The 57,671-nt window shown below is 41.1% G+C and carries 49 protein-coding genes and 1 pseudogene (2 of these 50 only partly in view); all 50 read right to left on the bottom strand.

Annotated elements, in window-relative coordinates:
- A protein-coding gene (gene cotE, locus NST09_RS08445; RefSeq protein ID WP_007499466.1) for an outer spore coat protein CotE crosses the window boundary here: on the bottom strand, window positions 1-541 show its 5' portion. The gene continues 5 nt to the left of window position 1, outside the view; only the first 541 of its 546 coding nucleotides appear in the window; its start codon is at window positions 539-541; its stop codon lies beyond the left edge, outside the window.
- A 248-nt stretch (window positions 542-789) separates the two neighbouring features.
- Window positions 790-1,224 carry a RicAFT regulatory complex protein RicA family protein gene (locus tag NST09_RS08440; RefSeq protein ID WP_008344661.1) on the bottom strand — a complete coding sequence of 145 codons (435 nt, stop codon included), beginning with the start codon at window positions 1,222-1,224 and terminating at the stop codon, window positions 790-792.
- Between the two features lies 1 nt (window position 1,225).
- Complete coding sequence (gene miaB / locus NST09_RS08435; RefSeq protein WP_007499471.1) at window positions 1,226-2,752, bottom strand: tRNA (N6-isopentenyl adenosine(37)-C2)-methylthiotransferase MiaB; 1,527 nt, start codon at window positions 2,750-2,752, stop codon at window positions 1,226-1,228.
- Between the two features lie 90 nt (window positions 2,753-2,842).
- Complete coding sequence (locus NST09_RS08430) at window positions 2,843-3,949, bottom strand: DUF3578 domain-containing protein (RefSeq protein ID WP_025207361.1); 1,107 nt, start codon at window positions 3,947-3,949, stop codon at window positions 2,843-2,845.
- A gap of 112 nt (window positions 3,950-4,061) precedes the next feature.
- Window positions 4,062-5,243: a glycine C-acetyltransferase gene (locus tag NST09_RS08425; protein ID WP_116306873.1), complete on the bottom strand. Its 1,182-nt coding sequence runs from the start codon at window positions 5,241-5,243 to the stop codon at window positions 4,062-4,064.
- Complete coding sequence (gene tdh / locus NST09_RS08420) at window positions 5,240-6,304, bottom strand: L-threonine 3-dehydrogenase (protein ID WP_025207359.1); 1,065 nt, start codon at window positions 6,302-6,304, stop codon at window positions 5,240-5,242. The genes NST09_RS08425 and tdh overlap by 4 nt, the downstream gene beginning before the upstream one ends.
- 176 nt (window positions 6,305-6,480) lie before the next feature.
- The gene (locus NST09_RS08415; RefSeq protein WP_025207358.1) at window positions 6,481-9,525 is read right to left on the bottom strand and encodes an efflux RND transporter permease subunit; all 3,045 of its coding nucleotides are present in this window, start codon (window positions 9,523-9,525) and stop codon (window positions 6,481-6,483) included.
- Between the two features lie 203 nt (window positions 9,526-9,728).
- Entirely contained in the window at window positions 9,729-9,989 is a 261-nt protein-coding gene (gene spoVS, locus NST09_RS08410; RefSeq protein WP_003211281.1) for a stage V sporulation protein SpoVS, read from the bottom strand.
- A 202-nt stretch (window positions 9,990-10,191) separates the two neighbouring features.
- A complete protein-coding gene (locus NST09_RS08405; RefSeq protein ID WP_008344680.1) occupies window positions 10,192-10,986 on the bottom strand; it encodes a TIGR00282 family metallophosphoesterase in 795 nt (264 codons plus the stop codon).
- A gap of 89 nt (window positions 10,987-11,075) precedes the next feature.
- Entirely contained in the window at window positions 11,076-12,638 is a 1,563-nt protein-coding gene (gene rny / locus NST09_RS08400) for a ribonuclease Y (RefSeq protein WP_113747382.1), read from the bottom strand.
- A gap of 300 nt (window positions 12,639-12,938) precedes the next feature.
- Window positions 12,939-13,982, bottom strand: a complete 1,044-nt coding sequence (gene recA / locus NST09_RS08395; protein WP_007499478.1) for a recombinase RecA — start codon at window positions 13,980-13,982, stop codon at window positions 12,939-12,941.
- Window positions 13,983-14,159: 177 nt separating this feature from the next.
- Window positions 14,160-15,410: a competence/damage-inducible protein A gene (locus NST09_RS08390; protein ID WP_116306871.1), complete on the bottom strand. Its 1,251-nt coding sequence runs from the start codon at window positions 15,408-15,410 to the stop codon at window positions 14,160-14,162.
- A 16-nt stretch (window positions 15,411-15,426) separates the two neighbouring features.
- Window positions 15,427-16,008, bottom strand: a complete 582-nt coding sequence (gene pgsA, locus NST09_RS08385; protein WP_008344688.1) for a CDP-diacylglycerol--glycerol-3-phosphate 3-phosphatidyltransferase — start codon at window positions 16,006-16,008, stop codon at window positions 15,427-15,429.
- 73 nt (window positions 16,009-16,081) lie between these two features.
- The gene (locus NST09_RS08380) at window positions 16,082-16,993 is read right to left on the bottom strand and encodes a helix-turn-helix domain-containing protein (protein ID WP_019744182.1); all 912 of its coding nucleotides are present in this window, start codon (window positions 16,991-16,993) and stop codon (window positions 16,082-16,084) included.
- Window positions 16,994-17,016: 23 nt separating this feature from the next.
- Entirely contained in the window at window positions 17,017-17,808 is a 792-nt protein-coding gene (locus NST09_RS08375; RefSeq protein ID WP_003211480.1) for a DUF3388 domain-containing protein, read from the bottom strand.
- Between the two features lie 131 nt (window positions 17,809-17,939).
- The gene (locus tag NST09_RS08370) at window positions 17,940-18,197 is read right to left on the bottom strand and encodes a DUF3243 domain-containing protein (protein WP_008344693.1); all 258 of its coding nucleotides are present in this window, start codon (window positions 18,195-18,197) and stop codon (window positions 17,940-17,942) included.
- Window positions 18,198-18,270: 73 nt separating this feature from the next.
- Window positions 18,271-18,999, bottom strand: a complete 729-nt coding sequence (locus tag NST09_RS08365) for an SDR family oxidoreductase (RefSeq protein WP_116306869.1) — start codon at window positions 18,997-18,999, stop codon at window positions 18,271-18,273.
- A gap of 29 nt (window positions 19,000-19,028) precedes the next feature.
- The gene (locus NST09_RS08360) at window positions 19,029-22,148 is read right to left on the bottom strand and encodes an MMPL family transporter (protein WP_342493504.1); all 3,120 of its coding nucleotides are present in this window, start codon (window positions 22,146-22,148) and stop codon (window positions 19,029-19,031) included.
- Complete coding sequence (locus NST09_RS08355) at window positions 22,126-22,602, bottom strand: MarR family transcriptional regulator (RefSeq protein WP_017359054.1); 477 nt, start codon at window positions 22,600-22,602, stop codon at window positions 22,126-22,128. Before NST09_RS08355 ends, NST09_RS08360 begins: the two co-directional genes overlap by 23 nt.
- 151 nt (window positions 22,603-22,753) lie before the next feature.
- Window positions 22,754-24,046, bottom strand: a complete 1,293-nt coding sequence (locus tag NST09_RS08350; protein ID WP_017359055.1) for a pitrilysin family protein — start codon at window positions 24,044-24,046, stop codon at window positions 22,754-22,756.
- Window positions 24,043-25,323, bottom strand: a complete 1,281-nt coding sequence (locus NST09_RS08345; RefSeq protein WP_048002210.1) for a pitrilysin family protein — start codon at window positions 25,321-25,323, stop codon at window positions 24,043-24,045. The genes NST09_RS08350 and NST09_RS08345 overlap by 4 nt, the downstream gene beginning before the upstream one ends.
- 145 nt (window positions 25,324-25,468) lie before the next feature.
- The gene (locus tag NST09_RS08340; protein ID WP_342493503.1) at window positions 25,469-28,585 is read right to left on the bottom strand and encodes an MMPL family transporter; all 3,117 of its coding nucleotides are present in this window, start codon (window positions 28,583-28,585) and stop codon (window positions 25,469-25,471) included.
- Window positions 28,586-28,904: 319 nt separating this feature from the next.
- Window positions 28,905-30,137: an MFS transporter gene (locus NST09_RS08335; protein WP_342493502.1), complete on the bottom strand. Its 1,233-nt coding sequence runs from the start codon at window positions 30,135-30,137 to the stop codon at window positions 28,905-28,907.
- Window positions 30,138-30,237: 100 nt separating this feature from the next.
- Window positions 30,238-30,963 (bottom strand): GntR family transcriptional regulator, encoded by a 726-nt coding sequence (locus NST09_RS08330; protein WP_057079526.1) that lies wholly within the window; start codon window positions 30,961-30,963, stop codon window positions 30,238-30,240.
- Between the two features lie 164 nt (window positions 30,964-31,127).
- Window positions 31,128-33,503 (bottom strand): DNA translocase FtsK, encoded by a 2,376-nt coding sequence (locus NST09_RS08325; protein WP_076821700.1) that lies wholly within the window; start codon window positions 33,501-33,503, stop codon window positions 31,128-31,130.
- A 110-nt stretch (window positions 33,504-33,613) separates the two neighbouring features.
- Entirely contained in the window at window positions 33,614-33,850 is a 237-nt protein-coding gene (locus tag NST09_RS08320) for a YlzJ-like family protein (protein WP_041090415.1), read from the bottom strand.
- Entirely contained in the window at window positions 33,847-34,575 is a 729-nt protein-coding gene (locus tag NST09_RS08315) for a ClpP family protease (RefSeq protein ID WP_008344713.1), read from the bottom strand. The genes NST09_RS08320 and NST09_RS08315 overlap by 4 nt, the downstream gene beginning before the upstream one ends.
- A gap of 325 nt (window positions 34,576-34,900) precedes the next feature.
- Complete coding sequence (gene rnjB / locus NST09_RS08310) at window positions 34,901-36,568, bottom strand: ribonuclease J2 (RefSeq protein ID WP_008344715.1); 1,668 nt, start codon at window positions 36,566-36,568, stop codon at window positions 34,901-34,903.
- A 171-nt stretch (window positions 36,569-36,739) separates the two neighbouring features.
- The gene (gene dapA / locus NST09_RS08305) at window positions 36,740-37,606 is read right to left on the bottom strand and encodes a 4-hydroxy-tetrahydrodipicolinate synthase (protein WP_019744174.1); all 867 of its coding nucleotides are present in this window, start codon (window positions 37,604-37,606) and stop codon (window positions 36,740-36,742) included.
- Window positions 37,607-37,636: 30 nt separating this feature from the next.
- On the bottom strand, window positions 37,637-38,851 hold the full coding sequence (dapG, locus tag NST09_RS08300; RefSeq protein WP_019744173.1) for an aspartate kinase: 1,215 nt from the start codon (window positions 38,849-38,851) through the stop codon (window positions 37,637-37,639).
- A gap of 92 nt (window positions 38,852-38,943) precedes the next feature.
- Window positions 38,944-39,963 carry an aspartate-semialdehyde dehydrogenase gene (gene asd / locus NST09_RS08295; protein ID WP_019744172.1) on the bottom strand — a complete coding sequence of 340 codons (1,020 nt, stop codon included), beginning with the start codon at window positions 39,961-39,963 and terminating at the stop codon, window positions 38,944-38,946.
- Window positions 39,964-40,102: 139 nt separating this feature from the next.
- Complete coding sequence (gene dpaB / locus NST09_RS08290) at window positions 40,103-40,696, bottom strand: dipicolinate synthase subunit B (protein ID WP_017367267.1); 594 nt, start codon at window positions 40,694-40,696, stop codon at window positions 40,103-40,105.
- Window positions 40,693-41,595, bottom strand: a complete 903-nt coding sequence (gene dpaA / locus NST09_RS08285; protein WP_007499517.1) for a dipicolinic acid synthetase subunit A — start codon at window positions 41,593-41,595, stop codon at window positions 40,693-40,695. Before dpaA ends, dpaB begins: the two co-directional genes overlap by 4 nt.
- Window positions 41,596-41,718: 123 nt before the next feature.
- Window positions 41,719-41,991, bottom strand: coding sequence for a YlmC/YmxH family sporulation protein (locus NST09_RS08280; RefSeq protein ID WP_008344726.1), 273 nt, complete (start codon window positions 41,989-41,991; stop codon window positions 41,719-41,721).
- 62 nt (window positions 41,992-42,053) lie between these two features.
- Complete coding sequence (locus NST09_RS08275; RefSeq protein WP_025207347.1) at window positions 42,054-42,980, bottom strand: aminoglycoside phosphotransferase family protein; 927 nt, start codon at window positions 42,978-42,980, stop codon at window positions 42,054-42,056.
- A gap of 73 nt (window positions 42,981-43,053) precedes the next feature.
- Window positions 43,054-44,283 (bottom strand): pitrilysin family protein, encoded by a 1,230-nt coding sequence (locus tag NST09_RS08270; protein ID WP_017359067.1) that lies wholly within the window; start codon window positions 44,281-44,283, stop codon window positions 43,054-43,056.
- Between the two features lie 33 nt (window positions 44,284-44,316).
- Window positions 44,317-45,210, bottom strand: coding sequence for a polysaccharide deacetylase family protein (locus NST09_RS08265; protein WP_223255630.1), 894 nt, complete (start codon window positions 45,208-45,210; stop codon window positions 44,317-44,319).
- A gap of 185 nt (window positions 45,211-45,395) precedes the next feature.
- A complete protein-coding gene (gene pnp, locus NST09_RS08260) occupies window positions 45,396-47,513 on the bottom strand; it encodes a polyribonucleotide nucleotidyltransferase (protein WP_007499522.1) in 2,118 nt (705 codons plus the stop codon).
- 183 nt (window positions 47,514-47,696) lie between these two features.
- A complete protein-coding gene (gene rpsO, locus NST09_RS08255) occupies window positions 47,697-47,966 on the bottom strand; it encodes a 30S ribosomal protein S15 (RefSeq protein ID WP_008354438.1) in 270 nt (89 codons plus the stop codon).
- A gap of 155 nt (window positions 47,967-48,121) precedes the next feature.
- Window positions 48,122-49,072 (bottom strand): bifunctional riboflavin kinase/FAD synthetase, encoded by a 951-nt coding sequence (ribF, locus tag NST09_RS08250; protein ID WP_342493501.1) that lies wholly within the window; start codon window positions 49,070-49,072, stop codon window positions 48,122-48,124.
- 18 nt (window positions 49,073-49,090) lie between these two features.
- On the bottom strand, window positions 49,091-50,020 hold the full coding sequence (gene truB / locus NST09_RS08245) for a tRNA pseudouridine(55) synthase TruB (protein ID WP_008344736.1): 930 nt from the start codon (window positions 50,018-50,020) through the stop codon (window positions 49,091-49,093).
- Between the two features lie 68 nt (window positions 50,021-50,088).
- The gene (gene rbfA / locus NST09_RS08240) at window positions 50,089-50,439 is read right to left on the bottom strand and encodes a 30S ribosome-binding factor RbfA (protein WP_007499525.1); all 351 of its coding nucleotides are present in this window, start codon (window positions 50,437-50,439) and stop codon (window positions 50,089-50,091) included.
- A gap of 17 nt (window positions 50,440-50,456) precedes the next feature.
- Window positions 50,457-50,735, bottom strand: a complete 279-nt coding sequence (locus NST09_RS08235; protein WP_017359071.1) for a DUF503 domain-containing protein — start codon at window positions 50,733-50,735, stop codon at window positions 50,457-50,459.
- On the bottom strand, window positions 50,732-52,852 hold the full coding sequence (infB, locus tag NST09_RS08230; protein ID WP_007499526.1) for a translation initiation factor IF-2: 2,121 nt from the start codon (window positions 52,850-52,852) through the stop codon (window positions 50,732-50,734). Before infB ends, NST09_RS08235 begins: the two co-directional genes overlap by 4 nt.
- A gap of 19 nt (window positions 52,853-52,871) precedes the next feature.
- Entirely contained in the window at window positions 52,872-53,174 is a 303-nt protein-coding gene (locus NST09_RS08225; protein WP_007499528.1) for a YlxQ family RNA-binding protein, read from the bottom strand.
- Window positions 53,167-53,451, bottom strand: coding sequence for a YlxR family protein (locus NST09_RS08220; RefSeq protein ID WP_008344742.1), 285 nt, complete (start codon window positions 53,449-53,451; stop codon window positions 53,167-53,169). The genes NST09_RS08225 and NST09_RS08220 overlap by 8 nt, the downstream gene beginning before the upstream one ends.
- Before the next feature lie 15 nt (window positions 53,452-53,466).
- On the bottom strand, window positions 53,467-54,582 hold the full coding sequence (gene nusA, locus NST09_RS08215; protein ID WP_007499530.1) for a transcription termination factor NusA: 1,116 nt from the start codon (window positions 54,580-54,582) through the stop codon (window positions 53,467-53,469).
- Window positions 54,583-54,614: 32 nt separating this feature from the next.
- Entirely contained in the window at window positions 54,615-55,088 is a 474-nt protein-coding gene (gene rimP, locus NST09_RS08210) for a ribosome maturation factor RimP (RefSeq protein WP_008344744.1), read from the bottom strand.
- Window positions 55,089-55,329: 241 nt separating this feature from the next.
- Window positions 55,330-56,461: pseudogene (locus NST09_RS08205) on the bottom strand (cellulase family glycosylhydrolase).
- A 20-nt stretch (window positions 56,462-56,481) separates the two neighbouring features.
- Window positions 56,482-57,671 carry the 3' portion of an endo-1,4-beta-xylanase gene (locus tag NST09_RS08200; RefSeq protein WP_025207340.1) on the bottom strand. 37 nt of this gene lie beyond the right edge of the window, so 1,190 of the gene's 1,227 nt are visible here — the last part of the coding sequence; its start codon lies beyond the right edge, outside the window; the stop codon is at window positions 56,482-56,484.

Here is a 57,671-nt window from a genome sequence, read left to right as displayed (position 1 = left end):
CTTCTGGATCACCCGCGAGGAATTCTGGATGAATATCTTCTAATTCCTCATCCACTTCTTCTTCCCATTCGTGATCATCTTTTTCTTTCCAGCTTGAATTGACTTCTACAACAATTTTGGTTTCCCCTACTACTTCAGCAATGAATTCACGCTCTGCTTGAACGACAATTTTATTGCCATTTGGAGAAATGGTCACTTCTAAGCAATTGGGCTGCTGCAAGACTTTCGCAATCACTTCGTGCTCATCATCAAGGAAGTTTTTATCTTTATATCTCAGTTTGATGATATCTACATATTTTACACGTTCTGTGACCACTTCGGTTTTCGTGTTGTCTGCGTAAGAATACCATACGTTAATATCAAATGTACCTTCAATCTCAACTGTTTTACCGACCTTTTCAGCATCATACTTATGATTAATGATCCAACCGCCTAGGATGCTGGTTGGTTTTTGCGATGGAGAAATGGTGTGTGTGCTTTGGGTAAATTTCCTCCCTTTTGCAACCACCGCTTTTGTAATAATTTCTCTGTATTCAGACATTCCGGCATGCCTCCTTGTTCTTGATCGTTTTATCTTATGCTGGGCATTCGTCTAGTGTGTCACGATTTTGAGTCTCATGTTCAATTAAATTCATTTCTGTTTCAGTGTATGCATGGTCGCCCATAAACTTGCCTTGAAAATTGGAAAAGTTGGAGAGTGAGAGATTGGGGTTGATGGAAGCTGAAGGAGAAAGAAGGTATTCAATTCTTACATCAGAAAACAAAAAACCCCGCATCTGCGGGGTTTTCTCATTTAATGGAGCAACTTGGGGATGAGTTTTTCACTTTTGAACCGGTTTCTCCTAATAAGAGGTCACCGCCGGTTGAAAGAATGATTTCATCCGTTACTTGATTAGAAATCGTGTGGGCTACAAGCTGAAGCAGGGAATTAACCTCTGTTTGTGATTCTTTGAATTCTTGAATCACTGGGATCTCATCCAGTTCTTCTTGCAGGGCATCAATTTTTTCTTCCACTTGTTTTAAGGCTTCATGTTTGCCATAATGCTTTAAATTCACAGCTTGCTTTTGAAGCGCCTTAATTTGATTAATGATCGCTGCAATTTTTGTATTTTCATTGATTTGCGCTTCTGCTTTTTTGAAGAAATCAACTTCTTCTGTTTCAGAAATCATTTTCGCGAGCTCTCTTGCGCGCTCGACAATCTCTTTCTTTGAATAAAGCGTCATTTTAATTCACCTCGATAGCTTCTCCAACCATTTCTCCGTCAAGAGACCAAGTTTTGGCTTGTGTGATTTTCACTTTGACGATGTTGCCAATCGCTTCTTTTGGTGCTTTAAAATTCACAAGCTTGCTTTTACTTGTATATCCGGCTAGGATCTCAGGGTTGTTTTTACTTTCACCCTCTACTAATACTTCGACAGTCTGCCCTTCATATTCCTTCATTTTTTTCGCAGAAATTTCATTTACGAGTGCATTCAGGCGCTGCAGACGTTCTTTTTTGACACGCATTGGCACGTTGTCTTTCATATTGGCTGCTGGTGTTCCTTCTCTTGGAGAGTAAATGAACGTATAAGCCGCATCAAACTCAACCTCACGATAGAGGGAAAGCGTCTCTTCAAACTGCTCATCTGTTTCATTTGGGAACCCAACGATAATGTCCGTTGTTAATGAAGCATTTGGCATTGCCTCTTTGATTTTGCGCACTAGGTCAAGGTAACGTTCACGGTCGTATTTTCTTGCCATGAGTTTCAGCACAGAAGAACTTCCTGATTGAACCGGCAAATGAATATGATCGAGAAGGTTTCCGCCTTTGGCAAGCACTTCAATTAAGTGATCATCAAAGTCACGCGGGTGGCTTGTTGTAAAACGGATACGTGGAATATCGATTTTACGCAGCTCATCCATTAGGTGACCAAGACCATATTCCATGTCTTCAAAATCTTTTCCATACGCATTCACGTTTTGACCAAGAAGGGTAATTTCTTTATATCCTTCTGCTGCTAAGCGTCTGACCTCTTGAATAATTTCATCCGGACGGCGGCTTCTTTCCTTACCGCGCGTGTAAGGGACGATACAGTATGTACAGAATTTATCACAGCCGTACATAATATTCACCCAGCCCTTAATTTTTCCTTGGCGGGCTCTCGGAAGATTTTCAATCACATCGCCTTCTTTAGACCAAACCTCAATGACCATTTCTTTTGAAAGGTAGCATTCAGATAATAGCTCTGGCAGGCGGTGAATGTTGTGGGTACCGAAAATCAAGTCAACAAATGGGTGTTTCTTTAAAATACGGTTAACGACCGATTCTTCTTGTGACATGCATCCGCAGACGCCTAAGATTAAATCTGGCTTTTCACGCTTTAATGCTTTTAAATGACCAAGCTCTCCAAACACTTTGTTTTCTGCATTCTCACGAATGGCACAAGTGTTTAATAAGATGACATTCGCATCTTCAGTCGAATTTGTTGGTTCATAACCAAGCGCCATAAAAATACCAGCCATCACTTCTGTGTCATGCTCATTCATTTGACAGCCATATGTGCGAATATAAAACTTGCGGCCGTTTCCTAACCCTTGAAAACGCTCGTCAATTTGAAATTGATTGTATTCGACTTCTTCTTTACCCCGTTTTTTTGCATCTTTTAAGGAAGGCGGAATGTACACAGCTTCAAAATACTGGCTGTAGTCCTTCTCGGATTTTTTGTCCGATGAACTTACTTGTCCGCTCGCTTTTCTCTGCTCTTCATTCATGAATTTGTACTCCTTTCAAACCAAGCTCCACCCTACAGTATAGACTATTTTGTCGTGAATTGAAAATAAATTCATATGTGTCCACACTTTTCAATCCACACGAATTTTACATGAATATTGAGTAGGCTTCAGATGAAGATCGTCTTTTCCTAAAGGGTTTTGTATTTCTTTGACAATCTTCATCTGCTGTGTACCGACACTCTCAACTAAAGTAATTACATATGATTCTTTTTCTTCTTCTGCTACCATTCTTTCTTGTTCAGATAAGAAGAATGGAAAGTCATGGTGAGTCAGTTTAGATCCTTTTACTTCTATAAGCTTCTCTTTTCCATCGGGGTAATAAGATTTGATATCAAATCCGTGACCATCTTCTGTTTCAGCTACCCAAACGACAGCTTCCGCTAATTGTTCACTTCCCACTGCTTTTAATTGCTCTATTTCCTTATGATAAACAAATTGCTCTGCTATTCTACCCGTCTCTTCGTTTTGCTTTGATCTTTCTTCTCTTAATTGTTTATAAACATCTCTATGAATGATTCTTTTTCTTTTAAATTTGTTCTGATGTTCCACTTTTGGAATAAGGTCCTGATCCAAATATACTTCGTAAACAAAATCATAAAAAAACTCATTTAAAGAATTGATATCTTGTATTAATTGGTGATGGTCAAAATGATCAATATTATACTTTTTAAAGACCAATGAGCTTGCTACATATTTTTTAGGTCTTAATGATTTACCTAAATGAAAATCACCTATATGAAAGCCCTCTAGTCTTTTATGATGCTTTAATTCAGGCTGTAGCCTTTCCCTCCAAATGGCTGTCTCTTCCTTAATTTCAGATAGAGATAAATTTTCAGTTCCAGTTTCAATTGTTAAATAAAAATCTTCCCCGTTCTCAGCGAATAAAATAACAATAAATATTCCTTTTTGTGTCGTTGTTTTTTGGGAATTAGGATTTGTGGTTAATCTCTTGTCTAAAAGTGCAATCCAAAAACATTCTGCAACTTTCCCATTTCCTGTAGAAGATTTAATATCAATTCTATCCAAATTCCTCATATGGCGTTTTTCTAATTCATAACGAATGTTGTTTGGGATTTCTTTATTAAACATGTTGTGAAAAGGATGGTTTTTATCTGTTCTCCCTTTATTCTTATAATCTAAAAATTGTTCATGAAAATCTTCTTTATTAAATAACATTTGTCTCACCACTTACCTCAATAGATCTTTTTACATACATTATACATAACAAACGGTAGATTTGATGAAATATGGAAAGATTAGCGCAAAAGAAAAGAGAGCCTCAGCTCTCTCAATCAAGTATATTCAGTTTTTTTGCTTCTTCTTCGATGATTGTCAGTGCACGGTCAAGCTCTTCTTTTGTGTGCTCTGCTGTGATGATGGCTCTAATTCTCGCTTTTCCTTTCGCTACAGTTGGAAAAGCAATGCCTTGAGCGAAAACGCCGCGCTCGATTAATGCTTTTGAAAAACGGAAAGTGAGTGCCTCGTCTCCAATCATCATCGGAATAATAGGCGTTTCTGTTGGTGCCACCTCAAATCCAAGACCGATGACTTTTTCTTTAAAATAGGCCGCGTTCTCCCAAAGTGTTTCAATGCGCTCCGGTTCGTCTAACAACACTTCAATGGCTTCTTCACAGGCTCTTGTGACAGCCGGCGGATGTGAGGTGCTGAATAAAAACGGTCTTGCTTTATGCTTTAAATAGTCGATTAAAACGGCAGAACCAGCGACGTAACCGCCTAGCACACCAACTGCCTTACTAAGTGTGCCAACCTGAATATGCACTCTGCCGTCAAGTTGAAAATGATTCACTGTTCCGCGGCCATTTTCACCAAGTACTCCAGACGCATGGGCATCGTCTACCATCACAAAGGCATCATATGCTTCTGCAAGTCTTACAATCTCAGGAAGCGGTGCAATATCTCCATCCATTGAGAACACACCATCTGTCACGATAAGACGGACGCGGTAATTCATCGATTTCTTTAATATTTTCTCAAGCTCTTCCATATTAGAATGAGCATATACTTTTTTATCTGCCTTTGTTAAGCGAATCCCATCGATGATTGAGGCATGGTTCAGCTCATCTGAAATGACAATATCATCTTTTGTGAGAATACTGGATAAGACCCCTTGGTTGGTCGTAAAGCCTGATTGGAATACGAGGGCTGCCTCTGTCTTTTTAAAAGCTGCGAGCTTTTTTTCAAGCCGTTCATGCATTGTCATCGTTCCAGCAATGGTTCGTACAGATCCTGTTCCAGCACCGAATTCATCAATCGCCTCTTTTGCCGCTTTCATCAGCCTTGGATGTGAGGTGAGACCTAAGTAGTTATTTGAAGAGAGTTGTATGACGGATTGTTCATTTAATGTCACCGTGGATGATTGTTTGGAATCGATTTCTTTCAGTGTTTGATGGGTGCCTTGCTGCTTCATTGTGCCCAATTCATCTTGTAAATACGTAAATTCTTTCATCATTTCGTCCCCCTTTGATATGATGGCATGATCAGTACGACCTTCCCGCACGTACCATTTCTCATGAGTTCAAATCCCTTTTCAAAATCTTCAAATGGCAGCGTATGGGTGACAACCGGCTGTACATCAATGGTATTCGTTCTTAAAAGTTCAGATACTTGACGCCACGTCTCAAACATTTTTCTCCCCGTGATCCCTTGCACGGTTAATCCCCTAAAAACAATTTGATTCGTAATGTCAATGGTTACCGGCCGCTCTGGCAAACTTAGTATATTCACTTTCCCTCCATTTGCACAAGCTTCGAGTGCTTGATTAATCGCAACGGGATGTCCTGACATCTCACACATCACGTCTGCCCCTTCCATCCGCGTGAGCTGCTTGATCATGGCAACAGGATCATCTTTTCCGATATCCACGATATGATCTGCACCCATTTTACGGGCAAGATCCAGTCTGTATTCATTTTTATCAACAGCGAACACTTGGACAGCCCCGGAGGCTTTTGCAACCGCAATCGCCATTAAACCAATGGGCCCACAGCCAAAAACCGCCACTGACTTTCCTGAAACAGGTGTATGCAGAACTGTATGAACAGCATTTCCAAGCGGTTCTTGAATAGATGCAAGTTCCACTGGCATTTGAGCTGGATTATGCCACACATTTTGTTCTGGTACTTTGACATATTCAGCAAAACAGCCATCAATGTCGACCCCTAAAATTTTCGTTTCGCTGCATAAATGCTGCTGACCCGTTAAACACATATAACACTGATTACAGACAATATGCGTCTCAGCCGATACAAAGTCCCCTACTTTTGCTCGTGAGACTTGGTTCCCCCTTTTGACAACTTCCCCTGTGAATTCATGACCAAAAATGTACGGTGCTTTGACTCTCCCCTTCGCCCAATCATCCCAATTATAAATATGCACATCCGTTCCGCATATCGATGTAGCCTTTACCTGGATAAGCACTTCATGATCACTTATTTCTGGAAACGGCATTTCCATCATCGCCGCTCCGTAAGCGCTTTCTTTTTTAACAATCGCTTTCATCGTTCCACACATGACGTACAACCCCTTTGTTAAAAAACTTCTCCCAATCCGATCTTATCATGTCTTATTTTAGACGTAAATACCGATGTCTTTCAGGAGAAGACAAATGAACACTCCACATATTTTTTTAGATATTTTTCTAAAAAAAAAGCAAATCTCCGAATAAAAGGAGATTTGCTTTTAAGTTGTCAGCGTTTTTTTGAAACGGCTACATATAAAGCCGGCACAATCAGTAGTGTCAGAATCGTTGAGAAAAAGACACCTGATACGATGCAGATCGCTAGCGGCTTAAAGAGTGGGTCATTACTTAAAGCAACGGGCATAAGAGCGACAAGTGCTGTAAATGCTGTCAGCAAAATAGGTCTAATCCTTGCTCTCCCCGCTTCAATCACAGCTGCCTGTTGACCGAGACCTTGCTTGCGCCGCTGTTCAATAAATTCAAACAAAACGACCGCATTTCGGACAACAATACCTGCCAATGAGACAATCCCCATTGTGGCCATAAAGCTAAACGGCGTTTGAGTGACAAATAGTCCAATAATGGCTCCGGATATCGCTAAGTAAACCGTTCCAAGAACTAAAAGCGGCAGCATGAGTGAATTGAACTGGAAAGCGATGGTCACATAAATGAGCAGAAGGACTACCCCAAATAAGAGACTAATTTCAATAAAGAATTGAGTTTGATCTTCATTTTCTCCGCCCTGAGAAATGGTCAAATTGTTCGCCGCATCGCTTTTCCCAACTTCATTTACGACTTCCGTCATATCGTCTTTAAACGTATCTGATGTACCAGGATATGCCTTTAACGTGATCGTTGGCATCCCGTTTTCATGCGGAATGCTTTCAAATTGCTCTGTTTCTTTTTCTTTTACGTATCGGCTAAGCGGCTCAAGTTGAGGCATGCCACCCTCATTTGCACTCACAGGCACCTTGATGTCTTTTAGCTTCAGTCCGTTTTGATGTGTGCTCATGTCTTGTTTCACTACGAGGTCGATGTCATCTGTTCCTTGTTTAAATGTGCCTAATGGAATTCCTTCTGTAACAAGGCCAAGCTGTCTGCTGACAAACTGAGCAGTGAGCCCATCCTCTGCCATTCGGTCACGATTTAATTCAAATGAGATGGTTTTCACCGGCTGATTGACATCGTCTGTGATCAGGCTCGCTCCGCTTTCTTTCATTTCTTTTGTGAGCTTCTCTTTCACATCAACGAGTTTTGAAAATTGTTCTCCTGCAACAGTGACGGTCACAGGCGCTCCCGTTGGTGGTCCTTGAACAATGGTTTTCATAAAGATATCAGCATCTTTAAATTTCTTTCGCAATGGCTCTGTCATACGATCGATCAATGCCTTGCTTGTCATCTGCTCATTGTCTACTCTGACAACAACCTGACCCGTATGATCACTTGCGTTTGAGATACTTTCATTAAACAAGTTCGGCACACCGCCGCCTGCAAAAATGGCCGTCTCTTCAATGCCTTTTTGCTGTTTGATCTCTTGTTCTATTTTCTCTAATGTGTCATTCGTTTTATCTAAGGTTGTTTCACTTGGAAGTGTCACAGTGACAACCACTTCTTTCTTATTCGCCGCAGGGAAAAACTCAAATGGTGTGGCGAAAATAAGCAAAAAGGCAAGTGTGGCAACGAGCAAACCACTTAATCCAATGAGAAGTGGTCGCTTCACGATGTTTGTCAGTACTCGATCTGCATAAAAATCGGCTAATCTTTTTAATGGTTTGCCTAAAAAGCCCGGTTCTTTTTGAATCTTCTTGTTCTTTCTTTTTCGATTTGCTGTATATTGATACACTGGCACAAGTGTCAATGAAATGACCATTGACGCAAGTACAGTTGTGACTAGAACAGACGGTAACGCTCGAATAAATGAACCGTTCGCACCAGAAAGGAAAACAAGCGGCAAGAAGGCAAAGACAACAGCCAGTGTTGACGTTAAAATAGATCCAGCCACTTCTTTTACACCTGCAATTGTTCCTTTAAGCGGACTTTCGTATTTTTTCATCTGCCTTAAAATATTATCGTTGACGACAATGGCGTCATCTACAAGTATCCCTAGCGCAATGATAAAGCCAATAATTGAAATTTGATTAAGGTCCACTTGTAAAAACGGCAGCGGGATGGTTCCGATCGTTATGGATAGCGGAATCGCAAGTGAAACGATAAACGCACCACCAATGGTTAGACCAAGTGTGGTGACGACAATGACGGCGATGACGGCCACGATCGCTTCTTTGATTAAATCGTTAAAAATAGCATCTACTTCACTTTTTTGTGAATAGTAGTCTATCCAATCCACACCATTTGGCAGCTCTTTCTCTTTTTCAATGACCGCACTGACTTTGTCATACATATTAGGAATATCCAGTCCTGGCTTGATATTGACTGTAAATGAATAGGCTGGCTTTCCATTATATGAAACGATATCACTTTTCTCTTTTTCTACTTCTTTTAAACGACCAAACTGACCGATTGTAACAGGCTCTCGGCTCGTTTTTGAGAAGATCTCAATCTTTTTGATTTGATCTAAACGATCATAGGCATCAATGGACAGCTTGACCTTTTCTCCATCTGCCTGGACGTCACCTAGAGGGGATGTGTCAAATTCTTGATTGATGGCATTTGTGACATCGGTCACGTTTAACCCGTTATCCTCCAGTTTACTTGAATCCAAGTTCAATATGGCTTGTTTGTCATTGAACCCTTTGATGACGACTCCATCAACACCTTTGATGTCCTCCACTTTTTCTTTTAACGCACGCAGCGATTCCTGACTTTTTGCTAAATCAGATGAGTTACTTGCTACAATCATATAAGAACCAACTGGCACGTTGCCAAACTCATCCTTTACATCTGGCTCCATCACACCATCTGGAAAAGAAGAGGCGGCATTTGTGGTTTCACTCTTGATTTGACTTGCCACCTTTTGAAAATCGGCTTGATCATCAATTTCAAGCACAATATTTGAGAAACCAATAGCAGAAACAGAGCTTGTCTTCTCTACACCATTGATATCAGAAATGGCCGACTCAAGCTTATTGGTGACATCACTTTCTACCTGTTTTGCATCTGCACCAGGAAAAACAGTCGAAATGGTTACAATATTCGCTTGAAACTCTGGCAGTTCTCGTTTAGGAAGCTGTGTAAACAAATAACCTCCAGCAATGAGAACGATAAAAAATAAAATAAAAACAAGCTTTCCTCTTTTTAAAAAAGCTTCGATCATTATTTCACCTACTTAAATATTTATTTTTGATGAAGTATTTTCAACTTAATCTTAATTTATCATCATGGTGAAAAAATGCAAGCTCTAATATGTCATTTTCTATCTATTTTGTGAAAGAAATATGTTATATAAGAAATGTATAGCGGTAAACAAAAACAACCTGCTTACATGATGTAAGCAGGTTGAAAATAATAAAATTAGAATTATCGTGGTTCAACAATCAGTTTGATTGCTGTTCTTTCTTCTCCATCGATAAGAATGTCAGTAAAGGCTGGAATGCATATCAAATCCACTCCGCTAGGCGCAACAAATCCCCTTGCAATGGCGACAGCCTTGACCGCCTGATTCAGTGCTCCAGCGCCGATAGCCTGTATTTCCGCTGCACCGCGTTCACGTAAAACGCCGGCTAATGCTCCTGCTACTGAATTTGGATTTGACTTTGCTGAAACTTTTAAAATTTCCATTTTTGCTCCCCCTTAAATTTACAATGGATAAGTGAGTGTTCATTAGAACAATCTTTGTTAGATGTTGCTATTTTTTTGAAAATCCATCCCCAAAATGTTTTTCAAAAATAGCAGGCTACCTACCATTTTTACTATATTCACGATAGAGGGCGCATATTCCTTCTTTCTGATTAATATTTTTCTGAAATAAATATGTGAATATTTATTCAAAGAAAATATGGTCATCATTTATCAAAATTCGATCAATTTTGACAGCTTTTTTCGACGATTCGTCAATTTCTACGATCACTGCACTTAATGTCGTGCGGCCTTCTGCAATTTCAAAACGGACAGGGAGGCTCGTTTTAAATCGTTTAATAATCGTTTCCCGATCAACACCTAAAATACCGTCATAAGGACCAGTCATGCCAACATCCGAAATATAAGCAGTTCCTTTTGGCAAGACACGGTTATCTGCTGTTTGAACATGTGTATGTGTTCCAACGACACATGATGCACGGCCATCTGTATACCAACCCATTGCTTGCTTTTCACTTGTGGCTTCACCATGAAAATCAATAAAAATAAACGGTGTACGTTTTGAAGCTTCTGCTATAAGCTCATCTACTTTTTGAAATGGGCAGTCAATCGGAGGTAAAAATGTGCGGCCTTGCAAGTTGATGACAGCTAGTTCTTTACCTTGTTTTTTAATAAAAGTGAGCCCTTTCCCTGGTGTACCTTGCGGGAAGTTTGCCGGACGAACAATATGGGGTGCATCATCGATGAAATCGAAAATGTCTCTTTTATCCCATGTATGGTTCCCCATCGTGAGCACATCAGCCCCAGCTTGAAGCAGCTCGTGATAGATTTTTTCAGTAAGGCCTTTCCCATGAGCCGCATTTTCTCCATTGACAATCGTAAAGTGCGGCTGATATTTTTTCTTTAGCTTTGGCAAGTATTCTTTCAGTGTATCTCTGCCAGGTGAACCAACGATATCTCCAACAAATAATATTTTCATACGTTTTGAACCCTTTCTCTTATAAAATGATCTTCTTATCAGTGTTGCATATTTACACAAAAAAATAAAGCGGCGCTAAGCGCACCGCTCTATTTTGCATACTCTACTGCGCGAGTTTCTCGAATAACTGTCACTTTAATGTGACCAGGGTAATCGAGCTCGTCCTCAATCCGCTTACGAATATCCCTTGCTAGACGGTGAGCTTCAAGATCATTAATTGAATCTGGCTTCACCATAATACGCACTTCACGTCCAGCTTGTATCGCAAACGATTTTTCAACACCTTCATAAGATTCAGAGATGTCTTCTAATTTCTCAAGTCTCCGAATGTAATTTTCAAGCGTCTCACTTCTTGCACCAGGGCGTGCTGCAGATAATGCATCGGCTGCCGCAACAAGAACAGCGATAATAGATGTCGGTTCTTGGTCACCATGGTGAGATGCAATACTGTTGATGACAACAGGATGCTCTTTATATTTCGTCGCAAGCTCAACGCCAATTTCCACGTGGCTTCCTTCTACTTCATGATCAATGGCTTTTCCAATGTCATGCAGAAGACCTGCTCGTTTTGCAAGCTTTGCATCTTCTCCAAGCTCTGAAGCCATGAGACCTGCAAGATGTGCAACCTCAATTGAATGCTTCAGGACATTTTGTCCATAACTTGTACGGAATTTTAAGCGACCGAGAATTTTGATGAGATCCGGATGCAAACCGTGAACTCCGACTTCAAATGTCGTTTGCTCACCCATCTCGCGGATATAATCATCGACTTCACGGCGTGATTTTTCCACCATTTCTTCAATTCGTGCAGGATGAATACGTCCATCCTGGACTAGCTTGTCCAGAGCTATCCTCGCTGTTTCACGTCTTATCGGATCAAAGCCCGATAAGATGACAGCTTCAGGTGTATCATCAATGATCAGGTCAATACCTGTTAACGTTTCTAACGTACGGATATTTCGTCCTTCACGTCCGATAATACGACCTTTCATCTCATCATTTGGAAGATTGACTACAGATACCGTTGTTTCAGCTACATGATCAGCTGCACAACGCTGTAACGCAAGTGAAAGAATGTTTTTCGCTTTTTTATCAGCCTCTTCTTTCGCCCGGTTTTCAGATTCTTTCGTCATGACTGCAATGTCGTGGGAAAGCTCATTTTCAACTTGATCCAGAATGATTTGTTTCGCTTCATCTCGAGTTAGACTAGAAATACGCTCCAACTCAGCTTTCTGCAAACGAATCATATCATCCACTTTGCTTTCCATCTCTTCAATATGTTGTTGTCGTTCATTCAGAGAATGATCTCTCTTCTCCAACAGGGACTCCCGTTTATCTAAAGTCTCGTCCTTGCGATCAAGGTTTTCCTCTTTTTGAAGTAAACGGTTTTCTTGTCTTTGAAGCTCATTACGTCTTTCACGAACTTCTTGCTCCGCCTCTACACGAAACGAATGAATTTCATCTTTCGCTTCTAAGAGCGCTTCTTTCTTCAATGCTTCCGCATCACGCTTTGCATCCTCAACAATTTGTTCGGCCATGTTTCTTGCGCCGGATATTTTTGCTTCTGCAATGATTTTACGAACAAAGTAGCCAACAACTAAACAGATTAGGCTCAGCAAAATGGAGATGATCGTAAACATCGTAGGCGACATATTTTCACCTCCTCTTGCTATGAACTTGGTTTTACAAATAAAGTGTCGGCATGTACATTGTTTTGTGTCTCAACATACAGGGCCTTCACAGGGAATGAGATCCTCACTGCCCTTGTCAAGTTTAAATTAGTTATCAATCATGTTAAGAAAAACAAGTGATACATTCCCATTGTAATTGTGTCGGAAATACTTGTCAAGCTAGTCAGACTGAGGCGTAAGTCGTTATTTCAAGCAAAGACAGAACTTTTGACCCGCTAGCTGTTATGTAATTGTAAAAAAAAGACGCTTTTCAGCGTCTTTTTAGTCATTCAATTCCAATTCTTCTTGTCCTTCTTCGTCAGTTGATTTCACTCCGTTTGTATCCAAACCGTAGTGCTCCCTGATCTGCTCTTGAATCATAAGTAGAATGTCTTTATTCTCTTTTAGGAATTGCTTCGCATTTTCACGTCCTTGTCCAAGACGTTCCTCTTGATAAGAATACCAAGCCCCGCTCTTTTGTACGATATCTAGTTCGCTTCCAAGGTCGATGATTTCTCCCTCTTTCGAGATACCTTCACCGTACATAATGTCTACTTCGGCAATACGGAATGGCGGTGCCACTTTGTTTTTCACAACTTTAATTCTCGTTTTGTTCCCCATGATGTCGTTCCCTTGTTTCAACTGTTCAGCACGGCGTACTTCTAAACGAACAGATGAATAGAACTTAAGTGCACGTCCACCAGGCGTTGTTTCAGGATTACCAAACATAACCCCTACTTTTTCACGAATTTGGTTAATAAAGATCGCAATTGTTTTTGATTTGTTGATAGCACCAGATAGTTTACGAAGTGCTTGAGACATCAAACGTGCTTGAAGACCAACGTGTGAATCTCCCATGTCTCCTTCGATCTCTGCTTTTGGTACAAGAGCAGCTACTGAGTCAATGACAACAATATCAACTGCACCACTACGAACAAGTGCTTCTGCAATTTCAAGTGCTTGTTCTCCTGTATCCGGCTGAGAAAGTAACAACTCATCAATGTTGACACCTAATTTTTGAGCGTAAACTGGATCTAGCGCATGCTCCGCATCGATAAATGCAGCTTGTCCTCCCTGCTGCTGAACCTCAGCAATCGCATGAAGTGCTACTGTCGTTTTACCAGAACTCTCTGGACCATATACTTCAATAATACGGCCGCGAGGGTATCCACCTATTCCAAGCGCAGTATCAAGTGCTAACGAACCACTAGGTACTGTTGAAATACGTGTATCTGTTTGCTCTCCTAGTTTCATAATAGAGCCTTTACCAAACTGTTTTTCTATTTGTTTAAGAGCCATATCTAAGGCTGCTTGACGATCACTCATTCTATTGTTTCCTCCTTTATCAATTCCACTATCTATACTATACCTTGTTTTACGTCATTTGCCAAGAAAAAAACGAACACATATTCGATTTTTTCTTGGCAGATTATTTAAGAAAAGAGCTGTTTCTATTAGAAAAAACGCTCTTTTATAAAGGAGTAAACCTCATAAAAAACAAAATTAACTTTCTTTTAATAATTTGAGAAGGTGGTGCAAACCATATTTCACAGCACGCTTGCGAATGCCTGATCGACTGCCAGTAAACATCCATTCAAACACGTCTGTCTGATCTTTTGTCGATAGCCCGATAAATACTTTTCCAACCGGCTGTCCTTCGTGTGGTTCAGGACCTGCCACACCTGTAAAGCTAATACCGATATCGCTTCCCGTCAGTTTTCTAACGCCTTCTGCGAGCTCTAAAGCACACTCTTTGCTGACAGCACCATGAGAAGACAATGTTTCTTCACGGCAGCCCAGCACTTGCTGCTTGACTTGATTTGTGTAACAAACCACACTGCCGTTTAAAATGGATGATGCCCCTTCGAGATCTGTCAGCCACTCTGAAAACATACCACCAGTCAGGCTTTCAGCCGCTGCTACTGTTTTCCCGTGTTCATGCAAGGCCTTTGAAGCTTCAAAGGCAAGAGATGTATCACCATATCCGTAGAAGTACTCGCCGACCCGTTCTAAAATTTGTGCTTCTGTTTCTTTTAACAGACGCTCTGTTTCTTTTTCATCCTCATGCTTGGCTGTCAGCCTTAGCGTCACTTCCCCGTCAGCTGCAAGCGGTGCAATCGTTGGATTGGTCTGTGCATCAATTAAATCTTCAAGATCTGTTTCCAGTTGAGATTCACCGATGCCAAAGAAACGCAAGACAACAGACACGATTTTTTCCTTTAGGCCGAGTTTTTCAGAAATAAGCGGCTTCGCTTCGTTTTCAAACATCGGGTGCAATTCACTTGGCGGTCCAGGGAGCAGAATGTAAAACGTATCTCCCTCTTGTATAAACATACCAGGTGCCATTCCGAAACGGTTTACGAGCACATCAGATCCCTCTAGAACGAGCGCCTGTTTACGGTTGTTCGGCGACATATCACGTCCGGTTTTACGGAAGTACTCTTGAATAGACTCAAATGCTTCTTCATTTAGCACAAGCTCTTTACCGAGCGTATTTGCAATGGTTTCTTTTGTTAAATCATCTTTCGTTGGTCCAAGACCCCCTGAGAAGATAATAAAATTCGATCTTTCCTGTGCCACTTGAATGGCCCTTTTTAAACGCTCTGGATTGTCACCAACTGCTGTGTGGTAATAAACATTCACACCAATTTCAGCTAGTTGTTTGCTGATGAATTGTGCATTCGTATTCGTAATTTGCCCTAGCAAAAGTTCGGAACCGACTGCAATAATTTCTGCTTTTCTCTCTGACTTCAAAGCGTACACGTCCTTTTTAGTTAGAATTCTTTAAGGCTTCCCAGTTTTTCGCAAAGTAATCCCAGCCTGAGACAACAGTGAAGAACACCGCTACCCACATGGCAAGATCACCAAATGGGAATGATACAAGTTCAAACGGCAGGTTATGCAAAAGAAGTGCCGAAATCGCAATGATTTGCGCCCACGTCTTCACTTTTCCAAGCATATTGGCTGCGACCACTTCACCGCCTCCAGCTAAGACAAGCCTTAGGCCTGTTACAGCAAATTCTCGGCTAATGATCACAATTGCCATCCATGCCGGTGTGAGGTTGTATTGAACAAGTATAATTAAAGCCGCTGAAACAAGCAATTTATCTGCAAGCGGATCTAAAAATTTACCAAAGTTTGTGACTAAATTGAGCTTACGTGCATAGTAACCATCAATCCAGTCGGTTGTCGAAGCGACAATAAACAGGATCGCTCCAACAAGGTGAGTGACTTCGATACTGACGTCACCAAAGCGCGCAACACCCCAATCTAATGGAGCAAGCATAATCAACATAAACACAGGAATCAAGGCGATCCTAGAAAGAGTAATTTTATTCGGTAAGTTAAACATGAATTCCAATCCTCCAATAAAGCATTTTTTTATGTATATAATAGTAGGAACAAAAGAAAAGTCATCTACTTGCTTAAGATGACTTTTCCTTTCCTTTATTCACAATCACAATGTTTTGTGTCATGGTGTTTTTAGGGTCTAATTCGTACTTCAGCGTTTCGTCATTGACTTTAATATCGATTCCCGATGCATTTCCTAAGCGGATATCGACTTGGGAAAGATCAGTCAAGTCTGTTTTAAACGATTCGCCATCTTTCAATTCACCCATCTTCAGCACTTTTCCAGATTCGTCTCTCACACGAAGCCATGAAGCTTGTGAGGCAGAAATGGTTAGCTCCATCTCTTCTGCACCTGATACTTCATACGTTGTAGTAGAACCCTCTGTATTCGTCGCCTTCAAAGAAACATCTTCATCGTCTTTAGATGAATCCTTTGAGGAATCGTCTTTTTCAGATGATTTTTCTTGATCATCTGACGAAGCTTTTTCCTTTTTCTTTTGATCCTTTGCCAGCGATGAATCCTCAGACACTTCGTATTTTGATTCTGATTGCTGAGGAGCCGCCTGATTATTTTTCTGTCCGCTATCATGATTAACCGCTTGAACGATCACATAAATGATAGCGATCACCACAAGGATCCCTCCAATGATTAAAATCGTCGGAAGCAGCTCCAGTACCTTTGAGGCAGGCTTTGGCAGCTCTCTTTGCGGTTTAATATTTGATAATTTATCAGACACTTCATCGTTATACGTACTTGGTACATCTTTACGAAACTCTTCGAACAATTGTTCAGGATTCAGTCCAACGGCTTCGGCATATTGTTTAATAAACGCTCTGACGTAAAATTTACCTGGAATGATATCATAGTTTCCTTGTTCTATTGCTAGCAAATAGCGCTTTTGGATTTTGGTAGCCGCCATCAGATCCTCCAGCGACATCCCTTTTTCCTCTCTGGCCTCAACGAGCCGTTTTCCCAATTCAGTCAAAACAAACACCTACCATTACCATATTAAAAATCGAAGCCAGAAAAACCAGAATGATCAAACACTTGTGGTTCTTCAGCGTGCTCGTATGTAATTTCTTCGTCTGCACTATTACGCAATTCAATGATGTAGTCGAAATCATCCATTGTATATTCTGAATTTTGAATAAAGATATCTGGATGCTCTACCACCTTTGTAGCAGGCAGTCTCATAATTTCTCTTAAAAGCTGCAAGTGCTTTTCAGAACCTCTTCTTGTCGACACAATCCCATCAATAATAAAGACGTTATCTGGGCTGTATTCATCTGCAATCAGCTGACTGCGAATGGTCTGTTTCAAAAGAGTCGACGATACAAACAGCCATCTCTTACTGGCACATACACTTGAAGCAACAATTGATTCTGTTTTTCCAACCCGCGGCATTCCGCGAATTCCAATCAATTTATGTCCTTCTTTTTTAAATAATTCAGCCATAAAATCAACAAGAAGACCAAGCTCGTCCCTTTCAAAACGGAACGTCTTTTTGTCATCCGCATCACGCTGAATGTATCTTCCATGACGAACAGCTAAACGGTCACGAAGTTTTGGCTGTCTTAGTTTCGTTACTTTTATCGTTTCCATTGTATTTAAAATTGATTCAAGCCGCTTAATTTGATCTGTGTGGTCACATCGAAGAAGCATGCCGCGTCTTGATACATCAACACCATTAATTGTCACAATATTAATTGAAAGCATCCCCATTAAAGAAGAAATGTCTCCTAAAAGTCCGGGACGGTTCACCTGTATCTCATATTCAAAATACCATTCGAGCTTTGCCAAATGATATTACCCCCTTCATTGTGGCAAATTTTTACCTTCCTTTATCATAAAGCATTTTCACATTTTTAGAAAGCACAATGTTGTGAAACGTTTAAAATAAAAAGAGAGGCACAAACGACCTCTCTTTTTGTTTAGTGCGAGCTATTATTTTCAACTAGCTTGACCATCATGTTTGCAATGGCACGCTGCTCATCTTCTGATGCAACGCTCCAAAGATCAGAAAGTACTCTTTCTTGCTCATTCTTTGCTTCAACTTCATTAGCCAGGTATCCGCCAATTTCATACGCAAGGTTATTGATGGTATCATCTGATAAACCTTTATCCTGTGCATGATTTAAACGGTCACCTAAAAAGTTTTTCCAATGGTCCCAGCTCTCAAGTACAGACATGTCGATTCCTCCATTCGAAAAGATGAATTACAGCCATAGCTTTTGTCATGGAGAGACGAATTATACACGTTTTTTAACAGTACCAGCCGCCATTCACAGATAAAATTTGACCTGTGATATAACTTGACTGCTTGGAGGCAAGAAACCAAATGGCATCGGCTATCTCTTCAGGTGCGGCAAGACGGCCGAGCGGAATCTCCTCTTCCATCATCGCAAGGTCTTCTTGTGTGAAGCATTTCATCATATCAGTCTGAACCGCACCTGGTGAGACTGCATTTGCTCTAATTCCACTTGGGGCAAGCTCTTTGGCAAGCCCTTTAATGAAGGCATTTTGAGCACCCTTGACCATACTGTACAGTACTTCACACGAGGCACCCGTTTCTCCCCATATTGAGCTAACTGAAATAATATGACCTGACTTTTTTTGAATCATGGCAGGCAAAATAGATTGGGTAAGCTCATATGGACTTGTCACATGAAGCTGCACCATGCTGGCTAGAACTTCTTTTTCAGTATCTGTCACTAAACCAACATGACTCTTTCCGCTATTTAAAACAAGAATATCTGGATCAAGCGGCAGGCGGCTGACAAGCTCTGCTGCTCCGCCTGTTTTCGCTAAATCAGCTTGAACGACGTGCGTTTCTACTTGATATGTTTCTTTGAGATCAGCGGAAAGACGACTAGCCGCTTGTTCATTTTGATGATAATGGAGCATCAGATGGCAGCCTTCTTGGGCAAGCTTTTTGGCTGCCGCCTGCCCAATTCCGCCACTGGCACCAGTAATCAGCGCCCAACGACTCATACTTTGTTCCTACTTTCTTTATGGAATCCTTATTCTTTTCGTTTAAATGGGAACCAATTGGCTGAACCGAACAATTTGACCATCACAGGTACGAACAATGGTAGCACAACGAGTGCATACAATAAAAGTCCAGTTAGAACAAGTGTTGCAATTTGTAAGAGTGACAATACACCTGAAGGTAGCATCGCTGCAAATGTTCCTGCCAAAATGACGGCAGCAGACATAATAACAGATCCCATATTTTTCATTGATTCAGTCATGGCAAACTGGATGTCTTTTGTTTTGTATTCATTGAAACGTTCCATTAAGAAAATTGAATAATCGACTCCAAGCGCCATTAAGATGACAAAGCCAAAGAATGGAACAGCCCAGTTGATGCCTGGATATCCGAAGAAATGGGTGAAAATAAATTCGGTTATACCGATGGCGGTAAAGTACGTTAAAATCAGCGATCCAACTAAGTAAAGCGGCATCACGAGCGAACGGAAGAGAATCACTAGTATTAAGAAAATACCGATCATCATGTAAAGAACCGTCTTATTGAAGTCTTGGTCTGACAGCTGTTTTAAATCAGCGTTCATACTTGATACACCAGATACGCCAAATGAAACATCTTTTAGGTTTGTTTCAGGAAGTGCACGTTTGACCGAAGCTTCTACTTGTTTAATTGTTTTCATGGCGTCGTTTCCATATGGATTGTCTTCTAAAATGACGTCAATCTTTGTCATTTTGCGGTCATCCGACATGTAGGAATCGAACACTTGCTTGAATGCTTTATTTTTTAGGACATCTTTTGGAATAAACCAACCGGCCATGTCTTGATCTGGTGCGTTTTTCAGTTCATCTAAGTAGTCTCCTGCACCCATTAAGCCGTTTGAAATTTTCTCAAGGCCGTCTACACTTTTGTTTAGACCATCCGTCAGCTTGGTCAGATCGTCACCAAAGCCGCCAATTTTTTCTTTCATTTGTTTTTGACCATTAATGATGTCGCCGGCTCCATTTGCAAGTTTAGGCATACTATCAGCTAACTTTCCTTGGCCTTTAGACGTTTGATCTAGCCCGTTTTCAATGGCTTCTAAGCCAGCAATCAGCTCATCAATTTGATTTGTAAACACTTTTTGTTGTTCTGAGGCATTTGCGATAAAAGCATCTGCTGTTTCAAGCTGTTTTTTTGCTTCTTTTGCTTGTTTTGCATAACTGTCTGCCTGTTTAGCGCCTTCTTGCAAAGTAGCAGAAAGTTCGTTATATGAAGCTTTGATGGCTTGATATGATTGGTTTTCTTTCACCTGCGGAATTTGCTGCTCAAGTGTACTGAACTGTTTATTCGCTTGACTGATCAAAGCTTTCACATCCGCTGCGGCAGAGGATGACGTATCGACTTGTGCCAATGCTGATTTTAATTCTTTGGAAATGCTTTTATACAGTGCTACTTGCTGATTTACTTGTGCGACTTGATCTGTTAATTCCTTTTTCGCACCCTTTATTCTTTCTTTAATTTCAGAAACACCTTTTTTGTTTTGATCAATTCCGTTTTGCAGATCTCTCATCGATTTTTCGACGTTTTGAATACCTGATTTTACGGATTCGGTTCCAGTAATCAATTTGTTAATGCCTTTTCCTGACGCTTTAATTTGTGGTGTTTGATCCTCGATGGATTTACTCATGGTTGTAAGAGCATCTTGGATCTTTTTCAACCCTTCGTTACTTTTATCAAGCCCGCTATTTAGCTCTTTGGCTTGAGATTTCACGTACAGATCATTCAGTCCTTTACCAACAGGACGAGTGGCACTTCTCACTTTACTCACGCCATCTGTTTGTTCAATCGCACGACTAAGTTTTTCAATAGCAATCAGACCTTCGTTATTGTCTAAAAGATCGGATGATTTCACGACAACTGTTGCTGGAAGGGCTTCACCTGGTCCAAATTTGTCAGAGATCGTATTAAATGCATTGACGGATTCGTATTTATTGCCGATTTCGTCTAGGTTGTTATATGAAAGTGTCCCTTTATACATGAGAATCGCTGGAAGGGTAATAATTGCAACGATTAGCAAGCTGAGAAGTGGTTTCTTAAATGAAAAACGACCAGCTGTTTCCCACATTTTCGATTGCGGGTGGGCAATATCGCCTTTGATCGGCCAAAATAACACTTTTCCTAAAACCGCCATAAAGAATGGAACGACAGTGAGCAGTGCCACAATTAACACGGCGACACCAACCGCCACGGCTACAGCTGATTTATACAGTTGGAATTCGGCTAAACCGATACACGTAAAACCAATGAGGACAGCAATTCCGCTGAATAAAACGGTTTTACCTGCCGTCTTATATGTTGTAATAATCGCCTCAATCTTATCTTTTCCGTGAGATAGTTCTTCTTTAAACCGGCTTAGCAACAGGATGCAGTAGTCGGTTCCAATCCCAAACATGATGGCGACCATAAAAATTTGGGTAAAGGTCGAGAGCGGAAAATCAACATACTTTACTAGGTAAGCCACAATGGATTGGCTGACCAAATAGGAAAGCGCTACGGCCACTAAAGGAACGAATGGTGCCACTGCGGATCTAAAGACAAGCACAAGAACAATTAAAATAAACCCAATTGTAATGAATTCTGTTTTTTTCAGACCTTCTTGTGAGCTTGTGATGACATCATCGTCGATTAGCGGCTGCCCTGTCATTTCAAATTTCAGGTTCAGGCTCTTAAGCTTTTCATTGACTCTTTCTTTAAAATCGGATGCTTTGATTTTGTTCGAGTCGTATGTAACTGGAACAAGAAGTGTTGTTTGATCTTTAGAGAGCATCTGTTTTTTAATATCTTTGTTTGCATCAAAATAAGAAGTGATGTCTTCAACATGGAGATCTTGATCCTTTTCTAAAATCTCCATCGCTTTCTTTAAAGAGGCTTCTCTTTCTTTGACGATATCCTTTCCTTGAAAGACAATGACGATCGATTTTTCCGTATCCCCATTTTCAGACATGTTCTTTAATAATTGATCGGCGTAGGAAGAAGGATAACCATCTGGAACAGAAATCTGCCCTTTTTCTTTTGTTAATTGCGCCATATTAGGAGCGGTGATTAATAATACAGCCGCTAGTACGACCCAAAGGATCGTGATCAGCCATCTACCCTTTATGATTGCTCTCATTACTATGTTGTGCCTCCTCTTCGATGATAATCTGATAAATCTTTTCATATGTTTGAATAAATGATTCGATTTCTTTTTCATCAAATTTTTCTAAATATGACCGAACAAGATCCTGAAGCTGCTTTTCCATTCGGCTGACTACATCTTTTCCTTCGGGCGTTACATAGAGATGAACGTTTCTTCGGTCAGCTTGATCATGCTCACGATAAATATAATCTTTATTAAAAAGACGATTGGTCATGGATGTCACAGCACTTTTGTTGACATTACATTCGTTGGCAAGGTCTGTTGATGTACATCCTGGGTGTAAATTGATGTATCGAAGCGAGTAATATTGATCAAGTGTCAGTTCTTTATCGAGCTTTTCCGTGATCATACTCGATACTTTTTTCTCCATCATGAGATAGACGTCCGCATATCTCTGGATGAGCTGGGCAATTTTATTTTGTACCATATGCTGCTCCTTTAGTTTGATTGTTTAACTATTAAAGAGTTTAACTAATACCCAAAACAATTGTCAATCAATATCTTCGCATATAAAGCGCTTTCTTTAGCTGGACACAAAAAAGACAAACTCTTATACGTTGAGTTTGTCTTTTTTTCATTTATTTTGCTTTCGGCACGACTTTGAAAACTGACATTCTTTCTTCATCAATTTCTTCGTCTAAGATTTCCTGAATATCTGTTAATTGGATTTGCTCCAGTACTGGCACGACATCAAATAAGCTCATTTCTAAGAATGCGTATCGAGTGAATTGATTGGCGATGTACTCCGGGGAGTTCATCGCTTTTAAAAAGCTGCCAATTTTTTTCTTGCGAGCAAGTTCAATCTTTTCTTCTGTGATCAGGCTTTTTGCTTGAAGAAGCGTTTCTTTTAATTCATCTGCGAGTTGATCAGGGTCATTTGTATCTCCGCCAACTGAAGTGAAGCCAAAACCGCCTTCTTCCGTATAATCGTAACTGAATGTCTCATCAATCAAGCCTTTTTCATACATACGCTCATATTGCAGAGAACTTTTACCAAACAATGTCTCTAAAATAAGATTCATGCCAAGCTCATGTTTGAGGAGCTGTTTTCCTTTTTTATGCGGGTTTTTCGTTTTCAAACCAAACATACACTTAGAGCCTTGTACATTCATTTTCAGTTCGTATTCTTTTCGGTATACACGATCAGGTTCATTGATCTCTTTCCGCTGAATATCCGGCTGATCGGTAAATGGTTTTTTTGCCTGATTCGCTCTTACTTGGTCTAAAATTTGCGCCGGATCAACAGGACCTACTACAAAAAGAAGCATATTGCTTGGGTGATAGAACGTTTCGTAGCATTCATATAAATGGTCTTTCGTAATTGGCGCAATGCTTTCAACGGTTCCAGCAATATCAATTCTCACTGGGTGCTCTTGATAGAGGTTTTCGATCAGACCAAAGAATAAACGCCAATCTGGATTGTCATCATACATGTTGATTTCTTGACCAATGATGCCTTTTTCTTTTTCGACCGTTTTTTCAGTAAAATAAGGCTCTTGCACAAAATCAATGAGTGTTTCAAGATTCTGTTCGACATTGGCCGTGCTTGAAAATAAGTATGCCGTTCTCGTAAACGTCGTAAATGCGTTTGCGGCTGCTCCCTGTTTACTAAATGTATGAAACACATCACCATCTTCTTTTTCAAACAGCTTATGCTCTAAGAAATGGGCAATTCCATCAGGCACTCGGATCATGTCTTCTTTGCCAAGCGGCACAAATTCATTGTCGACAGAGCCATATTTTGTTGTGAAGGTTGCATATGTTTTGTTAAACCCTTGCTTTGGCAGCACATAGACGTCTAGTCCGCTGTCCATTTTTTCGTGATATACCGTCTCTTGCAGCTGATCGAATTGAATTGTTTTCACTGTCATGAAGCACCCTCCGTTCCTTTAAGAAAATAGGTCGTATCCCATTCGATTTTTTGACCCACTTTGATGATGTCCTCTTTTGTCACTCTGTCTAACGCATCTAAAAAGGAATCGAGGCTCTCCCCTGTTGGCACGACGGCATGCTGATATAAGTATTCCGCTGTTCCATAAGACGTATCAATTGTTTCGAGCAACTGGTTTTTGACGACAGCCTTTGTCTGTTCAATTGCTTCATCAGAAAAATCGCCTTTTTGCATGGCATCAAATTGTTCTTTGATGATGTCTACTGCCTGCTGATAGTTGCCGACTTCAATTCCTGACATGACCATCATCAAACCTTTAAAGCTCTCAAGTCTAGAAACAGCATAGTACGCAAGACTTGCTTTTTCGCGCACATTGATAAATAGCTTTGAATGCGAGAAGCCGCCGAATATGCCATTAAACAAATGCAGCGCCGGATAATCTTTATCCGCTATCGTTGTATGTGTGCGAAAACCAATGTTTAGCTTTCCTTGTTTTACGTCCTCTTCATCAATGACTTCTTTTGGCTCTATTTGTAATCTTGATGATTCGGTATTTTGTTTGACCGGCTCTCTTTCACTTGTTTTAAAGTATTGCGAGACCATTCGATTGATGTCTTGTTCATCAACGTCTCCCACAACATAGAGATCCAGCTGGTTTGACTGAAGTGCATGCTCGTATGCTTTAAAGAGCGCTTCTGACGTAATCGCTTCGACGTCTTCCATTTCACCATTGACGTGCAGTGCATATGGCTCACCTTTACACATTTCCTGCACAAGTCTTAAGTTTGAATAGCGCATTTTGTCATCATAAACGGCTTGAATGCGCTGTTTCAATGTTCGTTTTTCTTGCTCAACGTACAATTCATGAAATACCCCGTTTTCCACGTACGGGTGGAATAATAGTTCAGAAAGTAAGGCAATCCCTTTTTCTAGTAAAGGGGTTTGATCCTTTAAATATTTTTCATTCGCCATTTCTAGACGAAAGGTAATGATGTGATTTTCACCTTTTTTCGCCATGTCTGCGGAAACGGTCGCCCCATAGAGCTCGTCGAAATAAGCACGAAGCTCTCCCGTTTTCGGCATTTTTTCTGTTCCTCTTAAAAGCACATGCGGGAAAAGAGAACGCATGGTGACGTCATCTTTGGATAAAGGCGCAAGCATTTTAAAAAGGATCGTCACGGTTTTAAATTTTTCTGTTTTGACAATATGAGTATGAAGACCAGGTGTATCAAATGTCTTCTCTTGTAAGTACGTCATGAGAAACCTCCTTTGTTCATCCTATTTATTATGTATTAGAACATAGCTGATATATACGTGAAACAGCCATTTAATAGTCATTATATCAATCAGAGGAAAGGATAGGAAATAAAAACGCCTCTGCTAAAAGCAGAGACGCAGGTTGTTATTTCATTCTAAACGGCCACCAATTCCATTTTCCAAAGATGCGAACCATGACCGGGATAAAGAGTGGTAGAACAACAAAAGCATATAATAAAAGTCCAATGAGTACGACCGTTGCAATTTCAACTAATGATAATACACCCGAGGGCAGCATCGCAGCAAAAGTACCCGCTAAAATAGCAACTGCTGAAATAATGACCGACCCCATATTTCTCATCGCTGATATCATGGATGCTTGAACATGCTCTCCCTTCCATTCATTAAAACGATCCATGAGGAAGATCGAATAATCAATGCCGAGGGTCACAAGGATCACAAAGCTGAAAAATGGAACAGCCCAGCTGACACCATCGTAGCCAAAGAATGTTTTGAAAATCCATTCTGTTAAGCCAATGGATGTAAAATACGTTAATATGAGTGACAGTGTTAAGTATATCGGCATGACGATTGACCTTAATAATATAACTAAAATAATAAAGATACCAATTAACATGAAAATAACCGTTCTAATAAAGTCACCGTCTGACGTTTCTTTTAAGTCAACATTTAAACTGGAGATACCAGATACACCGTAGTTGGCGTTTTTCAAACCACTTACAGGTAAATATTGATCAAGGGTTTCTTCAATTTTTGCTACACCTTTCATTGCTTCATTGCTGTATGGATTTACATTTAAAATCACTTCAAAGGTTGTTAATTTACGATCTGGGGACATATACGTATTAAATATTTTCTTAAATTCATGGCGTTTCAGTACTTCTTCTGGTATAAACCAGCCCGTTACTTCTTCATCTGGTGCTTCCTGAAGCTGTTTTAAGTAGCTGTCCGCCTCGGTAAAGCCGCTTTTTACTTGCTCAAGTCCGGAAATACTTTCATCTAATCCATCTGTTAATAGTGAGAGTTTAGATGATAGCTGGTTAAACCCTTTTTTCACGGCTTTTTGGCCATCAGTCAGTTGATCTGCACCATCTTCAATTTTAGGCATTTCTTTGATGAGCTGTTTTTGTCCTTTATTCGTTTCATCAAGACCATCATAAATTTGATCTAGACCTGTCATCAGCGCCTTTACTTGTTGTTTGATTTCTTTTTGCTTGCTTGAGAACGTTTGAATGACTTGATCTGCTTTCTTGATCTTTTGTTTAAAGGCAGATGCTTCCTCTTCATAGACGCTCATTTGCTCTCCAGCTTGATCGAGCATTCCTTTTGTGTCTTTGAATACTTTTTTGATTTCTTTATATTCATTCATATCTTTGATTTCTGGAAGCCGGTTTTCAAGTCCTTCAAATGATACGTTTTCATAGGATTGTTTCACTTTCTTAATCGTTGTCATCAGTTGCTCATTTGATGTTGCGTGACGTTCGAGTGTGCTTACGACTCGTTCAAGGTCTTGAATCATGGTTTCACTTCTGCGGTATTCTTGCTCTAATTCTTTTTTCGCTTGTTTGATTTCAGTGCGAATGGTTCCTACGCCCTCTTTACTGCGCCTCACACCATCCTCTAAAGAAATGAGTGATTTCCTCACTTCTCCGATCCCGCCTTTGATGGCTTTTGTCCCATCAATCAATTGATCAATCCCTTTAGCGGATTCTTCAATTTTTGGTTTTTGTTTGAGAAGTGCTAAGTTTGTTTCGGTCAAGCCATCTGTAATTTTCCCGATGCCCTCATGACCTTTCCCAAGCTCTCCTCCCAGCTCTTTCGCTTGAGAGGTAACGTAGAGCTGACTTAACCCGTCTCCAACTGGGCGAGTGACACTGCGAACCGCTTTTACTTCCTCAATGTCACTTAACTTACGGGTCAGTTTTTCAATCATGACGATCTTTTCTTGATTATCGAGCTCATTGTCACTTTCGACAAGCACATTCAGCGGCAGCGCTTCACCAAAGCCAAATTGCTCAGATATCGTATTAAATGCAGACACTGACTCATACTTTGTCCCAATCTCATTTAAACTATTATAAGAAAGAGTGCCGTCATACATCAGAATTGGAGGAACAGTGATGAGTGCAACTACCCCTAAGCTGATGAGCGGTCTTTTAAATGAAAAGCGCCCAGCCCATTCCCATATCTTACTTTGTGGATGACGAATGTTTTCTCTTTTAGACGGCCAAAAAAGGGATTTTCCGAAAACCGACATAAAAAAGGGAACGATTGTGACAAGTGCAATGAGCAGAATGCCAACGCCTACGGCAACGCTGACGGCTGATTGGTACAATTGGAATTTTGCGAAACCAATACTTGAGAAGCCGACTAACACAGCTAAGCCGCTGAAAAAGACCGTTTTCCCTGCACATTGATACGTGATGATAATTGATTCTTTGACATCACGCCCCTGACCAATCTCCTCTTTAAAACGGCTTAAAAGTAATATACAATAATCCGTTCCTATACCGAACATAATAGCTACCATAAAAATCTGAGTGAAATTAGACAGAGGAAATGGTGTATATTCTACGAGAAAAGCCACAATACACCGGCTGACAGCATAAGAAATGCCAATCGTAATAAGCGGAACAACAGGTGCCAGTATCGATCTGAATACAATTATTAAAATAAAGAAAATAAAAATCATCGTAATAAGTTCAGTTTTCTTCAGACCTTGTTGAGAGCTTTTAATGACATCTGAGTCCACAAATTTTTGACCTGTCATTTCATATGAGACGTTGTAGGGCTTTAAAACTTCCTCAATTCGTTCTTTAACCTTCACAGCTTTTGTTTCGTAGTGGTCGAATTTGAATGGAACAAGAAGTGTACTTTTATCCTTTGATAAAAGTTGTTTTTGAATGTCACGTTCTACATGAAAATACGAAGTAATTCCGTCAATGTGGAGTTCTGGGGCATGTGTCATGAGTGCAGCTAAAGCCTTTTTTAATTCCTGCTCTTTGGCAGGGAACAAATGTTGTTCGGAGAATACAATCACACCAGTATCTTTTTTCCCATTATGATCTGAAAGCTTATCCAATAAATGAAGTGCCTCAGCTGTTGGTGTCCCCTCTGGAACCTTTAACTGCCCTTTTTCTCTTGTTAATTCCTCTAAATTGGGCGCAGTAATAAACAGAATCACAGCTGTTATCATCCACACCATTAATACAATCCATCTTGCTTTAATTATTTGCAACATAGCTGCTTCAAGCTCCTTCTAGTTCATCAATCAATTTGCTGTTTTTGAGCGTGTCTGAAGTGCTGACTTCGTCTCCTTCAACGTGCTAATGGCAGGATGACCTATTCAATTGTCCTTTCGTGTTGAAGAAACGCATATCCATCATCAGCCACGAGCTCAATTTCTGCCTTAAAATAAAGACAGAAAATGAATGTTTTTGAACACCTCCTATTTGGGATAATTTAAAAGATATTACTATACATTAGTTTAACTATCAAAATTTTACATGTCAATTTATAAAAAAGAAAAAAGATGGCAAAATACCGTCTTTTTTCTATGTTTAAACCGTTTTCAATTGTTCACTTTCATCCTTTTCATCTGGCTGGATGAAAAAGAGGACCAAAAATAATGAAATGAGACTACATATGGTCGATAGAATAAAAACGATGGAGTCTCCTTTATCCATCAGAAATGCGTAAATTGGAGGTCCTAAAGCAACACCGATAAACCGCATGCTGCTATAAAATGACGTAATGGTTCCGCACTGCTCTTTTTCAATACCTTCTGTTATCAACGCATCAAGTGCTGGAAGCACAATGCCAATCCCTACGCCTCCAATACTTAAGCAGACAAACAACACGTAAAAACTGTGATTCCACCATAAAAATATATACGAAAGTGATAAAAGAGCCATACCTACGATGAGAAATATCCTCATTTTCCCCTTTTCTTTTCCGATTGTTTTCCCCGCAATGTACGAGCTGATTGATAAGAAAAGGAGCGGGATGCTTAGCAGTAAGCCTTTTTTGACACCCGTTATTTGATACGCCGCTTCTAGGTTATCTGACAAATAAAAGAGCACGCCAAAAAGAAGAAACATAATAAAACCGCCAATAGTAAAAATGGCATAAAGCCAGCGTCCTTCATGCTTAAAAATCGTCTTTGTTGATTTTAAAAACTCTTTAAATGTAGGCGGATCTTCCTCTTTCTTTGCGGATTCAACCATAAACAGTACCATCACAAAGCTGATGATTGAAAAGAATGGAATGAACCAAAACGGTACAAACCAAAACCAAGAAGCGAGCAGTGCCCCAATAATAGGACTTAGTACCTTTCCGGCTGTATTAGAAGTTTCAATGGCTCCAAGTCCCGCACTTACCTCTTCATCATCATGAAACAAGTCGCCAATAAACGGCATAACGACAGGTGCTGCCCCAGCTGAACCAACACCTTGAAGGACCCTGCCAAATAAAATCCACATATAGGGTTCTTTCATGATGGTTGAGGCAACAGCTGCCACAGCTCCTCCAAGTCCTGCGATTAAAAGGCACGGCAAAAGCACCTTTTTTCGCCCAATTCGGTCAGATAAATAACCGGCAATCGGAATACACAAAATCGCCACAACGGAGTATACCGTAATAATGAGTGACACTTGAAAGGAAGTGATTGAGAGTTTCTTTTCGATCTCTGGTAATACGGGGATTAGCATCGAGTTCCCAAGTGTCATGATTAGAGGCACTGATGATAATGCAATAATATTCTTTTTACTGACTGTTTTCTCGCCCAACATCATTCACCCAATTCTATATACTGTTACATATTAGTGTGGCATGTTTCACGGGTTTTATGTATGGGCAAACAAAAAGCAACCGCCTATGGAAGCGACTGCTTTGTTAAAATCGTTTACGTATGACATGGAAGCTGAATTTATCCGCTCGAAAATAATTGAGCGAGTATAAGACCGGCTGATCATCTTGATCATAGTGCATTTGTTTCAGTAATAGTAAGGCTGTTTCTGGGTCACATTCTAGTATCGGTGAAACCTGATCGTGATAACCAATCGGTTCGATGTCTGCCACTGCATATTTAATTCCGCTGTGCGGTTCTCTGCCAAACAGCTCAAAAAGCGATTCTTCCTCATGAGTAAAAGAAGCGGGAAGATGTTTGACCGGAATTTTATCTAAACAATAGACGACTGGCTGTCCATCTGCTGTTCGAACGCGTTCCATTGAAAAAACCTTCTCGGATTCATCACACTGAAAACGAATGACATCATTCTCTGTCGGCTCCCCTTCTTGTGAGGACAAAAAGATGGTACCTGGCGTCATATTGACCTGTTCAATCATTTTTGTGACACTTGTCAGCTGTTCAATGCCAGTAGAAAAAAGCGGTCTTGAGTTGACGAAAGTTCCCACACCATGCCTTCTAATTAAATACTTCTCTTCTTCTAATATACGAAGGGCTTCACGAAGGGTCGCTCTGCTCACGCCTAAAATCTTTGAGAGCTCAAACTCAGAAGGGAGCTTTTCCTTTTCGGCATATACACCTGTTTGAATATCTTCTTTAATACGGTCAATCACTTTCAAATATAAATGGCGATTGTCTGTTTTGGTCGACATGTTTTCCCTCCGTCTAATCAATGCAAATGATAAGATGAGAAATCTCTATTCCGAGATAAGATGAACATAACTATATCATGTTTTTGCAAATAAATAAATAGTCTGACTTCCAGTTAACATAATCAATATATCGTTAACTTCATGTTAGGAAAGCTCTCTTCGAATTATGAAGAGAGCTCGTCATGTTGTTCTTTTGAGAGGAGGACTTCTCTCGGTTTACTGCCTTCATATGGTCCGACAACCCCGCGCTCTTCCATTGCGTCAATAAGACGTGCAGCACGGGTATAACCGATGCGGAACCTCCTTTGCAGCATAGAAACAGAGGCCGTCTGCATGCCAATGATCAGTTCAACTGCTTCATCATATAAGTCGTCGTCCACAGCCCCAAGCTGATCTTGCGTTTCTTCACTTGGGATCATTTCTTCTTGATATTGTGCTTTTTGCTGCGTGATGACATGATCAACGACATGTTCCACTTCTTCATCTGATAAAAAGGCGCCTTGTACACGAACTGGTTTGTTCGCACCGACCGGTAAAAACAACATATCCCCTCTGCCCAGCAATTTTTCTGCGCCTCCCATATCAAGAATGGTCCTTGAATCGGTTTGTGACGATACGCTAAATGCAATACGGGATGGAATATTGGCTTTAATGACACCAGTAATGACATCAACCGAAGGTCTCTGTGTGGCGATAATTAAATGAATCCCTGCAGCACGTGCCATTTGAGAAAGCCTTGTAATGGAATCTTCTACATCAGAAGAAGCAACCATCATTAAATCAGCAAGCTCGTCTACAATGACGACAATATAAGGGAGTTCTGGCTGCTTCGCTTCTTCTGATTGATTCATTCGTTTAATGTAATCATTGTACCCTTCAATATTTCTTGTGCCCGTATGCGAAAACAATTCATAACGGCGCTCCATTTCACTAACCACTTTTTTAAGTGCCTGTGAGGCTTTCTTAGGATCAGTCACAACTGGAGCCAACAGATGCGGGATGCCGTTATAAACATTTAATTCAACCATTTTCGGGTCAATCATCATCATCTTTACTTCATGAGGTTTTGCTCTCATGAGAATGCTTGTGATAATGCCATTGATACATACGCTCTTTCCGCTTCCTGTCGAGCCAGCCACAAGTAAATGCGGCATTTTGTTCATTTCAGCCAGCACAGCTTCACCAGAAATATTTCGGCCCAGTCCGATGAGTAGCTTGGCATTTGGGCGGTCATTTTGTTTCGATTCTAAAACCTCTTTTAAAGAAACCATCGCAATTTCTGCGTTGGGCACTTCAATTCCGATGGCGGATTTACCAGGAATCGGCGCTTCAATTCGAATGTCTTTTGCAGCTAATGCAAGGGCTAAATCATCACTCAAGTTGACGATCTTACTTACCTTCACGCCGACATCAGGGTATACTTCATATTTTGTGACGGCCGGCCCTAAATGAACTTGTGTCACTTTTGCTTTTACACCAAAGCTTTGGAAGGTCTTTTCAAGCTTTCTTGCATTTTCATAAATATTCTTCTTATCTGTTTGCTGACCTGAATGCTGCGGCTCAGCTAAAATATCAAGCGATGGCAGCTCATAATCCTTATTTTCAAGCTCCGTAAACGTCATAGGCGGAGCTTCTTTTGGTTCATCTCCTGTATCATGAGACGGAGCGCCTTGTACCGTTTCTTGAAGAGGATCTGGCTCATTGACCGGCTGATCTTTTTGAACTTGCGGTGTGAGCATGTCATCTCGATCAGCAAAACTTGAGATAATCGGCTGACGATTGTCAGAAGCCTGCTCTTCTTCCTCGATCAAGATATGATCATGATCTTCTTCGGCCTCTTCTTGCAAGCGTGAACGCTTTTTCTTTTCACTTGTTTTCTGCGCAGGTGCATTCTTTTTCGCCTGCCTTATGCCTTTCATATCTTCAATAAATGCTTTCCACTGCTTCACCAAAAATTGTGATACAGGCAGCGTTACTTTTTTGACCATTTCTTGCAGTGACCGGTTTGTGATCAGCACAATGCCGATCAGCATTAGCACAATGGCCATGATTTGCGACCCTGCTTGTGCAAACAAGAAATAGGAGGCCGCAAATAATACAGCACCGATCATACCGCCTCCTAAATCGGGCGAGCCTGTCTCACCTTTCATATCCATTAAGAATAACTCAAACGTATTTCTGATTACACTTTGAGAACCTATCACGCCTGCAGCTGAAAGATGCTGAAAAAGCTTCACATGGGACAAAAGCAAGATACTCGCAATGATGCAGTATAAACCTGCTTTTCTTCTTGTCAGTAAATCAGGAATTTGTTTTTTCCAAAAGATCGTCACACCAAAAAGAAATAATCCGATAAGGCAGAGAATAAACCATTCACCTGCAAAGAATCGGAATAGATGTACAAAGGTTTGTCCAACTACACCTAGCTGTAAAATGGCAATGATCGCTATGGCAATACAGACTAACCCATTTAGTTCGTATTTCAGTTTTAGCTGTTTATTTTGTTTTTTTCTTGTTTTACGTTTTCTCTTTTTCGCCATACTCATCACCTTACTACAAAAGAAAATATAACCTACGAAAAGATCAGAAAGAAAGCAGCCTGGTTTTGGCTGCATCTTGTTGTAAGTTTTCCCTTTATTATAGCATAGAATCATTCATATGAGTCGGTTTGATTGGTGCCTAAATGTAACTTCAATCGCTTACCTGGTGCAAGCTCTTGATTCAAAAAGTCCATTGGATTGGTACTCATTACTTGAACGATTTCCGCTTCATCTTCTTTCATTTCAACCATCACTGGCACGCCCTGAATGTATACCTGCTGGAGTTTGCGCTCTCCTTGTTCCTCAGCGTAAATGGCTTCATAAGGCATAGTTGTATATAAAATCATTGGATCAGCCCCTCGTTTTGTGCAGCCCGTTCGCCAATAAGCTCGTTCAGCTTTTTAATCGCTTGTCCAACGCCGCCGACTTCATGCATCAGTCCGTATTCAGCCGCCTCATGACCAACGACATTTGTCCCGATGTCTCTTGTTAAATTGCCTTTAGAGAACATAAGCTCTTTAAATTTCTCTTCTGTAATGTTTGAGTGACTCGTGACAAAATTAATGACTCTTTCCTGCATTTTATCTAAGTATTCAAAGGTTTGCGGAACACCAATGACTAGACCGGTTAAGCGTACAGGGTGAATGGTCATCGTTGCTGTTTCGGCAATGTATGAATAATCACACGATACGGCGATTGGGACCCCAATAGAGTGGCCGCCGCCAAGCACAATGGATACAGTCGGTTTGGATAAAGAAGCGAGCATTTCCGCAATGGCTAGTCCTGCTTCTACATCGCCGCCGACTGTATTTAAAATGATTAGAAGTCCTTCAATTTTTGGGTTTTGTTCAACTGCTACGATTTGTGGAATGACATGTTCGTATTTGGTTGTTTTATTTTGTGGCGGCAGCTGCATGTGCCCTTCAATTTGTCCAATAATAGTCAGGCAATGTATGTTTGTATCTTGTGACAACTGCGGGACGGCTGTTTCACCAAGCTGTTGTATTTTGCTCATAATGCTATCTTTTTCTTCTGGTTTTCGCTCAGGCTGCTGTTCATTCTGTTCGTCCATTTGTCTCCATCCTTTCCTAAAAACTCTCCTCCTATTATGAACAAGATCGTCACATTCCATCCGCATTCATCATGTCACATCAAAAAAGCCCAAAGAGCTTGTGCTCCTTGGGCTTAGCGTGTAGACAAACCCTCGCATTCGTTGTCAGTCCTGCGCTTCGGTACTCACGAATGTCAAATTCGCTCCGCTCCGGTGCTCGTCCTTCCTAGACTGCAAAGGTTTTCTATCACGCTAAAAAGAAGACAAAGTGCTAAAATAAAGTTCATTTTAGCACTTTGTCAACAATCTAAAGCCCAAAGAGCTTGTGCTCTTTGGGCTTTTCTCATCACACTTCCATAATAATTGGAATGATCATTGGCTTACGTTTTGTTTTTTCATATAGGAATTGATTTAGTACATCGCGCATGGATTGTTTCAGTGTTGACCATTCAACAATTGAGTTTTCCGTTTGCTCTTTCACAATCCCTTTGACCATTTCTGTTGCTTTCACAATCAGCTCTTCGGATTCTCTTACATAAACAAATCCTCTTGTGATGATCTCAGGTCCAGAAATTAATTGTTTCTTTTGTTTATCGAGCGTAATGACCACAATTAAGATGCCATCTTGAGACAATAGGCGTCTATCACGTAAGACAATATTCCCAATATCACCAACACCAAGACCATCGATCAAAATGTTCCCTTGATGTACTTTTTCACCGATTTTGACGTTTTGACCTCTAAATTCCACAACATCCCCTTTATCAATTAAGAAAATGTCGCTTCGTTTCATGCCCACTTCTTCAGCAATACGAGAATGTGCTTTTTGCATGCGATATTCGCCGTTTACTGGAATTAAATACTTTGGCTTCAGTAAGTTCAGCATAAGCTTTAACTCTTCTTGACAGCCATGTCCAGATACATGCACACGTTTTTGAGCAAAAATCACTTGTGCTCCGCTTCTTGTAAGGAAATCCACCGTTTTTGAATAGGTAAGTTCTTGTCCTGGAAGAGGTGTAGACGCAATCACAACCGTGTCATCTTTTTCAATATGAAGCTGTTTGTGATTTTGTTTCGCCATTTTTGTTAAAGCAGCGAGAGGCTCGCCGTGGCTTCCTGCTGTGAGAATGACCACACTGTTTTTCGCCATTTTTTTCACTTCTTGGACTGGAACAAATAATTCTTCGTCCGCTGTCACATAACCAAGTTTGATCGCAAGCTGAAGAGTTGTCATCATATTTTTTCCTGCTACTGCAAGCTTACGGCCATTTTGGTTTGTGGCATTAATGATTTGCTGTACACGATTAATATTTGATGAAGATACAGCCACAATCACACGGTTTTCAGCATTGTACATCGCATTTGAGATTTCGTCTTGGACGAGCGCCTCAGAAGGTGTATAGCCTGGTTTTTCCGCATTTGCACTGTCTGAAAGAAGTGCTAAAACGCCATTGTTTCCAATTTTCGCAATCTCTCCGATGTCACAGGCTTGGTTAAGCGCTGGGGTTTGATCAAATTTAAAATCACCTGTGCATACGATTGAACCAAGAGATGTTTTGAAGCTGATTCCGACTGAATCAGGAATACTGTGATTCGTTCTAAAGAATGATACCTTTGTTGTTTCAAATGTAATGACTGACTTTGCATGAACCTCTCGCAAATCAGCTTTTTGATTGAAGCCGTATTGCTTTAACTTTTCTCGAAGTAACGCAAGGGTCAGCTTCGTGCCGTAAACTGGTACAGACAATTTGCTTAAGCAATGGAATACGCCTCCGATTGCTTCATCATGTCCGTGGGTAAGAAAAATTGCTTTCACCCGATCAGCTCGTTCTGTTAAATAAGAGATATCAGGAATGACCACGTCAATGCCTAGCATTTCGTTTTCTGGATGCATGAGTCCTGCATCTACAACATATATGTCGGAATCAATCTCAATGACATATAAGTTTTTCCCGATTTCTCCAACGCCTCCCAGTGCAATAATTCTTACGTTCTCTGTATTTTTCTTTTTCAAAATTCTTATCCTCCTAGTCTCAAGCCCGTCCATCATCGCTTAATGCTATTATAACTGAATCTAATTTTAGAAAACAAGATGAAGTCACATTTTAAGAAAGTGTTTATGTATAAAAAACGGTCATACTCAGGGACATCTGAGAATGACCGCTTACGAATTTTTTTGTTTTGATCAGCTGTTTAATACGCTGCTTAAATTCAGTCTTTCTTCTTCTGATAAAGGTAAAAGCGGGAGTCGAACGGATCCGACATCTAATCCTTTCAGCTGAAGAGCTGTTTTGACAGGCGTTGGATTTGGCGCTGAGAACAGCTGGTTCATGATCGGCACCAGCTTTTGATGAATCAATGCCGCATTCGCTGTTTGTCCTGAAGCGTAGCTTTTTAACATTTGTTGCATATCAAGGCCTACGATATGAGAAGCCACAGAGACAACTCCTCTTGCACCAATCGCAACCGCAGGAAGCGTTAGGCTGTCGTCACCAGAGTAAACGTCAAAATCTTCTGGTGTCTCTGCAATGATTTTTGTCATGGCATCTAGATCACCGCTTGCTTCTTTGATTGCGACAATGTTCGGTATTTGCGCAAGCTTAATCGTTGTTTCTGGTGCTAATGAAGCAACTGTTCTTCCTGGTACATTGTAAAGCATGACAGGAAGAGATGTAGACTCGGCAATTGCTTTAAAGTGTGCATACATGCCTTCCTGTGATGGCTTGTTGTAGTAAGGTACGACAAGCATCACTGCATCAACGCCCGCTTCTTCTGCTTTTTTCGTTAGTTTAATAGACGCATTTGTGTTATTACTGCCTGTTCCTGCAATGATTTTACAACGACCATTTGCTAATTTCACCGATTGCTGAAAAAGAGCGACTTTTTCTTCAGTCGATAAAGTTGGCGATTCGCCTGTTGTCCCTGCAACGACTAAAGAGTCACTGCCATTTTTTAACAAGTAATCAATGAGAATTGATAGCTTTTGGAAATCAATGTTGCCCTTTTTATCAAAAGGTGTAATCATAGCTGTTGCGATATTTCCGAAATTCATTTTTTTCACCTCATCATGATTCAATCACATTTATCTTGAAAGTTCAAACACTTCATGAAGGGCATTGACAGCCGCTCTCATGTTTTCTTCGTTCACTAACACCCAAATCGTCGTATGACTGTCAGCGGACTGTAAGATCGGAATATTTTGCTCAGATAGTGCAGATACAATTTTAGATGTGACACCTGGTACACCCATAATGCCTGCTCCAACAGCTGATACCTTTGCACAGTTTGTCGTGACAATCGGCGTATAGCCCAGATCTTTTAGGATCGCCGTTGCTTTTTCAGTCATTGCACCTGTCACCGTATAGACGATTTCGCTCGGTGTAATGTTGAAGAAATCGACACTGATTTGGGCATTTGCCATTGCTTTAAAGACTTCTGTTTGTACGCTGTACTGTCCCTCTTTAGCTGGGACTTTGATTTGTGTGACATCATTGACATGTGCAATACCCGTAATCAGGCGGTCGTACACATCATGACTCATTTTATCTGAGTAGTGTGATGTCACGAGTGTGCCCTCATCATCAGAGTATGTTGAACGGACCCTCATTGGTACTTTTGCTTGCATGGCAATTTCAACAGCTCTAGGGTGAATGACTTTTGCCCCTTGGTATGCGAGGTTACAAATTTCTGTGTATGTCACGACTCTCAGTGGTTTTGCATTTTCTACGATACGAGGATCTGCTGTCATGACCCCTTCTACATCTGTAAAAATATCGATGAAATCTGCCTGCAATGCAGCGCCTAACGCAGCAGCTGACGTATCACTGCCGCCTCGTCCGATTGTTGTCACGTCTCCATTTTTTGCAGCGCCTTGGAATCCAGCAACGACAACCACGTCATGCTCTGAAAGTGCCGCCTCAAGACGTTCACACTTCATGTCAATAATTTTCGCATTTGTATGTTCTTTATCTGTCACAAAGCCTGCCTGTGATCCAGTCATCGCTACAGCCTTTAGCCCGTTTTCATTCAGCATACTTGAAAAAACAACAGCTGAAATATTTTCTCCGCAAGACACGAGTAAATCTTTTTCTCGGTTTGTCATATGCTGCGCATTGCCGTAAAGCAGACCAAGCAGCGTATCTGTCGCATAAGGATCGCCTTTTCGTCCCATCGCAGACACGACAACGACCGATTTATAGCCTTTCTCTTTTGCAGATAAGATATGTGCAAGTGCCCTTTTTCTCCCTTGATCATCTTTGACAGATGTACCGCCAAATTTTTGGACAATTATTTTCACTGTTTTCACTCCAAGTTCATTCTGACGTAACAGAAGAGAGTAGGCGAAAGATGCCTAACTCTCTTCTATTCGTCCTCATCATCCATTGAATGTTAAACTAATTTTAATGCTCGTAAGCTTTCTGCAATTTGAACGGAGTTCCATGCAGCGCCTTTTAGCAGGTTATCAGATACAATCCACATATGGAAGCCATTTGGACGATCCAAATCCTTCCGAATGCGGCCGACAAATACGTCGTTTTTACCAACAGCATCTGCAGGCATTGGATAAATTTGCTGAGACGGATCATCTTGTAATGTGATGCCTGGTGCATCTTTTAGGATGGACTTGATGTCATCAACCGTTGCGTCATTTGATTCCAGTTCAACGTAAACCGATTCTGAATGACCCGTTTCAATTGGCAGTCTCACACATGTTGCCGCTACTTGCAGCTCTGGCAAGTGCATGATTTTTTTCGTTTCATTGATCATTTTCATTTCTTCAAATGTATAGCCATTGTCTTGGAATTTATCAATTTGCGGAATCGCATTAAAGGCAATTTGATAAGGCATGACTTCTGGTTTCACATCTTCTTTATTTAGAATGGCTTGCGACTGGCTGTACAGTTCGTCAATGGCTTCATGTCCTGCACCTGATACTGCTTGGTAAGTAGACACAATGACTTTTTTCATGCCATACGCTTGACGAAGCGGTTCTAGCGCCGCCACCATTTGAATCGTTGAACAGTTAGGGTTTGCAATGATCCCTTGATGGTCATGCAAATCTTTTTCGTTTACCTCTGGTACGACAAGAGGGGTATTTTCGTCCATACGAAAAGCACTTGTATTATCGACAACAATTGCACCTCGTTTGACCGCTTCAGGAGCTAGCGCTTTGGAAACATTTCCTCCCGCACTGAATAGTGCAATATTGACCCCTTCAAAGCTTTCAGGTGTTGCTTCTTGAACGGTATACTCTTGACCTCTGAATGTCACTTTTGTTCCAGCAGAACGTTTTGAGGATAGTAGAGTAAGTGTATCCATTTCAAAATCTCTGTCAGCTAGTGTTTTTAACATTTGTTGACCGACAGCTCCAGTCGCTCCAACTACAGCTACATGCAATCCTCTTCCCATCAGTAAAACTCCTTCCGACCCATCCATGATTCTTTTCTTTCGGATGGCCATCCTATGACTTTTTACATTTTATTTTACCATAGAAAAGCAAGGCTTGAAGTACCTTTTTTGAATCTTTCATGATTTTCTAGTGAATCTATTATTCGTTTGATCCAATTAAAATGGGCTGAATTTGTCTATGCTCGAGCGCCTCTTCTACTGTTTTCGTCAGTAGATCCATATGCGCTACCATGGAAGTCGGTTTTTTGAATGGATCATCTTGGCCGAATGGAATAAAGAAAATGTTCTTTGTCGACATGAGTCTCATGAGATTTGTACCATTTAAACCTAATGCATCATTGGTGGAAATGCCTAAAACGACAGGGCGATGATTACGAATGGTCGCCTTAGCAGCCATTAAGACTGGACTGTCTGTCAGTGCATTTGCAAATTTCGCCATTGAATTGCCTGTTAAAGGCGCAATGACCATACAATCAAGTGGAAGTTTAGGTCCGAGTGGCTCTGCTTTGACGATTGAGTCAATCGCTTGAAATCCTGTCAGCTTCTCAATCCGCTCAATCCAGTCCGCTCCTTCTCCGAATCTCGTATTTGTATTTTGCACCGTATACGACACGACAGGACGCACTTCTGCCCCTTCTTTCACGAGTGATTCGATTTGCGGAAAAACGGCTTCGTACGTGCAGTGAGAACCTGTTAAACCAAAGCCGATTCTTTTCCCTTTTAGTGTAGTCATGATTTCATCCCCCTTTTTTCCTCCGCAAGTTCACATAAGAGCCCAGAAAGCACTTTTGCAATGATCTGCCCGGCTGTCTTTGGTGCCACAATCCCTGGAAGTCCTGGTGCAAGAAGTGCCTTCACTCCATGCTTTTGTGCAAAGTCAAAGTCTGTTCCACCTGGGCGGGAGGCGATATCCAAAATGAGTGTCTTTGGTGTCATGCTGACGATGACAGATGAATCTAATACTAAGCTTGGAATCGTATTGATGATGATGTCGACATCCGTTACTTCATCTTTTAAACGGTCCATTGAAAATGGATCAAGTCCCATCTCAAAGGCTCGCGCTAAATGGGCTGTATCCGCAGCACCAACTTTCACTTCCGCACCTAGCGCCCGAAATGTGCGGGCAATGGTGAGCCCTGTTCGACCAAGTCCGAGAACAGCGACATGTGACCCATGAATCGTATAGTCCGTTTGCTGAATAGCCATCATGATAATCCCTTCAACTGTTGGAATAGAGTTATATATGGCAATATCATCTCGCTCAAACAGCTTCACAAGCTTCCGGTTCACCTGCTTTGCCATATTGTCTAAGTACATATTAGAAATACCTGAGTACAAGGTACAATGTGCAGGGGTTCTTTCTAAATATTTAGCTTCTAGCACGACCTTCTCATTTGAAAAAACGGTGGCAACGACCCCTTCGTCTGTAGCACCTGATACCGGAAGGATCATACTGTCTACCTGCTCAAATGGAAGCTCTGACATTTTCAGCTTTTCAGCACCAATAAATCCATGATCCAGCTGATCAAAACCGACCAAAAACACTTTGGCATGCTGCTGTGACAGCTTGCGAATGATTTCAAGCTGCCTAGCATCTCCCCCGATCACCGCAACCGTTAAACCGCTCAACATACTGACCGTTCACCTTCTTTATTTAAAAAAGTCTGTAATATTTTCCGAATCTCCCTTTCAGCATATGAGGAGAGGATTCAGCCTGTGAACAAATCGGGGAGAGAAAAGAAAAAGAGCACCCTTTTATGATGGGTGCTCTTTTTCTCCGTGCGGCTGAAGTTCTTCAGGCACATCGAGAATGATCATATCTGATCCTATTTTTTGAATGTGATTCCACGGAACGCGGATGTCATTTCCTTGTTTTCGAAAGCCAAACCATTTGACGGAAGGTATGATGAGTGCTGTAATTTGACCGTCCTGTTCATTTATTTCAAGGTCGGTTTGTCCAAGCACGCCAAGCCGCTCCGCTCTTTTAATATCGACGATCTCTTTTCCTGACAGCTCACTCAGCCTCAAAATCGCATCACTCCCCTTCCATATCATATATGCAGCACAGAGGGTGAATAGACCGTCCCGTTCTACACGCACGAATCAAGCCAATCTGTATACCAAACTGGCGTCAGTTGAGTAAAACGCTTATGGTCTGTCAGCATTCTCTCCACTCGATTCACCATGTCTTTTACATGCCCCGGGTCATAGGATAACGTCCAAACAATAGAAGAAAAACAGCTCATGGCTGTATAGATGGAAAAAAGAAGCCAAAAATCATGTGTTGTCTGCGTACTTAAATAGGCATCCAATTGCCCGGCTGAAAATGGAATGCTGCTTTCTCGACTGAATAAAGACAGTTTATAAAAGTCATGAATCGGATCACCCCAGTCGGATTGATCAAAGTCGATCACACCCGCATATTGATGACGTTGTATGATGATATTCCCTACATGAAAATCATCGTGCTGGAACTGGTTTGGTCTCTCTTTAACTACATCAGCATGTGACTGAATAAAATCTAATACGAATTGATCATGGGAAAAGGCAACTCCACTTGATTGATAGGCATATACATACCGTTCATGTTTCGCTAATACCTTCTTATCCCAAGGGGCTGCATAAAAAGGGGCATCGCATGTATGCATGATACTCAAGTCTCTGCCTGCCCGCCTTCCGATTTCATACTGCTCTTCTTCTGTGAGCAGATGAATGGATGCTCTAGCAATCTCTCCTTCGATAAATGGAAAAATACGAAAGGTACAGTTTTGTTCAGCACTCACTCCGACCTCCATCACTTCAGAACAAATAACGCCTCGATTTTTTAACTTCTGCTGAATGGACGCTTTCTTTTTCAAACTGGAATATTTCTGAATGTCTGATAGCTTGAGTACTAGCTTTTCACTAGGCGTTATGACCAAAAAGGTGCGGTCTCCCGAAAATCCAGATGTCATCGGCTGGAAAGAGATGGCTTGTTTAAGAAGCGGAGATAGCTGTTTCAGTTTTTCGTGTTTCATGAACGCAGGGCCCCTTTCTTCTTGGTATACAATAAACGGCAGACCTCTTGAGAAGTCTGCCGTGTTGTTTACATTATGATGGCTGATCACCCGTCGGACTAATAAGCGAGAGGGCATAATCTTCTGTAAAGATTCTTTTCGATAAATTGTTCACGCCGTCTAATGAGACGCGATTGATTTCATCAATAATTTCATCAAGCGTACGATGTTTGCCAAGGAGTAATTCATTTTTACCATTTCGGCTCATCTTGCTGTTTGTGCTTTCAAGACTAAGCATGAGGTTGCCTTTCATTTGCTCCTTAGAGTTTTCAAGTTCTTTCTGCGTAATTCCCTCACGTTTTAAGACGTCTAATGTTTGTAAGATGGTTTCAGATAGCAGATTCAGCTGTTTCGCTCCAGTTCCACCATAGATCGTCAGCATTCCGTTATCTGCAAATGAACTATGATAGCTGAATACAGAATACGCAAGTCCTTTATCTTCTCTTACGTCTTGGAACAACCGGCTGCTCATGCTACCGCCTAGAACATTATTTAAGACGATTAAGTCATAGATGCCCTGATCTCCAGCAGGAAGTCCGTTAAAGCCCATGCAAAGATGCGCCTGCTCTGTTTCCTTTTTGCGTGTCAGTTTGTCATAGTGGAATTGCGGGGCTTCGACAGGCTGCTTTTTCCCCTTTCCTTCATACGAGCCAAATAATGTTTCGACCTCACGAATGAAGGTGTCATCGACGTTCCCTGCTACAGAGATGACGACGCGATCCGGCGTATAGAATTCGTCCATATATTTTCTAAGGGAATCACCGTTAAAAGTAGAGAGTGTTTCCTCTGTCCCTAAAATCGGATAACCTAATGAATGATCACCGTAAATAGCTTTGCTTAACAAATCATGAACGATGTCATCAGGAGTATCTTCATACATTTTAATTTCTTCATAGACCACATTTTTTTCTTTCTTCAGCTCTTCTTCGTCAAAAGCAGAGTTGAAAAACATGTCACTCAATACATCGAGGGCATAGCCAGCATGTGAATCAAGTACCTTTGCATAATAGCAAGTATATTCTTTTGACGTAAAGGCATTCACTTGACCACCAATGCGGTCAAAGGATTCTGCGATATCACGTGCAGATCTCGTCCTTGTTCCTTTAAAGAACATATGCTCTAAAAAGTGTGAGATCCCATTTACTTCTGGTGTCTCATGTCTAGAACCTGTTCCAATCCAGACGCCAATTGCGACAGACCTTACAGTGGGATTGTTTTCAAGTACAATTCTTACTCCGTTTTGGCATGTATACGTTTTGACCAAGTTTTGCTCCTCCTATTCAACAAACAGATCGCATCACGGATGTCTTTTTTCACTTAGAAGGTCAGAAACCGTTCCTAATTCATATCCTCTTTCTTTGATTTGAGTGATAAGTGCGTCAAGACTTCTCGCTGTTGCGTCTGTTGGATGCATTAATATCATCGCCCCATTGTGAATTTTCCCAAGCACTCGTTTTTGTAATACAGCTGGTGATGGTTTTTGCCAGTCGATCGTGTCTACTGTCCACATAATGGTTTCCATTCCTTCTTGTTTCGCAAGCTTTACTGTTTCTTCTTTAAAGCTGCCGCTTGGAGGCGCAAACCATATCGGTTTTTTCCCAAGGGATTCTTCAATTTGGCGATTTGTTTTAATCATCTGCTCTAATGCTCGTTCTCTTGTCAGTGTGCGCATATCCGGGTGATTGTATGAATGATTTCCAATTTCATGACCATCTGCCACGATTTTTTTAGCAAGGTCTGGACTGTTTTTCACCCATTTGCCTTCTAAGAAAAAGGTTGCCTTCACTTGATGCTTTTCTAGTGTATTCAACATCTTTGTTAAATGCTCGTCGCCCCAAGCTACATTGATCAGGAATGCATTCATCTTTTTGTCTGGATGTCCCTTATAGATAGGTTCAGCACCAAGTTCATGTAAATGGACAGATGGTTTTGTTTCTTTAAAAACAAGCAGCTTTTCATCGAAAGAGCCCTGTTTTTTCATTTTTTCGTAAGAAGCATCGATATCGACTGTCTGTCCATTTAAACCAGGCATCTTTTTCCACACTTTATCAATCTTAGCATTTTGCGGCTTCTCTTCATAGTCAGAAGACTTCGATTCGATCTCTTGATACAGAATATCTTTTGAAACAGATGCTACCTCGGCGTGCTCTTTCATTGAATTCATATATGTAACAGCAGCCGGCTGCTTCATCGTTTGATATGACACGAGCAGTAAAAATACAAACACAAAGAATGGTATCGTTTTTTTCAATGGTTGTCCCTCCCCTTTACCACAAATTATGATGGGGAGAAACAAGCTAGAACTATTGTTACACGCAAGAAAAGAAAGAAGCCTGGCACGGATACCTGGCTTCTAACACATTTTATTTGTTCTCATTAAGACTGCTTTTCTTCTTTTTCCTTTTCTTCACGTAAAACAGCTTTACGAGAAAGGTTTACACGGCCTTGTTTATCGATCTCAGTGACTTTGACGAGTAGTTCGTCACCAATCTTCACGACATCTTCTACTTTGCCAACACGTTCAAGTGCAAGCTCAGAAATATGAACAAGTCCATCTTTGCCGCTGAAGATTTCAAGGAAGGCACCGAATTTTTCAATTCGTTTCACTTTACCTAAGTAAAGTTGGCCAACTTCAACTTCTCTGACAAGATCTTCAATGATTTTCTTCGCTTTTTGGTTCATGTCTTCTTCAGTAGAAGAGATAAAGATTGTACCGTCTTGTTCAATATCAATTTTCACACCGGTATCTTCAATGATTTTATTGATTTGTTTACCGCTTGGTCCAATGACATCGCGAATTTTATCTGGATTGATTGTCATCGTTAAGATTTTTGGTGCATAACGTGACAATTCTCCTCTAGAAGCTGGAATCGTTGACAGCATGCTATCTAAAATTTCCATTCTTCCTTTTTTCGCTTGTTGAAGTGCTTCTTCTAAAATGTCTTTTGATAGACCATCGATTTTAATGTCCATTTGAAGCGCTGTTACACCTTTAGATGTACCTGCTACTTTAAAGTCCATATCTCCAAGTGCATCTTCCATTCCTTGAATGTCTGTCAGCACTGTGTAGTATTCACCAGATTTAACAAGTCCCATTGCAATCCCTGCAACTGGTGCTTTAATTGGAACACCTGCATCCATCATCGCAAGTGTGCTCGCACAAATACTTGCTTGTGAAGTAGAACCGTTTGATTCTAACACCTCAGACACAAGGCGAACCGTATAAGGGAAATCTTTTTCAGATGGAATGACTGGCTCTAATGCACGTTCGCCTAGCGCACCATGTCCAATCTCACGACGGCCTGGACCACGCATTGGGCCGGTCTCACCAACACTGAATTGTGGGAAGTTATAATGGTGCATGAATCGCTTAGACTCTTCAACACCAAGACCATCAAGAATCTGTACATCACCAAGTGCACCTAATGTACAAATACTGAGTGCCTGTGTTTGGCCTCTTGTAAACAATCCTGAACCGTGCGTTCTTGGAAGAAGTCCTACTTCTGAAGAAAGTGGACGGATTTGATCAACGCCGCGTCCATCTGGACGTACCTTCTCTTCAGTAATAAGGCGGCGAACTTCGTTTTTCACAAGCTTGTTTAAGACATCCTTCGCTTGTTTAATCGTTGCTTCGTCACGCTCTTCTTCTTCAAATTTTTGAACGACAGCTTTTTTCACAGCACTGATGGCATCTTCACGAGCATGCTTCTCATGTACTTGAATCGCTTTCAGTAGATCCGCTTCAGCAAGTTGTTTTACTTCCTCTGCTAATGCTTGATCGACTTCATATAAAGGAATATCGATTTTTTCTTTACCGACAGCTTTTACAATTTCTTCTTGGAATTCGATTAAGCGTTTGATCTCTTGATGGCCGTACATGATGGCTTCAAGCATTGTTTCTTCTGGTACTTCATCAGCACCAGCTTCTACCATGTTGATTGCATCTTTTGTTCCAGCTACAACAAGGTTGATATCGCTTTGTTCAAGCTGCTCAACATTTGGGTTGATGATGAGCTTTCCATCTACTCGTCCTACTGTCACGCCAGCGATTGGTCCCTCAAATGGAATGTCAGACACACATAAAGCTAAAGATGAGCCAAACATTGCAGCCATTTCAGATGAACAATCTTGATCCACACTCATGACAATACTAATGACTTGTACTTCATTTCTAAATCCGTCTGCAAATAGTGGACGGATCGGTCTGTCAATTAAGCGGCTCGCAAGGATTGCTTTTTCACTTGGGCGGCCTTCTCTTTTAATGAAACCACCAGGAATTTTACCAACTGCATATAATCTTTCTTCGTAGTTTACAGTGAGCGGGAAAAAATCAAGTGGTTTTGGTTCTTTAGAAGCTGTTGCTGAGCTAAGCACAGCCGTATCTCCGTAGCGTACGAGAACCGCTCCGTTTGCTTGCTTTGCAAGCTGGCCAGTTTCAACTGTCAGTTGACGTCCAGCCCAGTCTATGGTGAAGACTTGTTTCTCTTGTCCCATTCTGAGATAAACTCCTCTCTTGTCGTAAAGTTTTTAGGTTATTTCTTATTATGAACAAAATGATTTTCACATATCAATGTGAAAGCTGTATGTAGAAGGGTTTTTGCCATTCTTTCAACATTTTAACCATAAAATATTAGTGATTATACGATAAAAAAGCGGGAATCCTCCCGCTTTTTACGATTATCGACGTAAGCCTAGTTTGTTAATTAACTCACGGTAACGAGTTACGTCTTTATTACGTAGATACGTAAGAAGATTACGACGTCTACCTACCATTTTCAAAAGACCGCGACGTGAGTGGTGATCTTTCTTATGAGTACGTAAATGCTCGTTCAAGTTGTTAATTGATTCTGTTAGGACAGCGATCTGAACTTCTGGAGATCCAGTATCAGATTCGTGTGTTTTGAACTCATTAATTAATTGAGTTTTACGCTCTTGAGTAATAGCCATCCTGTTTCACCTCCAAATCATGTTAGCCCCATCTACCTCGCAACCGTCGGTGAAGTCGGCCTGCCAAGTAAGTGGTTTTAAAGCTACAGGAATTATCATACTAAAAATATGCCGATTTTGCAAATGATAGAGCGGTTTTTCTGTGATTTTTTTGTTTAATGAAGATGATTTTGAAAAAACTGAATCGCTTCTTCTTTATCTTGACTAATTTGAGCCGTTAATTCTTGGATACCGTTAAATTTTTGTTCACTGCGAATCCGTTTGTACCACTGTAATTTAATCGGTTCACCATAAATTTCTTCGTTAAAATCAAAAAGGTTCACTTCAATCGCAGGCTGATCAGGACGTTTTTCATAAAATGTTGGTTTGTAGCCAACGTTACAAACACCGTCATACACCTTGCCTTTCACTTCCGCTCTCACTGCATATACGCCTGTTGGCGGGATGATGTATTCAGCAGATAAACCAACATTGGCGGTTGGAAAGCCAATCGTGCGTCCTCGTTTATCTCCATGAATCACAATGCCGCGCAGCTGATACGGTTTCCCTAAAAGCTCACTCACATATTCAACGTCTCCATTTTTCAATGCGGAACGTATAAGGGTCGAGCTGACTTTCCGGTCTTTGTTGGAAAGCTTAGGTACAATGGTCGCAGCAATCCGCCCTTTCCCGTATTCGTCAAACGTTTCCATTGTGCCTGCGCCAAACCGGCCGAATGTAAAATCGAAACCAGCGACTGCATGCTTCACATTCAGTTCGTCCAAATATTGATCGACAAACTCTTGAGGAGACAGTGCTGCAAAGCTTTCGCTGAATTGCACAATGTATAAGTAGTCAGCACCTAATTGTTCGATAAAATCAATCTTATCCTCAAGCGGTGTGATTAAGTCTTTTGGTTCACGTGCTTTTTGCAGAACATGTGATGGATGAGGATGAAAAGTCATGACAGCTAGAGCTAAACCCTCTTTTTCCGCAATGTTTTTCGCTGCATCAATCACTTTTTGGTGTCCGAGGTGAACACCGTCAAAATACCCTAAAGCCATCACAGACGGGACTTGATCCTTTTGATTCAATGTATGTGGGTGTGAAATATGTATAGTCTTCACGAGATGGTCACCTTTTCTTTAAGATTGCTTGTCCTGTGATAAAATCTTCGCCGGCTTCATCAGGTTCTGTTTGGTCGGGTGCTTCATATAAATCGCCATACAACGGCCTGAAGGAGCAAAGACAGCGACACGATCTTCCTCTGCAAAATGAGCAAATTCATCAGGCATAGGTAGGACTGCACCGTTTTCCACTTTACTTGCTAATGTATCATTTATCTCCCATTTCGGCAAATGATTGAGCGCACGCTCGATCGGCACAAGATGTTCCTCAACCGTTCCTTTCTCGCTGATCTCCCGCAACTCATCAAGAGTGATACATTCATCTAACGTAAAGTCACCAGATCCTATGCGAATGAGGTGAGACATGTGGGCTGGAAACCCAAGTTTTTTTCCGATATCGACGGCTAACGTTCTCACATATGTGCCTTTTGAACACAGTACGGTGAATCTAAATGATACTTTACCATTTTCAAATGTGACAGGTGTTGTCCGCTCGATGCGATGAATGGTAATTTCACGGCTTGGACGTTCAATTTCAATGCCTTGCCTCGCATATTCATAGAGCTTTTTTCCGCCAATTTTCACAGCAGAAAACATCGGAGGGATCTGTTCAATGGTTCCTTCAAATTGTTTCAACGCAGCATCAATGTCATCTTCTGACATCGGTACCGGCACCTTTTTTTCTTCTACTACTTCACCTGTTTGGTCTTCTGTCGTTGTAGAAAATCCAATGGTGATTTCCGCATCATACGTTTTCGATTTATCTGTTAAGTACTCCACAATTTTTGTCGCTCGCCCAATACAAATAGGCAGAACACCTGAAACCTCTGGATCGAGTGTCCCTGTATGTCCCACTTTTTTTGTGTGTAAAATCTTTCTCACTTTAAACACACAGTCGTGAGAGGTCATGCCTCTTTCTTTATGTAATAAAAGAACACCGTTTTGCACCTGCGTTCTCTCCTTTCATAAACGATGAAAAAGGACAGACGATCATCGCCTATCCTTATTTCAACGTCTTATTCGTGATCTTTTGTGTTTAGTTCAGCAATCAGGCTTTCAATTCGGTTACCGTAGTCTACAGACTCATCGAATTCAAAGTGAAGCTCTGGTGTTTTGCGAAGTCTGATTCGATTGCCAATTTCAGAGCGGATATACCCTTTCGCCTTTGCAAGGCCTTTTAAGGTTTCCTCTCTTTTCTTCTCGTCGCCAAGAACAGAAATATAGACTTTAGCAATTTGCAAATCACCGGATACTTCAACATCCGTTACAGTCAAAAAGCCGATTCTTGGATCTTTTAGCTTTCTGCCAAGGATGTCGCCTAATTCTTTTTTCATTTGCTCACCCACACGGGTTGCTCTCATACTCATGATCTTATCACCTCTAATTAAAACCACTCAGTTTTCGTGATCGTTCGTTCAATTTCCGGAAAAGAATCAATAAAGCTTAACACACGCTGAAGTTCCTTTTCCACTTGAACCCGGGAGGAGGAAATGACGGCGATTCCGATCGAAGTACGCTGCCATGTATCCTGATAGTCCATTTCAGCAATGGTCACATTGAATTTATGGCGCGTTCTTGTCATGATACGCTGCAGAACCGCACGTTTTTCCTTCAGTGAGGATGCATCATAGATCATACACTCACACTCGGTATAACCGATCATTTTCTTTCGATTTCTTGCATAACGAATGATTCCATGACATCACCTTCACGGATATCATTGTATTTCTTAATGGTAATACCACATTCATAGCCTTGTGAAACTTCTTTCACATCGTCTTTGAATCGTTTTAATACGTCGACTTCACCTTCAAAGATGACGACGCCATCACGAATTAAGCGGATACCACTGTCTCTAGTAATGGTACCTTCAGTGACATAGCCACCAGCAATTGTACCGATTTTTGATACTTTGAACGTTTGACGAACTTCAACTTGACCGATGACTTTTTCTTCATATTCAGGGTCAAGCATTCCTTTCATCGCAGCTTCAATTTCATCGATGACTTTGTAGATGATGCGGTGTAAGCGGATATCTACGTTTTCTGTTTCAGCTGTGCTCTTCGCATTGCCATCAGGACGTACGTTAAATCCGATCACAATCGCATTAGAAGCACTTGCTAAAATGATATCAGATTCTGTAATCGCTCCAACACCCGTATGGATGATTTTCACTTTCACGCCTTCTACTTCAATTTTTTGAAGAGCTGCCGTCAGTGCTTCAGCAGAACCTTGTACGTCTGCTTTTACGATTAAGTTGATATCTTTCACATCACCTTGTTTGATTTGCTCAAATAGGTCATCGAGAGATAATTTCGCTTTGTCTGAACGCTGTTCATCAAGTTGTTTAGACGCACGCGCCTCACCGACTTGACGAGCTGTTTTTTCATCTTTGAATACGAGGAACTGATCCCCTGCATGCGGTACATCATTTAAACCAGTGATTTCAACAGGTGTAGATGGTCCTGCTGTTTTCACGCGGCGTCCGATGTCATTGACCATTGCACGTACACGGCCAAATGTATTTCCGACAACGATTGGGTCACCTACTTGAAGTGTACCAGTTTGAACGAGAAGGGTTGCAACAGAACCTCTTCCTTTATCAAGCTCAGCCTCGATCACAGTTCCTTTTGCCGCACGATTTGGGTTGGCTTTTAGTTCTGCTACTTCGCTGACAAGAAGGATCATCTCGATCAATTCGTCAATGCCTTCACCTGTTTTTGCAGATAAAGGAACGAAAATGGTTTCGCCGCCCCAAGCCTCAGGTACAAGACCATGCTCAGTTAATTCCTGCATCACGCGGTCAGGGTTCGCTGTTGGTTTGTCAATTTTATTGACAGCCACAATGATTGGCACCTCTGCCGCTTTTGCGTGGTTGATCGCTTCAATCGTTTGCGGCATGACACCGTCATCTGCTGCAACGACCAAGATCGTCGTATCTGTTACTTCAGCACCGCGTGCTCGCATCGTGGTGAAAGCTGCGTGTCCTGGTGTATCAAGGAACGTGATTTTCTTACCGTTTTCTTCAATTTGGTATGCACCAATATGCTGCGTAATTCCACCCGCTTCGCCTTCAACAACTTTCGTTTTACGAATGCTGTCAAGAAGCGTTGTTTTCCCGTGGTCAACGTGTCCCATGATCGTTACGACTGGAGGGCGTACTTGCATATCTTCTTCTTTATCTTCAACTTCATACTTTTCAAGTTCAGTTTCTTCTAAAATGATGACTTCTTCTACTGGAACACCATATTCAGAAGCAATTAATTCGACTGTATCTTTATCGAGCTCTTGGTTGATCGTAGCCATGACACCAAGCATCATCAGTTTTTTGATGATTTCAGCAGTTTCTTTGCCGAGCTCGTCAGCAAGCTGGCCGACTGTCATTGAATTTGTAAATTCAATTTTTTCAGGAAGCTCTTTTTTCGGCTTCACAGGTCTTGCTTGCTGATGCTGCGCCTTGTTGTTGCCGCCGCGTTTATTTTTGTTTTTGTTTTGGTTGTTGTTTTTTTTGTTTTTATTAAATTGATTATTCTGCACGTCATTCTTCTTTCTATCATTGTTTTTGTTAGATGATTGTTTTTTTTGTTCTGCGGGTTTCTCGTTAGCTGTCTCTTTTGCTTTGGCTTTTTTATAGATAGCGTCTAGCTTTTTCACAGTGTCGTCTTCAAGCGTCGCCATGTGGTTGTTCACTTCCACGTTCATATCCTTAAGCGCTGCTATAATATCTTTACTTGAAACATCTATGGCTTTTGCGTATTCATATACTCTCACTTTAGCCATTCGTTCACCCCCAAATAAATTAATCGAGCAAGCTTATGAGCTTCTTAGCGAAGCCTTGGTCAGTGACAGCGACAACTACGCGAGCTTCCTTCCCTATAGAACGTCCGAGAACGGAACGGTCTTCAACTTTTCTAACCGGAACATTGTAAAATTTGCATTTGTCAGATACCTTTTTCTCTGTGTTGGATGAGGCATCTGCTGCAAGAAGAACCAGCTTAGCACGCGCATGTCTAATTTCTTTGATCACCAGATCTTCTCCTGACACGACTTTACGAGCTCGATTTGCTAGACCAAGCAAAGGATACCATTCAGATTCAGTCATTCGGTTTTTTCACCTTTTCAGCTAGTTCTAGTAATTCTTCAAAAATGTGTTCGTCAATCTGTGTCTGAAATTGCTGCTGTAAACTACGTTTGTTCTTCGCCGCAAGAATGGTTTCTTTATCGAGAGAAAGGTAAGCGCCGCGCCCGTTCATTTTTCCGGTTGCGTCAACAGACACTTCACCTTCCTTTGAACGAACAACGCGAATCAGTTCTTTCTTTGGTTTCATTTCTCCCGTCACGACGCATTTTCTAAGCGGGATTTTTTTTCGGCTTTTCACCTTTTATATCACCTCTTATTCGTCAGATTCCTCAGCTACTGGTTCAGCCTCTAAGAAAAGAGATTCAGAGTCTTCAGTTCTTGGGAAAATACCGAGTTCTCTTGCATCTGTTTCGCTTTTAATGTCAATCTTCCAGCTCGTTAATTTCGCTGCTAGACGCGCATTTTGACCTCTTTTACCAATGGCTAATGACAGCTGATAATCAGGGACAATGACAGTTGTCGCCTTATCTTCTTCATTTACAATGACATCAAGAACTTTTGATGGACTTAACGCATTGGCAACAAATTCAACCGGGTCATTCGACCAATGAACAATATCAATTTTTTCGCCTTTCAGCTCATTGACAATTGCTTGTACACGCTGACCTTTAGGTCCAACACAAGAACCAACTGGATCAACATCAGGATCATCTGTACGAACAGATATTTTAGAACGGTCCCCAGCTTCTCTAGCGACAGATTTAAGCTCTACAGTACCATCATAAATTTCTGGCACTTCGATTTCAAATAAACGCTTTAAAAGACCTGGATGTGTTCTTGATACATAAATTTGTGGTCCTTTTGTTGTTTTTTCTACTTTCGTAATGAACACTTTAATGCGGTCATGTGGTTTGTAGTCCTCATTTGGCATTTGTTCATTGACCGGAAGAAGGGCTTCGATTTTGCCAAGTGACACGTAAATGAATTTACTGTCAATTCGCTGAACGATTCCCGTCATGATGTCTTCCTCACGATCGATAAACTCAGTGTAAATCACACCTCGCTCTGCTTCTCTCACTCGCTGCGTCACGACTTGTTTCGCTGTCTGAGCTGCAATGCGTCCGAAATCTTTTGGTGTGACTTCAATTTCAACCACGTCACCCACCATGTAATTCGGGTTGATATTTGCTGCATCATCTACAGAGATTTCAAGGCGAGAATCATACACTTCATCTACAACATCTTTTCTTGCGAATACGCGAATCGTTCCCGTTTCACGGTTCAAATCAACACGCACATTTTGTGCTTGATTAAAATTACGCTTGTATGCAGAAATGAGTGCAGCTTCTATCGCTTCAATAATAATTTCTTTACTAATGCCCTTCTCTTTCTCAAGAACAGTCAGGGCATCTAACAACTCACTACTCATTTTTATGGTTCCCCCTTATATCAATGAAAAGGTTAATTGAACGAAACTGCTAATCTTGCGTTAGCAATTTTTTCGTATGGAATATTGATCTCTTTCTTTCTTGTCTTGATCTTCACTGTCACTGTTGCAATCTCACCATCAAAGCTTGTAAGCTCACCTTCAAATGCCTTTTCACCATCAATTGGTTCGTATGTTTTCATGAAAACATTTTTTCCAAGTGCTTTTTCAAAATCAGCTTTTTTCTTTAATGGGCGCTCCGCTCCAGGAGAGGACACTTCAAGAAAGTAGTTTTGGCTAATTGGATCTGCCTCATCAAGCTTTTCGCTCAAGGCTTCGCTCACTTTGGCACACTCCTCGATATCGACGCCTTTGTCAGAGTCAATAAATACGCGAAGGAACCAGTTTTGACCCTCTTTGACAAATTCAACATCAACGAGTTCAAGCTGTAAGCCATCTAAAATTGGCTGCACCATGTCGCTTACGATATCCACTACTTTTTTGCTCATTCTCTTCCTCCTTGTGCTTTCGATAAACGCTCTTATCAATCATTCTGCATAAAAACCCTGCTTTATTGTGAGCAGGGGGAGCAGAAAACGGATGAATAATGTCGAGACAAAAATTGCCTGTTCAATACAAAAGAGCGGGTTTCCCCACTCTTGTCTCGGTAATCGTTAGCATTTCCATAAAAACTATACCATATCCAATTTTTTTATGCAAATGAAGTTCCTTATAAACAGGCATTCTTCATCAGTTCTTTTCATTCATTCTTTTGGCGTGTTCACGAATAATTTCTGCCTCCCGGCTTCTCCTTTAAAACTCGAAAACCGTCATAATCCGGGTAGAGGGAATCATCGTCTTGAATGCTTGTTAAAATCCAAAATTGGCTGCCTGCGCCTCCGAGCTGTTCAATTGTCTTCAGCCAGCTATCATATACATCAGGACGGGCTGTTTGATTTTGATAGCCAAACTCTTCTAATACAACAGGTTTTCCGATTGCGTTTCCTCGGGTGATATGATCTTTGATCCATTTCACTCCCCATGCAGCAGACTGATTCCAGTGATCCGGGTATAAATGATAGGTTCCATAATCAATATGAGGGAGAGCAGTCAAACGATCCCAATCAACACCTTCTCCCCCACTGTAAAACCAATCGTCATGACCTGTCATGCGAAAGAACCCTTCGTCTCCTACTGCAACAAGGTGATTCGAGTCAATTGATTTGATCCATGCACTCATTTCATCTGCCCAGTTTACTAGTATATCTCCCGAAGGGTCTGACTGAGCGCGCGGCTCATTGGCGAGCTCCCATGTCATAATAGCAGGGTCATCTTTATATTGAACACCTGAGTACGTATTGGTTCTCTCTAATACATAGCGCACATAGTTTTTGTAAGCTGTTTTAATCCGAGAATCTGTATAAAAGTGATCATGTGATCCTGCCTGAAACCACTTCACATATTGATTCATCCCGCCAAAGTCATCCCAATTGTTCACGAGCGGTATGACCAGCTTGATTCCTTCCTGCCCTGCTTTATAAATCGCATAGTCTAGTTTTTGAAAACCGGATTCTTCATAAACACCTGGACGAGATTGTAAGACTGAGTTTTCTTGAGGGGTACCATCGTGAAATCCCCAAATACGAATAACCTTTAAATCCATTGCCTTCATATCGTCAAAAACAGCATCTACCATCTTTTTTGATTTGTAATGGAAATAATAATTATTTGTGCCAGCAAAGTAAAATGGGTGGTTGTTCAATACAAAATGTGTACCAGATGTTTGCACATAGGAGGAGGCCTTTACGGTCAGAGTGAACCAACCCGCCCATAAAGTGATCAGCAGCATAAAACAAGCCACCCGTTGAACCCATTTTTTCATTCCATTCTCCTCACAATCTCTTATTCTACTGGTACGATGATATCTAGTTGAAGAGGTGTATGTTTGGTTGAGTCAAGTTCAATCGTCTGCTGCTGCAACATTTTACTTACTTCACCAATTCGAACCTCATACGTCCCGTGAAACGCTGGACATGTCACTTGGCCATTCGCATCTGTTTTTTCCACTCTTTGTGTCGTCCACTCCTGTAGAAGCTTTTCATAACGCCTGCCTGCTTCATTTAACGACCAATCATGATTCACGATGGCAGCGTGCTCTCCTCTCCAATGAGCACCCGCCCAAAATCCCCACATCAGCACACCTTTTACGGCTGGGTGACTAAAGGCTACCCGATATAAAGCTTCTAAGTTATCCGCTCGTCTATTGGCATCCGGATGAACAGAGTCATACTCTGTCACCCATATCGGTAGACCAAGCTCAGCAAGCACATCTAGTCTTTGTTTTACAACGACTGGATCCACTCGATCTTCAAAGTGACCTTGAACTCCAATAGCCTCAACTGGTGCCCCCAACTGACGAAGTTCATTGATATGTGCTTTATATGCGTGATGTTCGCCGTATGAGATTACATTATAATCATTGACAAACAGCAAGGCTTGAGGGTCAATTTTTTTCGTTTCTTCATACATCCATTTCCAAATCTGTTTCCCAAACCGGTCTTTAAAAAATGAACCATGCATCATTTCGTTGTTTACATCCCAATGACGGAATTTTCCTTTAAAATGATTGCCTGCATGCTCAAGCCGCCTTTTCATGGCTTCATATACTTCATGATTCGGTAATGATTTCAGCCAGTTTGGATTGGCATCCTCTACCTCCCAAAATAAGGCGTGCCCCCTCACTGGAATTTGGTGTCTATTGGCAAAATTCAGCATGGCATCTGCTTTTTCGTAGGTTATTTTCCCTCGTTCAGGCTCATTTGCATACCATTTTGCCTCATTTTCAAACACAGCCCAATTAAAATGTTGGACAAAAAAATCAGCATACGTTTGATTGAATAGTACTTGGTCATTCATTGCTGAACCAAATGCAAATTCATGTCTGATTTGTTTTATTTCAACCTCTATTCCGGCTAAGGGCTTTTTTTCTTTATCGATGACATTTATGACAAGCTCTCTTTGTCTATGTTGTAAGATTCGATCATTTGCTTCTTTTCTCCAGCTTTGATTTTCTTGTTCCTGTGATCCGTCAT

This window comes from Bacillus sp. FSL W7-1346 (assembly GCF_038593335.1).
GTDB classification, from domain to species: Bacteria; Bacillota; Bacilli; order Bacillales; family Bacillaceae; genus Bacillus; species Bacillus altitudinis.
Note: the sequence above shows the minus strand (reverse complement) of the source record. Positions and strands in the feature narration are given on the sequence as shown.

Bases quoted from the DNA above. Each gene is read 5' to 3' on its own strand.
- NST09_RS08275 (WP_025207347.1), bottom strand. From the start codon at position 42,980: ATGAAACACGAAAAACTGAAACAGCTATCTCCGCTTCTTAAACAAGCC.
- NST09_RS08320 (WP_041090415.1), bottom strand. From the start codon at position 33,850: ATGATTTTATATACAACTATGCCTTATGAAGCCATTTACGCTGAGGAA.
- nusA (WP_007499530.1), bottom strand. From the start codon at position 54,582: ATGAGTAGTGAGTTGTTAGATGCCCTGACTGTTCTTGAGAAAGAGAAG.
- NST09_RS08265 (WP_223255630.1), bottom strand. From the start codon at position 45,210: ATGAAGCAGCCGGCTGCTGTTACATATATGAATTCAATGAAAGAGCAC.
- NST09_RS08345 (WP_048002210.1), bottom strand. From the start codon at position 25,323: ATGACGTACTTACAAGAGAAGACATTTGATACACCTGGTCTTCATACT.
- NST09_RS08350 (WP_017359055.1), bottom strand. From the start codon at position 24,046: ATGACAGTGAAAACAATTCAATTCGATCAGCTGCAAGAGACGGTATAT.
- NST09_RS08325 (WP_076821700.1), bottom strand. From the start codon at position 33,503: ATGGCGAAAAAGAGAAAACGTAAAACAAGAAAAAAACAAAATAAACAG.
- NST09_RS08365 (WP_116306869.1), bottom strand. From the start codon at position 18,999: ATGAGTCGTTGGGCGCTGATTACTGGTGCCAGTGGCGGAATTGGGCAG.
- recA (WP_007499478.1), bottom strand. From the start codon at position 13,982: ATGAGTGATCGTCAAGCAGCCTTAGATATGGCTCTTAAACAAATAGAA.
- NST09_RS08235 (WP_017359071.1), bottom strand. From the start codon at position 50,735: ATGATCGGTTATACCGAGTGTGAGTGTATGATCTATGATGCATCCTCA.
- asd (WP_019744172.1), bottom strand. From the start codon at position 39,963: ATGGGAAGAGGATTGCATGTAGCTGTAGTTGGAGCGACTGGAGCTGTC.
- pnp (WP_007499522.1), bottom strand. From the start codon at position 47,513: ATGGGACAAGAGAAACAAGTCTTCACCATAGACTGGGCTGGACGTCAA.
- tdh (WP_025207359.1), bottom strand. From the start codon at position 6,304: ATGTGTGGAACGATGAAAGCGATTGTTAAAAAAGAAAGCGCTTACGGA.
- NST09_RS08405 (WP_008344680.1), bottom strand. From the start codon at position 10,986: ATGAAAATATTATTTGTTGGAGATATCGTTGGTTCACCTGGCAGAGAT.
- NST09_RS08360 (WP_342493504.1), bottom strand. From the start codon at position 22,148: ATGAGAGCAATCATAAAGGGTAGATGGCTGATCACGATCCTTTGGGTC.
- pgsA (WP_008344688.1), bottom strand. From the start codon at position 16,008: ATGTTTAACTTACCGAATAAAATTACTCTTTCTAGGATCGCCTTGATT.
- NST09_RS08225 (WP_007499528.1), bottom strand. From the start codon at position 53,174: ATGACTGAATCTGAATGGTATCCTTTGCTTGGTCTAGCAAATCGAGCT.
- rny (WP_113747382.1), bottom strand. From the start codon at position 12,638: ATGTCGCCTACGATGTTTACGATCATCTCCATTTTGCTGAGCCTAATC.
- rbfA (WP_007499525.1), bottom strand. From the start codon at position 50,439: ATGAGTATGAGAGCAACCCGTGTGGGTGAGCAAATGAAAAAAGAATTA.
- NST09_RS08425 (WP_116306873.1), bottom strand. From the start codon at position 5,243: ATGATGAAAGAATTTACGTATTTACAAGATGAATTGGGCACAATGAAG.
- NST09_RS08355 (WP_017359054.1), bottom strand. From the start codon at position 22,602: ATGGTACAAAATAAAATTGCCCAGCTCATCCAGAGATATGCGGACGTC.
- NST09_RS08440 (WP_008344661.1), bottom strand. From the start codon at position 1,224: ATGACGCTTTATTCAAAGAAAGAGATTGTCGAGCGCGCAAGAGAGCTC.
- NST09_RS08370 (WP_008344693.1), bottom strand. From the start codon at position 18,197: ATGTCTGTACTTGAGAGCTGGGACCATTGGAAAAACTTTTTAGGTGAC.
- NST09_RS08340 (WP_342493503.1), bottom strand. From the start codon at position 28,585: ATGTTGCAAATAATTAAAGCAAGATGGATTGTATTAATGGTGTGGATG.
- dapA (WP_019744174.1), bottom strand. From the start codon at position 37,606: ATGAATTTCGGAAATATCGCAACAGCTATGATTACACCTTTTGATAAA.
- NST09_RS08330 (WP_057079526.1), bottom strand. From the start codon at position 30,963: ATGTCGACCAAAACAGACAATCGCCATTTATATTTGAAAGTGATTGAC.
- NST09_RS08315 (WP_008344713.1), bottom strand. From the start codon at position 34,575: ATGGACGAACAGAATGAACAGCAGCCTGAGCGAAAACCAGAAGAAAAA.
- NST09_RS08415 (WP_025207358.1), bottom strand. From the start codon at position 9,525: ATGATCGAAGCTTTTTTAAAAAGAGGAAAGCTTGTTTTTATTTTATTT.
- dpaB (WP_017367267.1), bottom strand. From the start codon at position 40,696: ATGACTACACTAAAAGGGAAAAGAATCGGCTTTGGTTTAACAGGTTCT.
- NST09_RS08335 (WP_342493502.1), bottom strand. From the start codon at position 30,137: ATGATGTTGGGCGAGAAAACAGTCAGTAAAAAGAATATTATTGCATTA.
- rpsO (WP_008354438.1), bottom strand. From the start codon at position 47,966: ATGGCTATTACTCAAGAGCGTAAAACTCAATTAATTAATGAGTTCAAA.
- dpaA (WP_007499517.1), bottom strand. From the start codon at position 41,595: ATGTTGAGCGGTTTAACGGTTGCGGTGATCGGGGGAGATGCTAGGCAG.
- infB (WP_007499526.1), bottom strand. From the start codon at position 52,852: ATGGCTAAAGTGAGAGTATATGAATACGCAAAAGCCATAGATGTTTCA.
- miaB (WP_007499471.1), bottom strand. From the start codon at position 2,752: ATGAATGAAGAGCAGAGAAAAGCGAGCGGACAAGTAAGTTCATCGGAC.
- rimP (WP_008344744.1), bottom strand. From the start codon at position 55,088: ATGAGCAAAAAAGTAGTGGATATCGTAAGCGACATGGTGCAGCCAATT.
- NST09_RS08430 (WP_025207361.1), bottom strand. From the start codon at position 3,949: ATGTTATTTAATAAAGAAGATTTTCATGAACAATTTTTAGATTATAAG.
- spoVS (WP_003211281.1), bottom strand. From the start codon at position 9,989: ATGGAAATTTTAAAAGTTTCAGCAAAGTCAAATCCAAATTCAGTAGCA.